The organism is Marinomonas epiphytica, from assembly GCF_054780655.1.
The window spans coordinates 60916-118586 of record NZ_BAAGVX010000029.1 but is presented as its reverse complement, the minus strand read 5'-3'; the positions used below and the strand labels follow the sequence as shown (position 1 = coordinate 118586).

The following is a 57671-nucleotide window of genomic DNA, read 5'->3' as shown; positions in this document are numbered from 1 at the left end:
GGAAGGAGAGCTGAAAACCAATTTGGCTTTTTATCGTCAAAATCAGAGCTTGATCGAAGAATTAGAAAATCAAGAAGCGAAGCTGCGTACACGTGATTACTTAGTAGATGATGAAGCCATTTTTGCTTTTTACGATCAAAAACTCGATGCCAATATTCGTAATGTTAAAAGCTTAAACTACTTTGTTAAACAACACCCCAAAGCGCTTTTAATGACTAAGCAAGAGCTGTTGAAAAAAGAACTAGAGGTGGATGAGTATGCTTTCCCAGATAGTTTTGGAGTGAATGGTGTTGCGCTCCCAATTGATTATCAGTTTGAGCCGGGTAAACAACATGATGGTGCCACGTTAAAAGTACCTGTTGGCTTGTTGCGTCAATTGAGCTTAGAAGATTTAGGTTGGGCCGTACCTGGTTATATAAAAGAGCGCTGTGAAGCTCTGTTAAGAAGCCTACCAAAAGCCCTTCGAAGACGTTTTGTGCCGATTCCTCAGTTTGTTGATCGAGTGTATCCAAACCTTGCTAAAGAAAAAGGGGATTTGTTGGCGCAATTGAGCTTGCAAATTAAGCGCGAAACCTTAATTGATATTCCATTGAATGAGTGGAAGGCGGAAAAGTTAGAGGCTCATTTAACTCTTAACCTGCAAGTGGTGGATGAGAAAGGCAAGGTATTAGGTTCTGGCAAAGACCTTGCAAAATTACAGACACAATTTGCTGATAAGGTGAGTGAAAGTTTTGCAAAATTTGGTACCAAAAAGCACGAGCTAGATGGCTTAACTCAATGGCCAGAACAGGATATTCCAGAGCGCCAAGAGATAACTCAGGCTGGTATTAAGGTCACGGCATTTCCGGCCCTTGAGGCGCAAGGAGAGAGCGTGGCTTTAAAAATGTTTGATGACCAAGCAACCGCTGTGGAAACTCATAGAAAGGGTGTGATCGCGCTGTTAAAACTGACCTTGCATAAAGACATGCGGTATTTACAGAAAAATTTGCCGCATATTAAAGAGTCTTTATTAATTTTTGCGCCGATTGGTAAAAAAGAAGTGTTAACGGAAGACCTGTTGAATGCGATTTTAGATAAAGTGTTTTTAGACGGGCGAGCATTACCACGTAGCCGCAACGAATTTGACTCGTGTTTGGCGGATAATAAAAACCAATTGATTAGTACCGCCAATGATATGTCTACCCAGCTGTATCGAGTATTGACATCATATCAGGGGGTTACTCGGGCCATGAAGGGGCAAATACCGTTACCATGGACACGTATTTATGGCGATATTAAGCAACAATTAAGTCAATTGATTTACCCAGGGTTTATTGGTCAAACTCCTTTATTTTGGTTGCATCAGTTACCCCGATATTTTAAAGGGGTCGAGGTTCGCTTAGAGCGTTTTCAGAACCATCTGAACAAAGAAAATGCTTTGGTGTCTCAGTTAGACGGTTTATGGCAAACCTATACTCGTCAGCATAAGGCTCACCAGGAAAAGGGGCTGTATGATCCAGAGTTGATCAAATATCGCTGGATGCTGGAAGAGTACCGTATTTCATTGTTTGCGCAGTCGGTGGGGACCTTGGAGCCTATTTCAGATAAACGCTTAGCAAAACAATGGCAATTAGTAAAAAAATTAGTTTAATGACCAACATCTGGTTGGCACAAGGGCAGTAGGTAAGAGTCATGAAAAAAATGATAGGCGCATTATTAATGAGTGTCTTAATGGCATCTCCTGTGATGGCGGAAACCGAAGAAGACCCATGGGAAGGTTTTAACCGAGCCATGTTTACCTTTAACGATACACTGGACTCGAATATCTTAAAGCCAGTGGCGCAAGGCTACCAGAGTGTCACGCCAGCGCCAGTGCAAAAAGGCGTGAGTAACTTTTTTTCCAATATCGGTGAAGTCGGTAATTTTACTAATAACTTACTGCAAGGTAATTGGAATGGCACGGCGTCGTCATTTTTTCGTTTTTTAATCAACAGTACGGCTGGCTGGTTCGGTATTTTTGATGTGGCCAGTGAACTGGGCTTACAAGAATACGATGAAGACTTTGGTCAAACGCTGGGGGTTTGGGGAGTATCGTCAGGGCCTTATTTAGTGTTGCCGTTTTTTGGTCCTTCCACTATACGAGACACTGGCGGGCTCGTGGTTGATTATGCCAACTATGATGTGACGGATGAATTTGATCTTGAGCAAGAGGAACGCTGGGGGCTAAGAGGGTTGGACGTTGTAGAAACTCGTGCCCGTTTGCTATCCGTTGAAGGGTTAGTCTTTGGTGATCGCTATACCTTTGTTCGTGATGTCTATTTGCAAACACGCACCAATGAAATTTACAACGGCAACCTACCTGAAGAACTTCAAGACGACGACAGCTGGGGGGATGACGATTGGGACGATGACTGGGAAAACGAAGAGTGGGATGATGAAGCGTTAGAGCAAGAAGAGGCCATAGAGACAGCTCTATAACCATGCTTTAGTTATAAGTAGGTTTCACCAGCAAGCACATCTCGATTTACCACCGCATTGGCACCAATAATTGCTTGGTCGCCAATGTGGACTCCCGGCAATATTTTCACTCCACCACCAATCCAAACTTGTTTTCCAATGACAATCGGTCTTGCACTACATAGGCCCTCACTTCTGACAGTGGCATTACGTGGGTGGTCGACTGTGTAGAGGTGGGTACCAGGGCCAATAAAGGTATTGTCACCAATTTCAATGTTCGCACTATCCAGAAAAATGCAGCTAAAATTGATATAAACGTTATCGCCTAACGAGATTTGGCTACCATAATCACATTGAAAACCGGGCTCTATGACAATTTGCCCGTGTTGAGCAAATAAGCGTTTTATATGGCGCAGGTTACCCTTGCTAGGGTGAGCGTTATACTTGGCACAGGCCAGCCTAGCCGCTTCCCTTGATAAGCGCAGTTCCACATCCAACGGATTGAATGCTTGTCCGCTGAGCATTTTTTCTTTTTCACTTAGCATCTTGTTCTACCCATAAAAAAACGCGGCTAAATGCCGCGCTTTTATTTGACCAAAAGCGGTTAGATTACAGCATAGAAGCTAATGTGTCTTCCAGTTTACGTTGGTCTACAGCAAAGTTGCGAATGCCTTCAGAAAGCTTTTCTGTTGCCATTGCATCTTCGTTCATTGCCCAGCGGAAAGCAGACTCTGTAATTGCTGCCGGTGCTGGTTTGATTTCAGCAGCAGGCAGTAATTTACGCTCTAGAGTACCTTCGTCTTTCTTCAGCTCATCCAATAGAGCAGGGCTAATGGTTAGGCGATCACAACCGGCTAGTTGCTCGATTTCACCAATGTTACGGAAGCTTGCACCCATAACCACTGTGTTGTAACCGTGCTCTTTGTAGTAGTTGTAGATTTCAGTAACGGAGACCACACCTGGGTCTGTTTCCGCAGTGTAGTCTTGGCCCGTTGATTTCTTGTACCAATCAAGGATACGACCTACGAAAGGCGAAATCAGGTAAACACCTGCTTCGGCACAAGCTTGTGCTTGAGCAAAAGAGAAAAGCAACGTCAGGTTACAGTTAATGCCTTCTTTCTCTAGTTCTTCAGCGGCTTTAATGCCTTCCCAAGTAGAAGCAGCTTTGATCAGTACACGATCACGAGAAACGCCAGCTTCTTCGTATAGGGCAATCAATTTACGCGCTTTAGCTAAAGTAGCTTCTTTATCGAAAGAAAGGCGTGCATCGACTTCGGTAGAAATTCGGCCAGGTACATATTTTAGTATTTCAGTACCAACGATCACGGCAAGCTTGTCGCCAGCATCGATAATTTGTTGAGCCTTGTCATCACTTTGAGTTTTCGCCCAAGCAACGGCTTGTTCAAGGAAAGGAGCGTACTCTGGAATTTGTGCGGCTTTTAGCATCAAAGATGGGTTAGTAGTTGCATCTTCTGGTAGGAAGTCTTTGATTGCAGTGATATCACCGGTATCGGCCACAATGGTCGTGAACTCTTTTAGTTGAGATAACTTGTTGCTCATTGCTCTATCCTTTATTTTGATGATGTTTGACCAATTCAATGGCCTCTAATAGTACATTCGCTTTTGCGTCAGCTTGATGACCATTTTCTGATAAATAGCGGCGGAATTGTTTGCCACCCATTTGACCTTGGAAAATGCCCAAAATATGGCGTGTCATGTGCATTAAACGCGCGCCTTGTGCTAACTGCTTCTCGACATAAGGCATAAAAGTCTCTAATGCCTCAAAACGGTCTTTAACGATTGGTTGGCTATTAAACAGGGCTTCGTCCACTTGGCTTAGTAACCAAGGGTTATGGTAGGCCTCGCGACCAATCATAACGCCGTCTAATTGGGTTAGGTGCTCTTGGCACTCACTAATGGTTTTTATGCCACCATTAATAATAATTTCAAGTTCAGGGAAATCTTTTTTTAATTGATGTACATAATGGTACTTCAATGGCGGAATTTCACGATTCTCTTTTGGGCTTAGGCCCTGCAAAATGGCATTTCTGGCATGGACAATAAAGGTTCTAGTGCCAGTTGTCGCGATCTCACCGACAAAATCCCGTACTACGCTGTATTCTTCCTGATCGTCTAAACCGATACGGTGCTTAATAGTTATAGGCAAGCTGGTGGCGTCTTGCATGGCTTTCATGGCGTCTTTTACCTTGTCTGGGTGAGCCATTAAACAAGCACCAATCAGACTGTTTTGCACTCTATCGCTTGGGCAACCCGCGTTAAGGTTTACTTCGTCATACCCTTCTTGCTCGGCCATTTTAGCGCATTGTGCCAAAGCCTTGGCATCGGCTCCTCCTAACTGCAAGGCAATCGGATGTTCACACTCATCGTATTTCAGAAATCGGGCAGGGTGGTTGCCTTGTAACAATGCACCTGTGGTCACCATTTCTGTGTAAAGCAAGGTGTGCTTGCTCAAAGTTCTCGCAAAAACACGGTAATCGCTTGTCGTCCAATCCATCATGGGTGCAACAGAGAAGCGTCTATCTAACTCTTTGCGTGTTTCAGAAGGGCTTGCGCCTATTTCTTGTGGCATTTTATAAATCAACAATCTTGTATGTGGTTCGCTTACTGCACTTACATTGTGCTGCGAATGATGCCAGACATTATGTCATAAAATTACAAGATTTCTAAGCGCATTACCTTATGGTTTTTCACAAAAGTTAAATACTTGGTTAAGAATTTTGCAAAAACACGGAGTCTGTTGCGACATGCGGAATGGTTAGCGGCATTGGGAGATGAGTCGAGTGGTTTTGTACTGTTTAATCGCAGTTCTAGGGGGAGACAGATTGGCGTACACAAGTAAAAAGTGGAAAAAATACACATATTCTTAAAGATTCTAAGTAATCTATTTTATATTTCATTTTGTTTGTTTAAAATTTGTTAATCAAATTTTTATCTTTGGAGTGCTTTTATGCAGGTTTTCACAAAGTTGGTTGCTGTTTTTTTGTTGGGGATGGGTCAGTTTGCCTTGGCAGCGGATAAGTCCCTGGAATTAGGTTACATGCCCATAGTGCCTGTATCTCAAGCCTTTGTTGTTCTTGAAAATGGCACTTTAGAAAACGCTGGAGTAGAAGATCCGGATTTATTTAAGTTTCAAAATGGCCCAGCCATTGTACAAGCCTTGCTTGCTGGCCAGTTAGATGTGGCGTACTTAGGCATAGGTCCTGCTATGGTCGCTCGGGCTAAAGGTGCCGATATTAAGGTGGTGGCGTCCAACATCGTTGAGCAAATCAGTATGGTGACTTTGGCTAACCTATCGCCTTACTTTGAAGGTCAGGACCATGCGACAGCATTTGCCCGTTTTAAAGCGGATCATGGTCGTAAAGCGGTGATTTCTACTTTTCCACAAGGCTCAGTGCCAGAAACGGTTTTGCAGTATTGGTTGCGCAATCAGTTGGGCATGACAGGGGAAGAGATTCGTAACAATATCGATATTATTTACCAAGGTGCGGCTCAAGTGCAGCAGGCGCTGATGACAGAAGCGGTAGATGGCGCGGCTATTTTGGAACCAGTGGTTAGCATTATCAAAAACCGTAAGTCAGAAGCAAATGTGGTAGTGTCTGGATCTGAGATGTTTCCAAACCAACCGGGTGCCGTTTTAGTTGTGCGAGAATCCTTGATAAGCGAGCAACCTGAATTAGTTAGCACCTTAGTTAAAGCTCACATTGATGCAACTGAGTTGTTGCGTAATAGTCCTGAGTCGGTGGCCAAGCCAGTTGGAAAATACGTGGGAGGTGGTCGTTTGCCTGCCCAAGTCGTGCTCGAGGCTCTTAAAAACTCTCATGATCAGTTTCAAGCAAATCCTAATGCGATCATTGAGGGAACTCGTGTAATGCGTGACTTTCAAGCCGCTCAAGGAACACTAAAAATCAATGTGAATTTGGAAGAGCTGTTTGATGTGAGTTTTTATAACTCAGTAACCCAGGAGTAATTGTTCATTATGGCTCAATCGACTCATCCCTTAACTCGTTCTACTTTAGGGCGAGCGATACTGGGGCTGCTTGGTGTCATTGCCTTTGTTATTTTATGGAAATATGCCCAATCTGCAGGTTGGGCTGCAACGGGAACAATTCCTGACCCTTTCGCTTTACCACAAGCCTTAATTGATGAATGGACATCTGAGCGGTTACTGCCAGCCATTATGTCGAGTCTTGTGCATTATGCTTGGGGGTTAGCAATCGGTACTTCGCTGGGGTTTCTAGTTGGTACACTCGCCGCATCATCTTCTCTGTTAGATGCGTTACATGCTTGGCTAGCACGGATTTTACGTCCTATTCCTCCGTTAGCTTGGGTCGTGTTCGCCATTGCTTGGTTTAAAGTGAGTCATGCTGGTGCGGCTTTCGTGATTGCCATAGGTGTGTTTTGGGTTAACTACTTTGCTACCTTTTCTGCGGTTCGTAATGTGGACGAGCGTTTCTATGAGCTTGCACGTGCATTTGGTCAAAACGGCTTCTTACGCCAAACTCTCCAAGTGACTTTGCCAGGCGCAGCAACGGGTATTTTTTCTGGTATTCGTACTGGTATTGGACAGGCGTGGATGACTTTAATAGCCGCAGAACTATTAGGCGTACCAGGAATGGGGCAAGAAATGAATGCTGCCGCAGGTGTGGGGGCTTATGAAGTTGTAGTGGTATATATGCTAATTATTTCATTGGTTTATACACTCAGTGACACCCTGTTTGGATTAATCGAGAAACGAGTACTAGCATGGCGCCCATCTTAAATATTGAAAATTTAACCTATTTTTACGGCGATAACCCAGAGCCTATTTTCGCCAACTTGGGGTTACGCATGGAAGACGGCGAATTCATCGCAGTAGTGGGTGGTTCTGGTGTGGGTAAGTCGACCTTGTTGCGTTGTGTGGCAGGCCTTGCTAGCGCAAAACACGGTACCATTACTTTAAGTAAAGAAGACGACGATACACGCCGAACCCGCAGCGTGGTCTTTCAGGATGGCCGCTTGATGCCTTGGCGTCGTTTGCGTAGCAATATCGCATATGGCCTAAAGGGCTTAAAGCTGAGTGCAGAACAAAAGCGCGAACGTGTTGATGAAGTGCTAAAACTTGCTCGTTTAGAGGCGTTAGCGGATCGTTGGCCTCACCAGCTCTCTGGTGGCCAAGTTCAGCGAGGGGGTATTGCCCGGGCGTTGGCAGTTCATCCACAGTTACTGTTGATGGATGAGCCTTTTAGTGCAGTTGATGCTATTACTCGTCATCACTTGCAGGACCAGTTGCTCGCTATATGGGAGAAAATGAAGAAAGCTGTGCTCTTCATTACCCATGACATTGAAGAAGCAGTCTACCTTGCTGATCGAGTTATTGTATTGGCTGGCTCTCCTGCCAATATAGTGCTGGATCGTGCCATTGGGCTGGATCGACCAAGGTCTCGCGGTTCCGATAACTTACAGAAAGTAGCCCAAGAAATAGCCCAAGCACTTTAGTTTTTAAAGAGAGGTAACATGGCAGTGACACAACTACTTATTCATGCCCCGACCCTTGAGGCTCTTAAGCGAGCACAAAATAACACGCGTAACCTGTTAAAACTGGAGCCCGATGCCCAGATTGAAGTTGTCGTGAACGGCCCTGCGGCGGCATTGGCTGTGACTCTTAGTGATGAAGATATTGTTTCTCGTTTAGTGCTTTGTCGTAATAGTCTGCAAGGTCAGCAGCTCACGGCGCAAGAGGGGGTTCAACAAGTTGCGGCTGCCGTGCAATATATAGCCCAACAGCAAGCTCAAGGTTGGGCTTATATGCGAGCTTAACCTCGCATCTTCCTTTATTTGGGTAAACAAAAGATTAAAAAATGTTGAAGATATGGCCCTACAAAGCAATATGTTATGACTTACAGGAATTTGAAGCCTATAATAAGTAAACCATTTCATAAGTCGATGAAAGTAGGGGAGTATTTTGAGATATTTTTTGTCTATCAGGTTTTTGATAGTGTCTCTCGCTGTTACTGCTGTTTTATTAACGGTAGGTAACGGCTTCTATTCTACTTATCGTTTACAAAAAGAACTTCTGATTAATACTGCACTTGAGTCTAACCGAGTGTACGCCGAGAAATTAGCCATTATCACCGGAGAGTACTTTGCCGGTTTAAGAGAGTCACTGGCTATTGGAGCTGAATTGGTTCAGCCTTTTATTGGAGGCGATACCTTACAGTCAGAATTAGACGGTTTAAAAAGCCTGACCAAGGGCTTTAATTCTTTATCTATTATTACTAAAACTGGGGTCATCTCTTCTATATCTCCTGAGTCTGTTGGGCTGCAAGGAAGCCGTATTGATTCTAGTTACGAATTCTTATTCTCTAGCGGTCAAGAAAAAGTATTTGGACCTGTAATTGGTCCGTCTGGTTTGAAGCTAGTGATGATGTCTCAGCCTATTTTTGATGAGAATGGCGAGCATTTAGCTAACCTTGTGGGCACCATTTATTTACACAAGAGTGATTTTCTTAAGGCTTTATTGTCTGATCACAGTTTTATTGATGGTTCTTATGTTTACGTGGTTTCGCCTCTTAGAGAGTTGATTTTTCATCCTCAACCTAAACGTATTGGTGAAGTCGTAACGGTAAATGAAGTAATTGATCGTGCGATTGCAGGTCAGCATGGAGCTCGGGAAGTGGTGAACTCCAGAGGAGTGGCCATGGTAACGGGTTATGCCTTTGTGAAAAGCTTAGGCTGGGGCGTGGTTGCACAAAGCCCTAGAGAAGCGGTACTGAAGAAACTTGATCGGCAATTGTGGACAGTGGTAGATGGTATTATTCCGATTCAAATCCTTATTTTGTTTGCTGTTGTAATTTGTTCATACTTTATTGCATTACCCCTTCGTCAATTAGCAGACAGTACCAACTTTTATAATAAGAACATTAATATTAGGGCTTGGTTCTATGAGGCCTTTTTAATTAAAAAAGCCTTTCAAAAAGAAATTGACATATTAAGCGAGAGAGTTGTTCTCTTAGATGAGGATAGAAAAACCGACCCTCTTACTCATTTAAAAAATCGACGTGGTATGGATGAGCTGGTCAATGCTTTGATTCAAAAACAGACGCCATTTTGTATTTTGTTCTTTGATGTGGACCACTTTAAGAAAATTAACGACCAATTTGGCCATGATGTTGGTGATGATGTTTTGATTGAAATTGCGAATGTAGTGAGTGAAAAATTAGGTGTTGATGGAGAAATTATTCGTTCTGGTGGTGAAGAGTTTACCGTCGTGTTAGCGAATAAGACGACTCGTTTCGCCATGCTAATTGCAGAGGACATTCGTTTGTTGGTAGCAAGCTGGAAGTTTAAAGGGGTGAATCGCCCTGTGACTATTTCAATTGGTATTTCGAATTGGCATAAACATTTACACCTAAGTGATGCGTTTAAGCTAGCGGATATCGCTATGTACGAATCTAAGCGTAACGGCAGAAATCAAGTTACCAGCCACTTTAATGAGTTTAAGTAAATAAAAAAGCGCGCTTGGCTTTGTGCTCAAACGCGCTTTTAAGTGAAGCCTTTAGATGATCAACCTAGTTTGGTACAGGTCGGTTGAGTAGGGCTTCACCCTTAGTGTTGAAAAGATAGCAATCTTCTTTGCTAATGCCTATTTTAATGCTTTCACCGTGGCGAGCGACATTTTCACCACTTACTTGAATAGTGAGTTTCTCTTTGTTGTACTGGCCGTAAAGGTAAGTCAAACCACCTAGGTGCTCTGCAACATCAATATTCACGCTTAAGCTAATATCAGCGGACTCAAGGTTCTCTTTAACGTGTTCAGGGCGTAAACCGATTCGCACTGTATCATTAGTAGTAACTTTAGAGGTGTCTACTTGCAGTTGCATGGTTTGCTCAGCAAACACTACGTCTGCAAGGCCGCTAGCATCGATTGATTGAACTTTGCCTTCAAAGAAGTTCATCTTAGGTGAACCAATAAATCCTGCAACGAACTCATTACAAGGGTTGTGGTAAAGCTCAAGAGGTGAACCAACTTGCTCCACGTTACCTGCTCTTAGCACCACAATTTTATCTGCCAGTGTCATTGCTTCAACCTGATCATGGGTTACATAGATCATGGAGGCTTTTAGTTGGTTGTGCAGTTGAGCGATCTGAATACGCATGTCTACCCTAAGCTCTGCATCAAGGTTAGACAGTGGCTCGTCAAACAAGAATACCTCAGGCTGTCTTACGATCGCGCGACCAATAGCGACACGTTGTCGTTGGCCTCCAGACAGTTGTTTAGGTTTACGATCAAGCAAATGAGTCAGTTGCAAGATATCGGCGGCTTTAGCGACCTCTTCTTTGATCTTTTGCGGGTCCCCACCTGTCATGCGTAAGCCAAAGCTCATATTTTCTTCTACCGTCATGTGAGGATAGAGAGCATAGGATTGGAACACCATAGCGACACCGCGTTCAGCAGGTGCAACGCTGTTCATATTGACACCGTTGATTTCTAATGTGCCGTCGGTAATTTCTTCAAGCCCAGCCACAAGTCTTAACAATGTGGATTTACCGCAACCGGAAGGTCCGACAAATACCACAAATTCGCCGTCTTCAATGTCTAGGTTTACGCCATGAATCGTCTCGATTTCGTTAAATCGTTTGATGACGTTTGTTAGTTTTATCGTCGCCATTGGATCATTCCTAATGATTAAGTTGAGGCAATTGCCCCCATTCGAGTGGATACTTTCTGGCAGGCGTCTATTACCAATTCCTGAAAGTGTTTAAAACGTGCTTCGTCAACACGGAATTTAGGTGCCGTTATGCTTAGTGCTGCAATCGGCTCATTTTTATGGTTGAGAATGACAGAAGCGGCACACTGAATGCCTTCTTCATGTTCTTCTAAATCTAACGAAAGTCGTTGTTGCTTAATTTTCTTTAATTCGTTTCGTAGGGTTTTCTCATTGGTGATAGTTGTTTCAGTATGTTTAATGAAAGACTGTTCACGGATTGCAAGGGTGAGTTCATCTTCATTTAGAAAAGCCATCATGGCTTTGCCCACTCCTGTACAATAGCCTGGCCCTTTTTTACCGACGGCCGAAAATAAACGGAGATTTTTGGTGCTTTCAAGTTTATCAATGTAAATAACATCACCACGATCAAGTACCGCTAAATGAATCGTTTCACCCGTTTCGTTCCAAAGGCGTTTCATTTGGTCAGCAGCAAGGTCGCGAACATCAATTTTGGCCCAAGATTGATGTGCAAGCTCTAATAACCCATAACCTGGGTGGTAGGTTTGGTTCTCTTCATCAAAACGAATTAATCTTTTATCTGTTAAAGATAAAAGAGTCCTATGTGCTGTCGCTTTAGGTAGCTCCGTTTTTTCTACTAGGTCGACAAAACGCATTGGGGTAGGCGCTAAGCACACTTCTTGCAACATGTTTAGTGCTTTGTCGAGAGAGCTACTGTTTTTTGGATCATTATTGGCCATGGTATGTCTCTATTTTTTGTTATATTTAGACACTTCGTTTGGTCTTACAAAAATCTTCTGATTTCAGTATTGCAAAAAATGGAACTTTATTCCATTATTTTATTTAGAGAGTGAATTGGTAAGCTAAATTTGCCATTTTTTTGAATGAAACAATAACAATAAGAGGTGTCATTGCATGCAAAAATTGCATAGCAGGCAACAACAGTGGATGCCCGTATTATTTTTAATGCCGGCTATCTTGTTATTTGCTGTATACGTTATTTTTCCCATTGTTCAGAGTATTTGGCTGAGCTTCTTCGAATGGGATGGTTTAGGTGAAAAGTCATTTATTGGCTTTGGCAATTATATCGAACTATTCGAAGACGATCAGTTTTGGACGGCCCTGAAAAACAACATTTATTGGATGGTGTTTTTTATGTTGGCACCTCCTATCGGGTTGGGTATCGCGTTATTCCTTAATCAGAAAGTGCTAGGAATACGTTTAGTGAAATCTATGTTCTTCTTCCCCTTCGTTATTTCGCAAGTCGTGGTTGGCTTAGTGTTTTCTTGGTTTTACGACCCGTCTTTTGGTTTGTTTAACAAAGCCATTGGAGTATTTGGTTTTGAACCTGTTGCCATTTTGTCGGATGAGGAATGGGTTACTTTCGGTATCATTGTGGCTGGTTTATGGCCGCAAATTGCTTATTGCATGATCTTGTATCTCACAGGCTTAAACAACCTTAGTCCTGACCAAATAGAAGCAGCTCGTCTGGACGGCGCTCATGGTTGGAAAATGCTTCGTCACGTAATTTTGCCGCAACTGAGACCTGCTACCTTTATTGCCGTAGTGGTGACGGTAATAGGTGCTTTACGAAGCTTTGATTTAGTGGCAACTATGACGGGGGGCGGACCATTCGGTAGCTCAAATGTATTGGCATACTTTATGTATGAGCAGTCGATCTTTAACTATCGTGCTGGTTATGGTGCTGCCATTGCTACGATACTGTTCTTGATCATGGATATTTATATTGCCTACTTCTTGTGGCGCATGCTGAAGAGTGAGAAAGCCTAATGTTTCCGATGCCAATAGAGAAAAAATCATTACCTTTTAATATATCGTACCGCGTCGCAATCTGGGTTGCGTTACTTCTTTGGTTGCTTCCATTAGTGGCAGTTATGATGACCTCGGTGCGTTCCGTTGCTGACATTAACGCAGGTAATTATTGGGGTATTCCAAGTGAGTGGATGCTGTTTGAAAACTACACCATGGTGTTCACTGAAACCCCCATGTTACGGTATTTACTGAACTCCATTTTGATTACAGTGCCCGCTGTTATGGGGGCAGTAGCCTTGTCTACTCTTGCAGGTTATGCCCTAGCGAAGTTCAAATTTCGCGGTAACATAGCTTTGTTTGCGACCTTTATTGCAGGTAATTTTGTACCCTTTCAAATCCTAATGATTCCGGTACGTGATTTAACCATTAATATGGGAATGTACGATACGGCAACGGGCTTGATCTTGTTCCATGTTGCTTTCCAGACAGGTTTTTGTACCTTGTTTATGCGCAACTTTATTGTCGGCTTGCCGGATGAGTTGATTGAAGCGGCTCGGGTAGAAGGAGTGAGCGAACTTAAGATATTCTGGTATGTGGTGCTTCCTTTGGTGCGACCTGCATTAGCCGCGCTCTCGGTGCTGATTTTCACCTTTATCTGGAACGATTACTTCTGGGCGTTAGTGTTGGTGCAGAGCGATGAAGTGCGACCAATAACAGCCGGTATTAGTGCCCTGAAAGGCCAATGGCTTGCTTCTTGGCAGTTGATTGCTGCAGGCTCAATTGTCGCGGCTTTGCCTCCTGTTATTTTGTTCTTCGCTATGCAGAAACACTTTATTGCAGGTTTGACTCTAGGCGCAACAAAAGGCTAAAAACATGACCCAGAACACGTCAGTGGTTTTTTATCGACAAGATAAAAACTTGAAAACTTTACTGCTGGCGTGCTCTGGAAACTGTGCGCCGCAGCTGATTTATTACGGCGATTCCCTACCTCTTGATACTGACCTGTCTTGCTTATACGAGTCATTGGCTCTCCCTATTCCTCAAGCCATGCTGGACAAACCAGCACCTTTATCTTTATTGCCTGAGGCTGGTCGTGGCTGGATGCAGGCTCCAGCCGTGGAAGCAAGCTCAGATGAACGTCCCGTTTGGGGGCTGAGTTTTGAGCTCGTTAAGGGTGAGGAAACGGATACTGGTTTTGAATTTTCATTGACTGACTTGGTGGCCGAGGTAGAAGTCAAACTTCATATTGGTTTACGTGACTCGGGTGTTCTTTCGCAGCAAATCCATGTGAAAAATCTCGCGAACACAAAGGTTATGGTGCAGCGCTTAGCCTGTACTATGCCGTTTACCGATCACTGTACTCAATTAATGAGCTTTTATGGTCGGTGGTGCCAAGAGTTTCAACAACAGCGTTGTGACTGGCAATCGACCTGGTTGCAAGAAAATCGCAATGGACGTAACTCTCATGCTAATTTCCCAAGCGTTATTGTCGGCCAACAAGGGTTCACCGAGTCAATGGGAGAGGTGTTTGGCGCTCATTTAGCTTGGAGTGGTAATCATCGCCTGAAAGCCGATTACACCATTGAAGGTTATCGTTATTTGCAAGCTGAAGCCCTGTACCTACCTGGTGAAATCCAGTTAGAGCCTGATCAAATTCTTGTTTCTCCTGAGTTATTAGTCAGTCATAGCTCAGCTGGACTTAACCTAATGAGCCAAGGTTTTCATGCAGAAGCCAGAGCACGACTGCAGATCAATAAACCGCGTCCAGTTCACTTAAATACCTGGGAAGCCTTCTATTTTGATCATGACCTTGATGAGCTAAAAAAACTGGCTCAAGCAGGCCATGAAGTTGGGGTTGAACGTTACATTCTAGATGACGGCTGGTTTAAGGGACGTAATGACGATACTCGAGCCTTAGGGGATTGGTATGTAGACTCAAAGAAGTACCCAGATGGTTTGATGCCCCTTATTGATTATGTGAAATCCCTCGGCATGGAATTTGGCTTGTGGTTTGAACCTGAAATGCTCAACCCAGATTCTGATTTATATCGTCGACATCCAGAATGGGCGCTGCAATTAAAGGATTATGATTCTGTCTTAGCCCGTCATCAATTGGTTTTAAACCTAGCCCATGAGGGCGCTTATCAATATATCAAAGAGCGTTTGTTCACCTTGTTCTCCGATTATCCCATTGATTATGTTAAATGGGACATGAACCGAGATTATGTGTTGCCGAGTGGTCAGATAGCCCCACAAGCCCATGCCCAAGTGCTTGCCTTGTATCGGCTGCTGGGTGAAATTAATCATGCCTTTCCTAAAATGGAAATTGAAAGTTGCTCATCGGGCGGTGCAAGAGTGGACTTTGGTATTTTAAATTACACCAAACGCTTTTGGACCTCAGACTGTAACGATGCGTTAGAGCGACAAACAATACAGCAGGGTTTTAGCTATTTCTTTCCACCCGAAGTGATGGGGGCTCATATTGGCCCAGTCAAAAGCCACACGACCAGCCGTGTTCACGGGGATGAATTTCGCGCAGGTACTGCCATGTTGGGGCATTTGGGAATAGAGTGGAATTTATTAGAAGCCGATCGCGAGCAAAAGGCTCTGATTAAACGTTGGTTAGGGCACTACAAGACCTACCGTTGTATCCTACATAATGGGCTTAACTGGCAGATTAACAGTGCAGATGGCTGTGCACGAGCCCAGTGGGCGGTGAGTGCCGAGATGAATGAAGGGGTCTTGGTATACAGTCAGCAAACTATGCCAAGGCAAGCTCAACCGCTCAAAGTTCGTTTACAAGGACTTGATGAAAATACAAATTACCAGGTTCATTTGGTGGATCACAGCATTTTGCCAGGGCATTTAATGAAATCCTTACCGGCTTGGTGGCATAAACCACGTATTCTTAATGGAGCGAGTTTACAAAAGATCGGTTTAGTCATGCCGATTATGGACCCTGAATCTTTAATATTGCTGTCTATTAAAGCTGTACCTTAGAGCATCATATTCAAGCAAGGCGTTTCATCATAAGGACAGAACATGAGTCAAAATAATAAAGATAAGAAGAGCTTACGCAGTCAGCAATGGTATGGAAAACTGGATAAAGATGGTTTTATTCACCGTAGCTGGATGAAAAACCAAGGGCTACCGGACCACAGTTTCGACGGACGACCAGTCATTGGTATTTGTAACTCCTGGAGTGAGTTAACCCCTTGTAATGCACATTTGCGTGAACTGGCTGAATACGTAAAACGTGGCGTTTGGGAAGCCGGAGGCGTCCCTCTTGAGTTTCCGGTTATGTCCCTTGGTGAAACGCAAATGAAGCCGACTGCGATGTTATTTCGTAATCTCATGAGCATGGATGTCGAGGAATCTATTCGTGCTTATGGTATGGACGGAGTGGTGCTGCTTGGTGGTTGCGACAAGACGACACCAGCCCAACTAATGGGAGCTTGCTCAGTAGATTTACCGGCCATTGTGGTGTCTTCTGGCCCCATGCTAAATGGCAAGTACCGAGGCCAAGACATTGGTTCAGGTACGGATGTCTGGAAGTTCAGTGAATCGGTTCGAGGTGGTAGCATGAGCTTGGACGACTTTATGAAGGCTGAATCATCTATGTCTCGCTCCCGTGGTACTTGTATGACTATGGGAACAGCGTCAACCATGTCATGTCTTGTGGAAGCAATGGGCATGTCGCTACCGGAAAACGGCACTTTGCCAGCAGTCGATGCGCGCCGTCAAGCTCTTGCTCATTTAACCGGAGGGCGCATTGTTTCAATGGTTAAAGAAGATCTCAAGCCAAGTGATATTCTCACCAAACATGCCTTTGAGAATGCCATTCGTGCTAATGCCGCTATTGGTGGCTCCACCAATGCTGTTGTGCATTTGTTGGCCATCGCAGGCCGTGTTGGAGTGGATCTTACCTTAGACGATTGGGATCGTATTGGTGCCCAAGTGCCTTGCTTAGTCGATTTAATGCCATCGGGTAAATTTCTAATGGAAGATTTTCATTATGCTGGTGGTTTTCCAGCTCTTATGAAGCGCCTAGAACATGTATTTGACCTGTCAGCACAAACGGTTTGTGGTGCGAGTCTTTCGGAATTGACTGAACATGCAGAGTGCTTTAATGATGAAGTAATTCGTACTCTAGATAATCCGTTAAGAGAAAAGGGCGGAATTGCTTTATTAAGAGGGAATCTGGCCCCTAGTGGCGCAATCATCAAGCCCAGTGCCGCCAGTCATGAATTGTTGAAACATACCGGTAAAGCGGTAGTTTTTGAAAGCATTGAAGATTATAAAGCGCGCATTGACTCTGCTGACCTTAAAGTCGATAAAGACAGTATTCTCGTGTTAAAAGGGTGCGGTCCAAAGGGCTATCCAGGAATGCCAGAAGTAGGCAACATGGCACTGCCTAAAAAGCTGCTTGAACAAGGTGTCACGGATATGGTGCGAATTAGCGATGCACGTATGAGTGGCACTGCGTTTGGTACGGTGGTATTGCATGTTGCACCTGAGTCGACAGTTGGTGGCCCTCTGGCATTGGTAGAAAATGATGATGAAATTCACTTGGATGTAGACGCTCGCGTTTTACAGCTTAATATTAGCGATGAAGAACTGGCTCAACGTCAGCAGGCATGGCAAGCGGAAGAAAGTGAATATCACAGAGGATACGCCAAACTCTATATAGACCATGTGATGCAGGCTGATCAAGGAGCCGATATGGACTTTTTGGTGGGAAAAAGTGGCTCGCAAGTTAACCGAGAATCTCACTAGGGGGGCAGTATGGATATAACACGTTACCCCTCACTAACCGGTAAGCATGCCATAGTGACAGGGGGGGCAAGTGGCATTGGCGAATATGTTGTACGAGCTCTTTGTGAGCAAGGCTGTAAGGTCAGTTTCTTTGATTTAGATGGACAGCTTGGGCAAGCTTTACAGGACGATTTAAGAGCCCAAGATCACCATGCGAATTTCACTCAACTCGATATAACCGATATTCAAGCTTTGAGCCTAGCCATTCAAAGCCGTTTAGCGGCTTGGGGTAACGTGAGTGTCTTAGTGAATAATGCCGCTAACGATCAGCGTCATACTTTACAAAGTATGACCAGCGACAACTTTGATCAATGTATGGCGGTAAATCTAAAGCATCATTTTTTTGCGGCACAACAAGTCGCCCCGGGAATGTCCGAAAGCGGTGGCAGCATTATTAACATGAGTTCAAATGCTTACATGTTAGGGCTCACTGGGTACCCTGGTTATGTTACGGCAAAAGCCGCCATTACTGGCTTAACTAAAGGTCTAGCAAGGGAGTTAGGGGCACAGAAGATTCGTGTGAACGCCGTGCTACCAGGCTGGGTGTCGACTCAAAAACAACAACGCTTGTGGATGACCGAAGAAGCTAAAGCTGAATTGCTTGATCAACAATCTCTGAAAAGCCTTATTACTCCTCAAGATGTCGCAGATTCAGTGCTCTTCTTAGCGTCAGATAGCAGCCGCATGATTACTGGTCAAAACTTGGTGGTAGACGGAGGGCGGGTCTAATGGTCATGGCTTCCCAAACACCAAATAATTTACAGCATGGCCTGATCTGTGTTGATTGGGGAAGCAGTAATTTTCGAGCGTTTTTATTGGACTGTCAGGGAAAGGTGCTCGAAAGCAAAGAGTCCACTTTAGGGGTGTTAAGTATTCAGCCTGATCACTTTGAATTTGTGCTCACTCAAGAGTTAGCGGATTGGTTAGACTTGCCACGGCCCATTTTAATGTCTGGTATGATTGGCAGCCGCGATGGGTGGCAAGAAGTGCCTTATTTAAACTGTCCGATAGAATTAAGCCAGCTTTATGGTCACCTTTGCTGGCTGGATACTCAATTGTCGCAACCTGTTGCCATTGTACCTGGTATTCAGTGTAAGGGAGTTGGTGGCTTTCATGATGTCATGCGCGGTGAAGAAACGCAATTGCTGGGTGTGCTTAGTTATTTGTCAGACCAAGGGAGTCTTCCTTCTGAACTCTTATGTTGCTTGCCCGGTACACACTGTAAATGGGCGAGGCTTTCTAATGGGCAAATAAATACCTTTTCTACCACCACAACAGGGGAAATCTTTTCACTCCTAGATAACGAGTCGAGTTTAGTGAAAGGTCTACCTAAAAGCACAGAGTTAAATCAGTTAGCGTTTGTGAAGGGCCTACAGGCCAGCTCTGATGCAGGCGGTTTTTTACATCAGTTATTCAGTGCTCGCAGCCGCTTATTGTGCGGTGATTTAATGGAGCATGAGTCAAGAGATTATTTGTCAGGTTTAGTTATAGCCGAAGACATTCGGAGTATGTTAAGCCTACTTGATCAGCCTGATGGACCGATTGTATTGGTAGCAAATGATACATTAGTAGAGCGATACCGTTTGGCCTTTGAACACTTTGCTGTGGAACACTGCGTAGTATCTTCTGAACAGGCGAGTACTCTTGGCTTAGCGAAAGTTGCTGAGCAATATGTCTCAAAGTGTGAGAGGTAACATGGTGTCGGATTTACAACACTATTTTATGGGTTGTCCTCTGATTGCTATTTTGCGAGGTATTACCCCGCAGGAAGTGCTTGCTCATGGGCAAGCTCTATATGAGGCTGGCTTTCGCGTGATTGAGGTGCCATTAAACTCGCCAGAGCCGTTTGAGAGCATTCAGTTATTACAAGATCATTTTGCAGGTAAGGCCTTGATCGGAGCGGGAACCGTGTTGCAAAGTGAGCAAGTAAATCATTTGGCTGCAACAGGAGCGGGGTTAATGGTGTGTCCACATACGGATGAATTGCTTATTCGCCAAGCCAAAGCAGCTGGGTTGCTGGCCTTGCCTGGTTTTCTCTCGCCCACAGAAGCCTTTAAAGCATTGCAGGCCGGTGCGGATGGGTTAAAACTGTTTCCTGCAGAGGCGTTGCCATCTACAAGTGTTATCAAAGCATTACGAGCGGTATTGCCCAAAGACGTGCCATTATGTCCTGTCGGGGGCGTGAGTCCTTCTAATATGGCTGAGTATTTACAGCAAGGGGCAAGTGGGTTTGGATTGGGTTCTGCTTTATATCGTGCAGGGCAAGAGGTTCAGCAAACTCAAGTGCGAGCTGAAGCTTTTATCACGGAACTTGCCCGATACCGCCAAAGCGATCAAATACAAGATTAGTTTTAAGTGTGACGTTACTCTGCCACAGAGTTTGGAGAAAAATATGAAATTAGGTGTTTGTTACTATCCAGAGCATTGGGCTCGTTCCCGCTGGGCGGAGGACGCCCGCCAAATGAAAGAAATTGGTATTGAATTTGTGCGAGTGGGGGAGTTTAGCTGGAGCACCATTGAGCCTGAACCAGGTCAGCTTAATTGGCAATGGTTAGATGACGCACTTGCTGCTTTGCACAAAGAAGGGTTGAAGGTCATTTTAGGCACACCGACTGCGACACCGCCAAAGTGGTTGGTGGATCGTCACCCAGGTATGCTAGCTAAAGATGAATTAGGTCGCGAACGTGGCTTTGGTTCTCGTCGCCACTACACCTTTGCAAGTTTGGAGTATCGGGAAGAGTGTCGCCGAATTGTTGATATTATGGCGAAACGCTATGGTCAGCACCCAGCGGTGGTGGCATGGCAAACAGATAATGAATATGGCTGTCACGATACCATCCTAAGTTATGCCGAGGCTGACCTAGTTGCATTTCGCCTTTGGTTGGCTGAAAAATATGGCACGGTTGAGGCTCTGAACCAAGCATGGGGAAACATTTTCTGGAGCATGGATTACCGTACTTTTGATGAAGTGGAACTGCCAAATTTAACCGTGACAGAGGCAAACCCATCTCACCGACTGGATTTTCAACGCTGCTGCTCTGACCAAGTCGTGGCTTATAACAAGTTACAAGCGGATATTTTAAGGGAGCATTCTCAAGGGCGTGATCTGGTCCACAACTACATGGGCTTCTTTACGCATTTTGATCACCATAAAGTTGGTAAAGACTTAGACGTGGCAAGTTGGGACACTTACCCATTGGGTTTTCTTGACCAAGAAGCCATTTATAGCGACCAAGAAAAGCAAGATTACTTACGTGTTGGCCACCCTGATTTTGGGGCATTTCACCACGACTTATACCGAGGCTGTAGTAATGACCGTTTGTGGATCATGGAACAGCAACCTGGCCCGGTGAATTGGGCGCCTCATAATCCGACGCCGCAACAAGGAGCAGTACGTCTATGGACTTGGGAAGCCTTTTCCCACGGTGCAGAGGTGGTTTCCTATTTTCGCTGGCGACAAGCCCCTTTTGCTCAAGAGCAAATGCATGCAGGCTTATTACGACCTGATGCTCAGCTAGCTGAAGCTGCCATTGAAGCGGGTAAAGTGAATGAAGAAGTTAAGCAACTCGCCACACAACTTGGTGTGTCTGTTGATGAGCTAATGGCATTACCAAGTGCTGGAAAAGTGGCTGTGATGTTTGATTATGACGCTTGCTGGGCGTTAGACATTCAACCTCAGTCTCAAGCTTATCGTTACCTATTTTGGAGCTACCGAGTGTACGAAGCTTTACGTGAGCTTGGCTTGTCAGTTGATATCGTGTCTTCCAAAGCGGACCTTAATAAATATGCCATGCTGGTATTGCCTGCTCAAGTGCATATTGATGAGGACCTGCAAACTCGCTTAAGTGCGTTTGAAGGCGTTTTGCTTGCTGGCCCTCGAAGTGGTAGTAAAACACAGAGTTATCAGATACCTCATAATCTGGCTCCTGGTCCACTGGCTCAAATTCTGCCGCTCACCGTAGAAAGAGTAGATGCTTTGCCTGACCATACCCAACCTAGTGTCTTTGGTCAGTGGGGGAGCGGTAAGCTTAAACACTGGCATGAGCAAATTGCCACCCAGTTGCCAGTATTGCTACAAGACAGTGAAGCCAACCCTGTGCTAGTGGGTGAGGGCAAACGCTTTTATTTAGGCTCGTGTTTGGATACTAAGGTGTTAAAAGACTGCTTCGCAAGACTGGCCGAAAAAGCCGGCTTGGTCACCACCTACTTGCCTGAAGGAGTTCGCTTAAGAGAACGGGGTGATCTAATTTTTGTATTAAATTATTCAAAAAATAGTTATGTGTATCAACCTGTTAATGCAGATTTGCTCATAGGAGATAAAACTCTTAACACAGCAAGTGTTGCTATTTGGAAAAAGCGCAAATAAAGTAGAGGTCAATAAGTGAAACTCAGTTTCACTTATTGACAGCTCTGACCTTTTGCCTAATACTGAAACCCAGTTTCAATTTATAACAAGAAAAAGAGGACTTGCTCACATGAAAAAACTACAGTCATTATTAGCCGGAGCTATGGCGTGCGCAGCAGTAAGCGTTGCCAATGCAGGCACCCTAGTAATTAACTCAGATCAGGCTGACCCAGCACCGAAACAAGCCTTTGCTGAGATCATCGAAAAGTTTGAAGCAGAAAACCCAGACGTTACCGTAAAGTACAACCTATATGATAAAGAAGGTTACAAAACGGCGATTCGTAACTGGTTGGCAACAAGCCCACCAGATGTGGTGTTCTGGTACGCGGGTAACCGTATGAAAACTTTCGTAGACCGTGGTTTATTTGAAGACGTGTCCGATATTTGGCAACAGCAAGAACTTAAGCAAAGCATGCCAGCGGCAACACCTGCAATGACGATTGATGATAAGCAATGGGGTATCCCATATACCTATTATCAGTGGGGTGTTTACTACCGCAAAGATATCTTCGAAAATTTAGGTTTATCTGAGCCAAAAACATGGGATGAGTTCCTAGCGGTAAACAAAACCCTTAAGTCTAATGATATCGCGCCGATTGCCATTGGTACCAAGTACCTTTGGACAGCTGCCGGATGGTTTGATTACCTTAACATGAGAACCAATGGTCTAGATTTCCATATCGACCTAATGGATGGCAAAATCCCTTACACGGATGAGCGTGTACGAAAAACTTTTGAGCACTGGAAAGAGTTGGTTGAACCTGGTTACTTCCTAGAAAACCATGCGTCTTACTCATGGCAAGAAGCTCAACCATTCATGTACAACGGCGAAGCGGCTATGTACTTGATCGGTAACTTCATTACGCCTAACTTCCCAGCTGAACTTGACGGTAAAATGGGCTTCTTCCAATTCCCTCAGATTAACCCAGAAGTTGGAATGGCAGAAGATGCGCCAATGGATACCGTGCACATTCCTTCAAAAGCTAAAAACAAAGAAGACGCACGTAAGTTCTTGTCTTTCTTGTCACGTGCTGATAATCAGACTCTAGTGAATGCTGCGTTGTTGCAAATTCCACCTCATGCTGATGCAAAAGCGCCTGATAACTACTTCTTAAACAAAGGGGTGGAAATGTTAGGCAATGCTGCTGGAACGGCTCAATTCTACGACCGTGATACGGATCCAAGTATGGCTCAGGAAGGTATGAAAGGCTTCCAAGAGTTCATGGTGAAACCAGAGCGTTTAGACAGCATCTTGAAGCGTCTTGAGCGCGTTCGTAAGCGTACGTTTAAATAAACAATAACGTTTATTGTTAAGTTCTTCTAAAGCCAATGTTCATTATGAATGTTGGCTTTTTATTTGATCTCTCCATAAGTTCTGTAACCAAAATAACATTTCAATACATCTAGCTAGCCTCTGAGTGCCCTAGTATTTAACGAAAAGAAAAGATGTCGTTCTTTCTTAAATTACGTAGGCATAATGAAAAAGGTGAGCTTATGTTTAAATTAACAGAAAAGCGCTTACTATTCGAAAGCTGGTCGCTAAATCGCTTTATTGAGTTCCTCAATGGCGCTCAATTTCTGATAATCTTTTTCTTAGTCTTTTTGCTTTCGGCTCTGAGTGTTCATTTCTTGTTCATTTCTTATGAAAGAGACGAATTGAATACTTATGGAGAGTCTATTTTTGTTCGTTCCTTGAATTCATCGATTCAAATTAACAGTGCTTTTGCGTTAGTTAACCAGCAAAAAAATCTTTTTTGTTCACCTAAAGATATGATGCAATTGCGTGAAATTGCCGCTAACTACGAGTTTTTGGACGATATTGGCCGAGTTGTTGATCATGAGATAATTTGCAGTGCCAATATGGGACACGAGGTAGTAGGAAAAAAAATTGATCCTAGTGCGTTGTATTATAGTGAAGAAAGAAAATACCACTATCTAAAAGCTAAAGAGGATCTATTTTTTCTGAGCCAAAAAAGAGCATTGTTTCTGAGTGGCCATACCTTTTTAACTCTGTCTCCTAGTCGTTATTTAGGGTTATATAGTGTCGATGACTCTGTAGGGGCTTATATCCTTGATTACTATGCACCAAAGGTCTATCGAACTTTTAATAGTATTCCTGGTTGGGTGGTGGAAGAAACAGTGTCAAAAAAGGAGCCCAGTGGGCTTAGGCTCATTGTTCCAGGAGCATTTATTAAGAATAAAACCTGCTCGAAAGACTATTCTTTTTGCATTAACCTTATTGATTATCGTATTGGCTTCTATGGCTTAAGTCCCCTTGAATACGCCATTCTTTCATTGTTTGTATCAGTATTAAGCTTATTCATCTGGTTGGCGACAGGGTATCTTCGTTATATGAAAAGAGCGATACCTTACCGTTTGAAAACAGCCTTAAATACTGACCATATATACCCTTTATATCAGCCTAAAGTTGCCTTACGCTCAGGGCAAATAGTGGGAGTAGAAGCATTAGCAAGGTGGCATGACTCAGTGCTTGGGCAAGTGCCTCCTGATGTGTTTATTGACCTTGCAGAGGAGCTAGGGATTGTGGCGCAAATTTCTCGCCATATTGCGCGCAAGTCATTAACAGAATTGTCTGGTATTCTTAAAGAGCAGCCAAGTTTCACGTTAAGTTTGAATGTATCGGTTAAAGACATGCAAGATGATAGCTTTTTAGACTTTATTGATGGTGAGACCACAAGGTTGGGAATTAATTCTAAACAGGTAATATTAGAAATAACCGAGCGTAGTGCTGCTGAGAATAACGCCTTATCGCAAATGACGCGAGAATTTACCAAACGTGGTTTTCAAATATCCCTAGATGATTTTGGTACTGGGTTTTCAAATTTATCTTGGTTAACCAAGCTTGATTCCAATGAGATTAAAATTGATAAAATGTTTACCAGTTGTATTGGAAGCAAAGCTGTTGGCCTCATGACCTTAAATGGTATTTGTCGGCTTTTAGAGAACTTTCAAATGTCTACGGTATTTGAGGGAATAGAGACGCAAGAAGAACTGGATTACATTTTGGAGCATTCACCAGATGCAATAGGACAAGGTTGGCTATTTGCCAAAGCAATGCCTGTCAGTGATTTAAAAGCGCTATTAAAGCGTAACACTGTACTTCATGACATGCCGAGAGCCTCGTGCAATTCGTTAAAAAATGACTCGCTCATGGCAGTAGGGGAATAGGCTTTGATCATAACAAGGCTGAATCTACCTTGCTATGATCAAAGTCAGGTTCTTTTAACCGAGTGGACCTTCGACAATGGTGGTGGTTAATCCTGCAATAATGTTTTCACCTGATTCTTGTTTTAGGTCATCGTACCAGGCTTGAGTTTCTTGCATATCTTTCCCGTGGGTAACATCACAGCGCTTACGAGCTTTAAGGACCAGGTCTTTAACTCGTCCCTTGCGCTGTTCTTGGTAGTCTTTTAGCGCCATGGCGATGGTGTTAGGATTCAGGTTAGATAGTTTAGCAATACACTCACCCAGGACCACAGCATCTTCCATGGCTGAGCAGCCCCCTTGTCCTATATCAGGGGTAGTGCTGTGAGCAGAATCACCAAGTAGAGCGATATTACCTTTTACTAGGGTGTCAAAGGGCTCTATATCATGAATTTCGACTCGGTTAGTGGTGCTTGGATCGAGTTGCTCGATTAACTTTTGTACGGGCTCCGACCAACCTTTAAAATACTGCTTTAAATCGCTTTTCAGCGTTTCTCGATTCTGCTCTAAGCCGACTGGTAAAGGCACATCAAAAAAGAAATAAAAACGTCCGCCAGCAATGGGCATTACAGAAACGCGTTTACCTTCACCAACAAAGGTTGTCCATTGGTTAGCAGGGGCTATATCCGTATCTATGTCGACCAACCCGTTCCAATTTACATAGCCGGCGTAGCGTCTTTCAGCTTGGTAACCAGTTACATAGGAGCGAGTGACAGAGCGGGCTCCATCGGCGGCTATCATAAAATCTCCACTCGCTTGGCTGCCGTCAGTAAAGTAGGCAACTACCTTTGAGTCGATTTGCTCAACTTTCTCAACGCGTTTACCAAAGTGAATTTTTTCTTTGCCCCAGTGATCTATCATCATGCTTTGTAGGCCTGCCCGTGATACTGGGCAAGGTCGTTCACCAACAGCTTGAATTAATGGGGCAAGGCTGAACTGGGTCATAGGAACACCAGAAATGCCGTCGTGGTAGGCCATGAAGTGCATAGGTCCACCTAGCTCATCCATAATATGTGACATGCCTAAATGATTCATGCATTTCACACCGTTAGACCATATTGATAAAGCAGCACCAACGGGTTTAATTTCTTTTACAGCTTCAAAAATTTCGCATTCAATGCCTTGTTGTTTTAATGCTGCAGCTGCTGACATGCCACCAATACCTGCGCCAATCACGAGTGCTTTCATCATCTTGCTCCTTAACACAATTTGAACTAATCAATTGCAATATAAGGGGCAATTTTTGTGCCATAAAAAAGTTCTGAATATCTGTCTTTATTAGGTGCTGTAGATTAACCTCAGCGCCTATGAGCGGCCTTTTGGTGCAGGCAGAGGTTAATGTGCTTCAAATTGGTGACTCATATTGACCAGTTGGTTAGTTATTAGCTGCCTCGGTAGGTGCTGTAAGAATAAGGTGATACCAACAGTGGGATATGGTAATGGGCACTTTTGTCAGAAATACCAAAGCGAATCACAATAGTGTTTAAAAAACTGGGTTCTGTGTGCTCAATTCCTTGCTTGGCGAAATACTCTTCAATATCAAATTCCAATTCATAAATACCAAGTTCAAAGTTTTCTTTCTCTAGTAGTGGGGCATCACAGCGGCCATCATGATTCGACAGGCTTGTGTTGATTAGTTGTTTGCCATGAGTTTCTTCAACGCGAAATAAGCGGATGTTAACACCAGCGGCAGCGATTCCTTGAGTGGTATCAAGTATGTGTGTAGTGAGGTAACCCATATTCATGTCCTGTATTGCCAGTTCAAATAAAATGTGCCCAATTTTTGCAGGGTAACATGTAACGCATCAATTTTTATGCCATAAATGTTGAATGATAAAGAGTACGATCTGAATAATAAGAGGAATTTAAATGTCATCATACCCACGTGACCTAATTGGTTATGGAAATACACCGCCTAACCCTAAATGGCCTGGCAAAGCGAGAATTGCGCTGCAGTTTGTGCTTAACTACGAAGAAGGTGGGGAAAACTGTATTTTGCATGGAGATCCAGCCTCAGAGGCCTTTTTATCAGAAATGGTCGGTACGGATGCCCGAGAAGGGGTTCGGCATATGAGTATGGAATCCATATATGAATATGGTAGCAGAGCAGGTGTGTGGCGAATACTGAACTTGTTCCAAGAAATGGACATACCTTTGACTGTTTTCGCCGTTGCTATGGCTCTAGAACGGCACCCAGACGTAGCCAAGGCTTTTAGCCAAGCAGGTCATGAAATCTGTAGCCACGGTTACCGATGGATAGATTATCAGTATATTGATGAAGATACTGAGCGCCAACATATGCATAAAGCCATTGAAATCATTGAGCGATTAACCGGCCAAAGACCATTAGGCTGGTATACCGGCAGAACTGGTCCAAACACTCATAAGCTAGTGGCCCAAGAGGGCGGTTTTTTATATAACGCAGACGATTACAGTGACGATTTACCATTCTGGAAGCTAGTCGATGATAAACCGCAGTTGATGATTCCTTATACCCTAGACACAAACGACATGCGCTTTGCTGCATTACAGGGGTTTAATACAGGCGAACACTTTTTCCAATACTTAAAGGATGCCTTTGACACCTTATATGCAGAAGGTGCGCACTCTCCTAAGATGCTTTCTATAGGTTTACATTGTCGACTGATCGGACGGCCTGCACGTATTGCTGGATTAAAACGCTTCTTACAATATGTCAGACAACACGAAGATGTCTGGTGCTGTCGCCGTATTGATATAGCAAGACATTGGCGTGAGCATTTTCCCTACGACAACAAATAACAAGGCAGAGTAATGAGCAGCGAAAATTTTTTGCAAAAAATGAATCAGAAAGAGTTTATTGAGACGTTTGCTGGAGTCTACGAGCATTCCACATGGGTTGCTGAGCAATTGTGGCGTGCGCATTGTGAGCACCCTACTGGCTATTTATCATCAATTGAAAAAGTGACAGAGCAAATGCAGGCTATTGTGAATAATAGCTCGCAAGAGCAAAAGTTAATCTTATTGAGAGCTCACCCTGATCTAGCGGGAAAGGCGGCTATTGCAGGGGACCTAACTAAGGAGTCGAAAGCAGAACAAGCTGGGGTTGGCTTAGATCAATGCAGTGAGGAGGAATTTGCTTACTTTTTACAGCTTAATAATCGTTATCGAGAAAAATTTGGCTTTCCTTTTATTATGGCGGTAAAAGGCGCCACAAAAGACCAAGTAATAGCAGGTTTTGAAACTCGAACGGATAATGATTGGCAAGGGGAGTTTGATACCGCGATGGCGGAGGTGCATAAAATTGCAGCTTTTCGTCTTGCCGATATCTAAGCTGAAACCGTAAATTATGTTGAGAGCCGTGCAATAAGTTACTATGTATTTTATAATGTATACTTTATATTTTGTGAAGTCTTACTGTGCTATCAATCATAATAACAATACTGCCTTTTTTTGGTTTTGTATCTTTAGGCTATCTGCTCAAAAGGGCTCATCTTGTTCGAGTTGTTTGGCAAAAGCGGTTAACCTGGCTTGTCATGTATTTAGCTCTGCCCGCTGTTTTACTCAGTAAGCTAACTACCACAGAGTTCAGCGATTTGTTTGATGTGCCTTTTTTGCTAGGCTATCTGCTGTCGCTTTCTGTCATGCTGATTGTGTGTTACTTCGTGGCGTTCAAATTGTTAGTCACACAGAGAAAACAGGCTCTTATCTTTGGCTTAGGGAGTGTTTATGGCAACATTGGATTTTTAGCCATTCCAGTTTTAACGGCAGCGCTAGGCGACTGGATATCCGTGCCCCTGGCACTGATTTTAACCCTTGATTTACTCGTGCTTCTGCCTGTTAGTGCATTCTTGCTGCAATGCCTAGGCCAAGACCTAAACACTTCTCAATCAGCTTTTCAGGCCTTTAGAAAGTCAATATTAAACCCCCTAGTGTTGTCCATCCTAATCGGTGTAATGGTGTCGTTATTGAAATTAGAGCTCCCAGCCTTCTTGTATCAATGGCTAGAACATTTAGGAGCATTTGCCGGGCCTGGTGCCATGTTTTTGGTGGGAGTTGCATTGTCAGGGCAATCTTTAGGGGGGCGTATTAGGGTGCCTTTGATGATCTCAACTTTTAAACTGTTGATTTTTCCTTGTGTGGTCTACGGGATCATGGCAGCCGTTGGAGTGACTGCAGCCTGGCAAGTGGCAGCCACGCTAGGAGCAGCGATGCCTTGCGCTGCTGTGCTAGGGGTGATTGCAGAAGAGCATAATTCACTTGCCGTTGAAGCCTCTTCAGCGGTATTACTGACAAGTTGTGCATCACTAGTGTTGGTGCCACTGGCGATACATTTAACTCTATAAGGTCAAGAAGGTTTAAATATTATTAAGGCCGTATTTTTGCAAAAGCGCTATGAGCATGTTGCCGCTTTTTTCTCTATGACTATGGTGGATTTGACGAGCTTGTTCGGCTTCGCGGTTTTCAATTGCAACGACAAGGTCTAAATGATCTTGGTTAGAAGAGGTGGGCTTAGGACGAATTTTCAACGTAATCATGCGAACACGGTGGGATTGCTCAATAAAATTGCCCACTAACGTGTTAAGGCGAGAATTACCAGAAAAGTCGACTAAATAGCGGTGGAATTTTTCGTCTGATTCGGCCCATTGAATCAAATCATCTTGCTCTAACGCGAGATCCATTTCGTGAACAGCCTCTCTCATTAAAGACAGTTGCTCTTCAGACAGCCCTTTTTTGGCACATAAAGCGGCTGCGGTTGATTCAATACAGGTTAATACCTCGTAGATTTCTTGCATATCGTCAACGGATATGGATTTGATCCGCATACCATGACGGGGCTTTAACTCAATCAAGCCTTCGTTGGCAATACGTAGCATAGCCTCGCGGGTGGGAGTACGACTCATTTGTAATAGCTCAGAAACCTCGGCTTCGATCATTTGCTGACCTGCGTGAAGTTCGTTATCAAGAATTTTGGCTTTCAGTAAACGATAGGCTTTATCTGAAAGAGACTCTTTTGTTTTGGGCTTAGCTTTGGTCATTAATGTACTCCAACCACACTCTGTCTTACGTTATGTTTAGTTTTGTTTGCTGCTCTGCCGAGTGGTATATGGCTTCTTCTATCTTTAAATTCTCAAGATAATCTTGCGCGAGATTGTGCAGTTCTGAGTTATAAAGAAAGTGGTCGGCTACATGCCTCTGAAGGCGGTATACGCAGTCCCCACCAAAATTATCAGTGGTGAAGGAATAAGGGTGGAGTGTCCAACTACTGTCACCTTTTTTTCTCAGGTATATTTTGCCACTTCCTTCCAGTTTTAAGCAAGCATCGCTACCTTCGATAAGCATTTCTCCCATAGTAACGCGCATATTCTGCGCCGCATGGTCTACCAGGCGATTACCATCAAAGATTGCTTTTACTTGTTGGTCAAAGTTGAAAATGACTAAACCAGAATCTTCCCCTTTAATAACCGGATTACGTTTAACCAAATCAGCGTATACGTCTTTGACATCGCCAAGTAAATAACGAAAAACATCCACCCAGTGAATTCCTGTTTCATGAATTAGAAAACGCTCCATTTGTTGGAAGTAGGGCTGCCTGGCTAGATAAGCATCATGGCCTTGCCCGTCCCCTGGGCGCAGTCTAAAACTGGCTTGATAGAGTCTTCCCAACGTTTGCTCCGCCAATATGTTTTTGATTTCTTGATACCAAGGCTGAAAGCGAAAGTTTTCGTGGATGATCACTTTGGCGTCACTTTGAACAATCTCTTCAGTCAATACCTTGGCTTCGTTGAAAGAAGGTGTGAAAGGTTTTTGACAAATACAAGGTAGGTTTCTTTGCAAGCAGGCTTGAACAAAGTCTTTGTGGGTCTCAGGTGGCGTGATGATGTCCACAAGGTCGGGCTTCATCTCATCAAGCATGCGCTCAAAGTCCGTATAGATGTGCTCAATGGCGTATTTTATTGCTGTCTGTTGGGCAGCCTCGCTATTGGATCTATTGTACAGGGCAATGATATCTACCTCTGCAATGCGTTGCCATCCATCGTAATGGAACTGGCTAAAATAGCCAGTTCCGACAGTAGCAACGCGAAGCTTTCGATTCTCCACAGTTACTCTCCGCTGTTTACTTTAAATGTTTGATAATGGCATCTGTGATGGCTTTTGTGCCAGCATTTCCACCCAATTCGTAAGGAACGAGGTCGCCATTTTCAAAAGCTTTGTCTACTGAGTTACGAATAAGTTCGGCGGCTTGCGAACAGGCTTCAATCCCGTGTTCTTGATCTAGCCAATCCAACATCATGGCTGCTGATAAAAACATGGCTGTAGGGTTCGCTTTGCCTTCTCCGACAATGTCTGGAGCGCTACCATGACAAGGCTGAAATACCGCATGATGATCCCCTATATCAGCAGAAGGGGCCATGCCCATACCGCCCATTAGTGCAGCGCCTAAGTCAGATAAGATGTCCCCGAACATATTTTCGGTTACTAGGACGTCGAATGCCCAAGGATGGCGTACTAAGTTAAGTGCCATGGCATCCACATAACTATGGTCAGCAATAATTCCTGGATTTTTTTGCGCTTGTTCGTCAAATACTTTGCGAAAGAAAGCCAAAGACTGGAAGACATTCGCTTTATCAACACAGGTTACGCGACCTTCACTGCCATGCTGTTTACGATGGCTGGCAAGTTTAAAAGCAAAGTTGAATAAGCGTTCGCTTACGCCACGGGTGATGACCATGGTGTCTTTAGCTATTTCATCATTTTCAACCGTTCCTTTACCGTGTGAAGCAAATAATCCTTCCGTTGACTCTCGAATCAATACAAGGTCGATATCTTTGGCTTTTTCACTGGCTAATGGAAGCTGTAGGCCAGGTACCAGTCGCACTGGACGAACTCCTGCATATAAGCCAAGTTGCATGCGTAAGTCGATCTGTGGCGAAACCTCTGTACCGTCTGGGTAGCGTACGGAGGGCAATCCCATGCAAGATAATAAGATGGCATCGGCATCTTTAGCTTGTTGCTGTGAAGATTCAGGGAAAGACTCGCCTGTATCTCTATAAAGGGCTGCACCAGCAGGTAAATCAGAGTACTTTAACTCAATGCCACCTACTTTTTCGCAAGCAAGGTTTAATACTTCTAGACAAGGTGGGGTAATTTCAGGGCCTATGCCATCACCAGAAAAGACAGCAATGTTAAAGGTTTTTTTCATTATTTTTCTCCAATTGAGTAGCTGGGCGAACAGGCCCTTTGAAATGCCAGTGACTCGGTGCGAGCCCTTGAACAGGTTGTGATAGCGTGGCGATGGCATCGCCAAGTAAACAGCCAAGATAAAGTTGGCAGCGATCCTTGCCGCCAAAAGCGAGGCTAGAAATATTTTGAAGAAGCTCACTCTTCATTTGGTCTAAATGAGGGCGACCTAGTGCATGTTGTTGGTAAGCTTGTTCTACCCAGGCAAGGTGGTCAGGATTAGCGTCAATCAACATGCTTGATTGTGTTTCACCTGACTTGCTGACGTGTAAAACCTGGTTGCTGATAATGCTAGTGATCCAAAAGTCCTCATTTTGATCAAGAGCAAGCCCATCAGGATAAACCCCTTCACCAAATCGGGTTATGACTATTTTGTCAACCAGTTCACCTTCTTGGGTAATGGTGTAACGGCTTAATTGGCGAGCAAAGGTTTCATTAACATACAAATATTGTCCATCGGGTGACGCAATGCATTCGTTTGTATAGCCCAGATTGTCGGCCACCACTCGGGCCTGCTTGCCGTTCCAAAGTAAAATAAAACCGTCATTAACATCAGAGCGATAAGCATCTGCTCTTGGCACTTTTCGAGTGCTTACGGTAACCCAAATGCGGCCCTGAAAGTCTAGGTGTACGTAGTTTGTGGGTGGTAAGGGCTCTCCATCTATCTCAGTTATAAAGGGGGAAAGCGTGCCATCGGCCTGCAAGCGGAAAACGCCCCCTTCTTTGTCACCAAGGTGAGCAATAAGGAAATCGCCATTTTCTAATAAACAGATACCGTTAGGCTTTAATGGGAAATCAGCGCCATTAGCTAAGATAGACCAATGCTCTCCTGATGGTTCGATTATGCTAACGCCACCGTCCCAGTTAGAAGTGAATACCCTTTGAGAAGAGTTAGTGAGTACGCATTCTGGACGTTTAAAATTCTGGCCAAGAAAGCGAATTTGATCTAGAGAGTACATTCTCGAAACCTCTTTTTTATTTTTAGTTTTGATTAGAAGTTGAACTAACAATAACGAGTTTGAAAAAATATTGCAAAATAAATTTATTAATGTATAAATTAAATTATTCCTATTTTGCTACTTTAAGGTAGGATGTCTCAAGATAGATAAAAATAAGAAATCACGGGAGAAGAAAATGAAAAAATTAATAGCGACAATCGCTACTGGTGTTCTGGCTTCAACCCTAGCTACCTCAGTGCTAGCTGCAGATCGATACCCTGAACGAGATATTACCAATGTAGTGGTATGGTCTGCTGGCGGTGGTACGGATGTTGTAAACCGAATGATTTCCGCTGAAATGGCGAAAGCATTAGACGTCAACATTAATGTGACAAACCGCCCAGGTGGTGTCGCAGGCTCATTAGGTATGAGCTATGTACATAAAAAAAGAGCAGATGGTTACACGCTAGTTGGCTTGTCTGAGTCTGTCGTCGGCTCAGCGGTGCAAGGTGGTTGGAACCAGAAAATGGATGTTTGGTATCCTTTCATTGTTGGTGGCTCACCTGATTTAATTTCTGTGTCGGCTGATTCCAAGTATGACAATCTTGATGACCTTATTAAGGATGTCAGGGCAAATCCTCGTTCGGTCAAAGCCAGTGCTGGTGGTGCGGGTTCTATTCACCATTTAAACTTACTGGCCCTTATGAATGGTACAGGAGCAGAGTTTAACTTCATTCCTTATCCAGGTTCGGCGCCAGCGCAAACAGCGGCAATGACGGGGGAAGTAGAACTGGTTATTACCTCTTTGGCTGAGCAACAGCAGCTTATTAAAGGTGGTAAGCTGAAACCGTTGGCTATGCTGGTCGCTAACGATCAACATCTAGACGGTTACGGCAATATCCCTTCTGCGTTTACTAATTACCCTGAATTAAAACAATACCTTCCTATCATGCAAGCGATTGGTTTAGCTGTTAAGCAAGATGCTCCTGATAACGTTAAAGCAAAATTAACTTCTGCTTTCCAAACGGCAATGGCAAGCCCTGCTATTCATAAATGGGCAGAAGATAATTTCTACGTATTATCGGGTTTATCTGGAGAGGAAGCGAGTAAGGAGTTTGCCTTCTTAGAGTCTCTATTTGCATGGACCTTGAAAGACCTAGGCGCGGCAAAAGTATCCCCTGAAAGCCTAGGGATCCCTAAAGTTTCTGAACTAAATTAGTAATCAAAATGCCACCAAACTGGTTGTGTGTTTAGTGATTTACTTTGCTAATTACCTTCACTTAGGTACTTCCCCTTGCTGCGCTAAGCAAGGGGGAGTCTTGATTAGTAAGTATTGCCTGATTGAGCGTGTAAGCAGTTTGGTGCCTTTTTATATTCTTCTGTTGTTTTCATTGAGGTGCTTACATGCAGCCAGAACAATTAATGGCTCTACGTCGAGCGGATTTTAAAACAGCCATCATCCTGATGCTGATTTCTGCATTTGTGTTATTTGAAAGCTTAAGCTTTCCTTTAACAGAAAGTTACGCTGGCGTTCAAAACGTTTGGTATGTTTCTCCCGCGTTATTTCCAATTATCATTTCATTACTCCTTTTCCTATGTGCATTAGTGTTATTGGTTAAAAGCTTCCTGCATATTAAAAAGCATGTGAACACGGCTACAGCCATTGAAAGTCGTTCTAGCTGGTGGCGCTTTTTTGTTTTGGTGAGTCTTATTGCGGGCCAGGTATTTGGCTTTGTGCCCATGGTGGACTTTGCTCTATCTGCCTTTATTTTTCTGTTTGTTTTTATTTTTGCTTTTTACTCGGATGAAGTGCAGTTTCAAAAAAGAGTTTTCTATATCTGGACCAGCGTTTGCCTATTATTGGCTTTATTGAACTTCACCACCACGCTTGAAGAAACGAGCCGTATCTACCTAGATTGGGCAACGTTAGCTTTTATTCTAAGCTTGTTAATCATTTTTAGAAGCTGGGCCTTGCAGCAAAACAAAATGAAGGTATGGCGTATTAGTTGGAAAACAGCGCTCATTGTTACCCTTGTGGTGTGTCCTATCTTCCGTTTAGGGATGCTGGTTCCCTTGCCGACCGAAGGTTTACTGATTGAGCCTATGGTGGATGTGAAATATCTGCTACGCGATTTATGGAGGGGAGCTTAATGGATATTTTAAACTCGTTTTCTGTATTTGGCGGCACTATTGTTGGACTGTTTGCTAGCCCTACAAATTTGCTTATTTTATTAGGTGCTTCTTTTTGCGGCATTATCTTTGGTGCTCTGCCTGGATTGACGGCAACATTAGGCGTTGCATTGTTAACAACACTTACCTACGGCATGGATGTTAACACGGCATTAGTTGCTTTATTGGGCCTGTATGTCGGAGCTATCTACGGAGGTTCTTACCCTTCGATATTAATCAATATTCCTGGCACGGCAGCAGCAGCGGCAACGGCTTTAGATGGTTATCCATTAGCGGTACGAGGCGAAGGGGGAAGGGCATTAGGGCTGACTACTACAGCTTCTTTCATTGGTACGCTACTTGGCATTCTTGTGTTAGTTGTAGCGGCTCCACTCATTGCCAACATGGCATTGGAGTTTACCTCATTTGAGTTTTTTCTACTGGCGTTGTTTGGAATTTTAATCAGTGGCACATTAACTAGCCCAGATATGGTTATAAAAGGCTGGATAGCGGGTCTGATCGGACTTTTGTTGTCTACGATTGGTCGAGATCCACTACAGTTTTATCCGCGGTTCACCTTTGATTCCCCCAACCTAGATTTAGGGTTAGAAGTGGTGCCTGTGTTGATTGGGGCATTTGGCATTCCGCAAGTCATCAAAGCGCTGCGGAATAAAGAAACCCTAGGAAAAATGAAGCAGTTCGGAAGGATCTTGCCGGAGTGGAAAACCTTATTTAAAAATCGTTTTAACATCGCCCGTTCATCTATGATCGGCATCAGTATTGGTGCAGTCCCTGGTATTGGTGAGGACATTGCAGGCTGGGTGTCCTATGGAGCAGCAAAAAACACTTCTAAACACCCTGAAACCTTTGGCCAAGGGGAGCCCAAAGGCATTATCGCCTCTGAAACGGCCAATAATGCTTGTATTGGTGGAGCGCTTATTCCTTTATTAACTCTTGGGGTTCCAGGCAGCCCACCGGCGGCCATGTTGCTTGGGGCGCTTATGTTACATGGTATTACGCCCGGACCAATGATTGTTATTGAAAAGCCGGATTTCCTTATTGAGGTAACCGCGATTCTGGTGCTTTGCTCTGTCGCTATGTGGATCAATGGCATGTTCCTCGCCAAACAGGTTGTGAAGGTGCTTCAAGTGCCGTCTTCAATCTTTTTACCTGTGGTAACGCTAATGTGTATCTTGGGTTCTTATGCACTTGGCCTAAATATTTTTAACTTATACCTCATGGTGATTGTTGGGATTGCCGCCTACTTTTTGGATGAAATGAAATACCCCATTTCACCTTTAGTGATAGGGGTCATTCTGGGTTCAATGGCGGATGAAAATTTACGCAGAGCATTAATGGTATCGGAAGGCAGTTTAATGCCTTTTATCGAGCGTCCAGTGTCGCTATTACTGATTTCAATCATTGTGCTGATCGTTTTCATTAAAACCCCCATATATACCGGGCTTAAAACTAAATTAAAAAGCATGCTGGCTAGATAGCCAGCTTGAGGAGTAGGCATGTTTGTTGTAACCGTAACCTTTAAAGTGGCTAAAGCCGATGCCGCAGAATTTGAAACCCTAATGTTAAAGCAAGCGCAAGACTCATTGGAGATAGAGCCAGAATGCGATGTTTTTGAAGTCAGCAAAAGCGAGCTAGTTGACTCTACGGTGGTGTTTTTTCTGTATGAAGTTTACCACAGCGCAGAAAGCTTTAATCAGCATTTGGATTCAGAGCATTTTGTCAGTTTCAGTGAAAATGTACAGAACATGGTGCTGGATAAAACCGTTCATTCATGGCATCGCCTTAATTAACATTAAGTACAGGAACAACTATGAGTCTTTTATTAGGTTGCATTGCAGATGACTTTACTGGTGCGACAGATCTAGCCAGCTTCTTAGTGAACTCAGGCATGAGAACGCTGCAATTGATTGGTGTACCTGAGCATACTGTCGAACTGGCTGAATATGATGCGGTCGTTATCGCTCTGAAAACACGGACTTTACCAGCTGAGCAAGCAGTAAAGGAATCGTTAGAGGCACTTGAGTGGTTGATAGCGCAGGAATGTAGTCAGTACTACTTTAAATATTGTTCTACTTTTGATTCCACCAAGCAAGGCAATATTGGACCTGTAACGGATGCTCTAATGGCACGCCTTGAGGTGAAAACAACCATTTTATGCCCTGCTTTGCCCGTTAATGGCCGAACTGTCTATCAAGGGCATTTGTTCGTTCATGAGCAACTATTAAGTGACAGTGGTATGCGCGACCATCCTCTTACTCCTATGACAGACGCCAACTTATTAAGGTTAATGAAGCAGCAAGCAGAAGGAGAAGTGGGTTTAATCAACCTGCATACGGTGCGCCAAGGTGCGGACAAAGTAAGTAATGCGATTAATGACTTAGCCGGGCAATATCGTTATTTAGTGATGGATGCTATTACCCATGAGGATCTAGACATAATAGGTCAAGCGTCTAACAGTCTGAAGCTCATTACTGGCGGTTCGGGGTTAGCACCAGGTCTTGCTTCCAGCTTTAAACAGCATGGGTTATTGGCTTCCCATAAAAACTCGACCCAATTAGATTCCCTCGCAGGTTGCGCTGTGGTTTTATCTGGAAGTTGCTCGCTAATGACTCAACAGCAAGTTGCACATTTTCGACCATTATTTCCATCGTTCAAGATTGACCCAATGGCGATTGCTCAAGAAACACAAACTGTTGAGGGATGTCTGCAGTGGTTTGAAGAGCATAAGCATGGTCCAGCTGTCATGTTTTATGCGACCGATAGTGCTGACAAGATTAAACAAGTTCAGCAAAAACTGGGTGTAGATACTGCAGGGGAACTGGTTGAGCGCTTTATGGCGACATTGGTTGATGAGCTTAATAGACGTAAAGTAAATAAGCTTATTGTGGCTGGCGGGGAAACTTCAGGAGCGGTGATCAAAGCCCTCAATCCGACACAATTGAAGGTTGGTCAAACCATTGCACCAGGTGTCCCTTTAGCTCAAGTGTTAGGTGAAGAGCCAAAATTGGTAACTTTAAAATCCGGAAATTTTGGTCAAGCGGATTTTTTCAGTAAGGCACTAAAAGCTATGTCATAAGTAAAAACGAAGGAATAAATGTTGCTGTTATTTTATTCCTTCGTTTTTTTAGTTGAGCTTTACCAGTAGCAATTCGGTTGTATTTGAAGAGAGTGCTAGGGCTTAAATTGTTGGTATTAAGCGATGGAAAGAAGCGAAATATTATTTTAGATGAGTGAAATAGAGCTCTTAGAAAGTAACCAAATGAGTGCGTTCAAGAGTTCATTGCACCAATATGTTTCCTTGATGGTTCGAAGTCTGAGCGTAAAGGCGATTGTTAAGCCAATTTTTTAAAGAGGGTGCTAATTATTTAAGGATTAAAGCTTTACTCAAGCGAAAAACTTTTGCATGCTTAAAATAAGTTTGACCAATTGGCCAAGTTTTTGCATTTTCAACGGCATAAGCTTTGAGGAGAGTGCTTTGAAATTTCTATTAAATGATACCCTGGTTGAAGAAAATCAATTACCTTGCGACTTATCAGCCTTGCGTTACTTGCGCGAGTACCAACATTTAACTGGCACGAAAGAAGGTTGCGGCTCAGGAGATTGTGGTGCCTGTACTCTATTGGTTGGCAAGCTCCAGAATGGAACAGTGCAATATAAAAGCATTAACTCCTGTATTACTCCAATCCAATCACTTGATGCCTGTCATCTGGTTTCTATTGAATACCTACACACCTTAAGTGACACTTTGCACCCTGCTCAACAAAGTATGGTGAACTGTCACGGCTCTCAATGCGGGTTTTGTACACCGGGAATTGTCTTATCTCTTGCCGCACTTTACCAAGAGAGTGCCTTAAATGAAGACCATGTTCTTAAGCGTGAACAAGTATGTGATGCAATTTCGGGTAACTTATGCCGCTGTACGGGCTATCGTCCTATTATTGAAGCGGGTCTACAAATGCCAGAATTAGGCTATGACGCTTCGTTAATGCCAAAGGCTGAATTAGTTGAGCAGATATCGGCATATCAACAATTGGGCTCGATTTTACCAGAAAGCTACCGCTTACCGACAAGCTTGGAGCAATTAAAGAAAGATATGCAGGACAGTCCTAACGCGCATTTAATTGCAGGCGGTACGGATCTGATGCTGGCTAATACTCAAGCCTATCATGATTTCTCGGCTTTTATTGATGTTAGCCAAGTCAAAGAGATGAACCAAATTAGCCTACAGGCAGATCACGTAGTTATTGGGGCCGCAGTGACCTACGCGCAACTAGAAGCCTTCACAAAACCTCAATATCCTCAGATTTTTAACTTATTAGAGCGTATAGCCTCTCGTCAAATCCGTAATCGCGGCACGATTGGAGGCAATGTTGCCAATGCTTCGCCAATTGCAGACTTACCACCCTTGTTATTGGCTCTAGATGCTCAAATGACGTTGCTAAAAGCGGATGGTAGCGAACGCAAACTTACCATTGACGACTTTTATTTGGGTTATAAACAGACTCAGTTGCAACCTGATGAAGCGATTGTTTCATTTCAGATTCCGAGTGCTAATTTTCACGACTTCCAACGTTACTACAAAATCTCTAAACGCATGGAAGATGATATATCCAGTGTTTTACTGGCTTGCCGAATACAGGTAGAGAACGAGATTGTGACGGAAATACGCATTGCATTTGGCGGCATGGCTGCCACGCCAATTCGTGCCATAGAGGCGGAACAACAACTATTGGGCAAAAACATCAATGATGAACAAGCTTTAGCCAAGGTGCTCGATAGCTTAAGGCAACATTTAACGCCTCTGAGTGACATGCGTTCTTCTGCTCAGTATCGCATCGACATGGCCTGCAACTTGATGCAAAAAGCATGGTTAGAAGCAAATGGCGAGGCTGTAATCAGTTTTAGTGGTCACGGTGTTAGAGCAGAGGACGGTTTTTCCCAACTGACTTCACAGGGGAGTAATCATGCGTAAACTACCAACAAACTTTACTAGTACCAAGGCAAAGGATGCCGTGGTCATTCATGAATCTGCTATTAAGCATGTCACAGGTCAAGCGCAATACATAGATGACATGCCTGAGTGGCCAAATCAATTGCATGTAGCAACGGGCCTTTCGCCCCATGCTCATGCAGACATTGTTGCTATTAATTTAGACAAGGTACGTGCCTATCCTGGCGTTGTTGATGTGATTCTTGAAGAAGATATCCCAGGAGAAGTGGACGTCTCCCCAGTATTTAGTGGGGACCTGCTGCTGACCAGCCAGTTTGTACAATATGTGGGGCAGCCTATTTTTGCGGTCGCAGCAACGAGCCTAAGAGCGGCCAAACAAGCAGTGGCTTTGGCAGAAATAGAATATAAAGCGCGTCCTAGTATCCTCACACCACAGCAGTCACTCGCTGAACAAGCGTTTGTTTTGCCGACTCATACGATTCAAACAGGAGATGTGGCACAAGCATTAGACAATGCACCTCATACACTTTCTTCTGAACTATATATCAAAGGGCAAGAGCACTTTTACTTAGAAGGGCAAATCAGTGTTGCTCTCCCCCAAGAGGACGGAGGGGTGATGGTGTACGCTTCCTCACAACATCCGGCAGAAGTACAAAAATTGGTAGCCAAGGTATTGGCCGTTCCAGTTGCCCAGGTTTTGGTTGAAACTCGCCGTATGGGAGGTGGCTTTGGCGGTAAGGAATCTCAAGCTGCGGTTTTAAGCTGTTTGGCTGCGGTATTTGCCGCCCGTAATAACAGGCCGGTGAAATACCGTATGCCAAGACAGGATGATATGGTGCAAACAGGTAAACGTCATGATTTTTGGCAAAGCTATCAAGTAGGCTTCTCTGAACAAGGGGAGTTGCTAGCGGCTCAATACGATTTGGTGGGTAAGTGCGGTTGTACCGCAGACCTGTCCGACGGCGTTGTGGATAGAGCCATGTTTCACGCAGATAACGCTTACTACCTTCCTAATGCTCGAATCAGTGGTTTTAGAGGGAAAAACCATACCGTTTCCAACACGGCATTTCGTGGCTTTGGCGGGCCACAGGGAGTGCTCTTAGCCGAAAATGTAATGGAAGAGATCGCCCGTAAAGTGGGTAAGGACCCATTAGATATTCGTAAGCTCAATTGTTATCAGTCCCAAAAAGATATGACACCTTATGGGCAGAAAGTTGAAGAAAACATTTTACTGCCTTTAATTGAAGAATTAGAAAGCACCTCTGAGTATCGGGCTCGTCGTAAAGCCATTACAGAGTTTAATCGTACGCATCGACAAGTGAAAAAAGGCATCGCGTTAACACCCGTTAAGTTTGGTATTTCATTTACCTCTAAGCATTTGAATCAGGGGGGAGCTTTGTTGCATGTTTACACAGATGGCAGTGTACACATTAATCACGGCGGTACAGAAATGGGGCAAGGTCTTAATACTAAGGTGGCGCAAATTGTTGCGAAAGCGTTGGGAATCAGCTTGCCAAGAGTCAATGTAAGCGCAACGCGAACTGATAAAGTGCCAAATGCTTCACCTACAGCAGCATCTGCTGGAACGGACTTAAATGGTATGGCTGCCCTAGATGCAGCGTTAACCATTAAGGCGCGTTTGAAAGAGTTTGCTCAACAAGAATATGGAATTAATGAAGAAGCATTTGCTATTCAAGATGATCAAGTTCAGGTAGGCGAGTTGAACTTTAGTTTTCCAGAATTTATCAAGCTAGCTTACTTTAATCGTGTGTCCTTATCGGCTACGGGGTTTTATAAAACTCCAAAAATTGGCTACGACCGCAAAGCGGCGAAAGGGCGCCCCTTCCTATATTATGCCAATGGTGCTGCGGTTGCTGAGGTGATTGTGGACACCATGACAGGGGAATATAAGGTCACGCAGGTCGATATTCTGCACGACGTCGGTGACTCCATTAACCCTGAATTAGACATAGGTCAAATTGAGGGGGCTTTTGTGCAAGGCATGGGGTGGCTTACGACGGAAGAATTAAGTTGGGATGACTCAGGCAGAATTACCACAAACAGTCCTGCAAATTACAAGATTCCCACGTCTGCTGATATTCCTGAAAAAATGACGGTGAAATTGTTTGCACAAGCCAATTCAGAAGACACTGTATATCGCTCCAAAGCCGTAGGTGAACCGCCCTTGATGTTGGGTATCTCAGTGTGGTGCGCACTGAAAGATGCTTGTAGTGCCGTATGTGATTATGCTTTTTCGCCCGCTCTAGCGGCGCCAGCGACCCCTGAAGCTGTGTATTACAGTATGCAGCAAGCTAAAGGAGGCAAGTAATATTATGATGTCCTCTTTGAACTGGATTACAGCCTTAGGGCAGGTAGAGCAATCTGGTCAGGCATGGGTGATGGCGACCGTGTTAGGAACACAAGGTTCTGCGCCTCGCGAATCGGCCAGTAAAATGCTCATTACCGCACAACACACTTACGACACCATAGGTGGTGGTCAGCTAGAGTATTTGGTCTGCCAAAAAGCACGTGCTTTATTAGCGCATGAGACACCTGCCAGTCACCAAATAGAGCGTTTCCCTCTGGCGGCGAAAACACAGCAGTGTTGTGGAGGGGCAGTGAGTGTGTTGCTAGAATACTTTGCGCCTCCGGCAATGCGTATTAGTGTGTTCGGAATGGGCCACGTAGCTAGCACACTGGTTAACGTGTTGGGGAATATGCCGGCAAAAATCAGTTGGGTAGATCAACGTAATAACCTTGCTCAACAGCATCAGAATGCAGAGTTACCCAATAATCTTGAGCTATATATTTATGATGATATGGAGCAGCATGTGGCCCAGTTAGAAGCCGGAGAGGTGGCTTTAATCATGACCCATGATCATGCTTTAGATTATCGTTTAGTAGAGGCGCTGCTGGACCGTAAAGATTGTCGTTTTATCGGTTTGATTGGTTCGCAAACCAAGGCTATGCGTTTTAAAAAACGTTTAAAAAGTGCCTCCTTTAGTGAAACAGAAATTGCCAGTGTACATTGCCCTGTTGGTTTAGCGGATGTCTCTGGTAAACAGCCTTTTGAGATTGCTATTTCTATCGCTGCGCAACTGGTGCAATTGAATCAGACCAGCAATGAGTCGCGCAAAAAGCGCACTGGGCTAAGTTGGCAAGAAATCCAACACGCTTTACTTGATGTGACAGGCTAAATAGCATGAAAAACCGCCTTTATTAGCAAAGGCGGTTTATTCGTTTAGCTATGCATAGAATTTCTCACATTAACCGTTTTGAGCGCGAGCTTCTTCTGGTGTCAGTGTTTTTAGCTCAGGCCAGTTTGAAAAGGCTGTTTCTAGGTTGCCAGGAACATCTCGCAACCAAGCCTTTTGAACATCATGGTTCAGGTTTAAGTAAAGCTTACCTTCTTCGATTTTCCACGCTGTTGGGTCAGTGTCGAACTTTTGATTCATCGCAACGCCCATAGCGCAGTAGCCGCCAAATTGAGGGGCATATTTCGCTTTGTCAGCGTTAAATAGATCTCTGTGCTCTGCAGAAACAAACTGATAAATGGCATTTTTATAAGTCGAGGTATATTCAGGGCTACCTAATACGGGCTTCTCCATAGTGAAATAAGCGACCGTGTCATAGCCTTTGATTGCAAGATCGTTCGCATCCGCATTGGCATCGATATCAGCAGCAAAGCTTGCGGCACTGGCAAACAATGCAGCAACAGTAACGGTTTTTTTAATTGCAGTAGTTAAAGGCATAGTAATATCCTCATTATGTTTATATTGGGTAAGTCAGTCACTTACACGAATAAGCGGACTTCCTTAGTGAGTGATTACAGTGTATGTTGACAATGCAATTGAAATGCACCCAAGCGTCTTTAAAATGAAACCATTCGTCCAAAAGTAGTTAGAATGACAGCCAATTCCCTCAAAAACCTCCTTGACCATTTTACGATTAATTGTGATGTCTTCTTCAGTGGCCAGTTTTGCGGTGGCAAAGCCCTGGGTAATGATATGGCGGAAGGAAGTGGCCATTTACATTATTTACGATCTGGCCGTTTAACCATTCGAAGTCAATCGGGACAAAAAGTGACGTTTGACCAACCTACTATCATCTTGTTGCCCGTTTCAACCAGCCATCAGGTTATTACGGAAGAAACTGAGCAAGCTGAATTAGTGTGTGCTGAAGTGCACTTTATGGGGCGCGAACATAGGCACATGTTAAACAACTTGCCTAAATTGTTATTTTTACCCCTAAACAGTAGTGCGATGACCGCGACGGTAGAGTGGTTGTTTGACGAAATATATTCAGACGCGTTAGGCAAAAAGGCATTAGTAGGTAAGCTTTGCGATGTACTTTTAATTCAAATGTTAAGAGACTTAACAGAGCAAGGCGTTGTTATTCAAGGCATGCTAGCGGGCCTTACCCATCCGACATTGGGGCCTGTATTAGCGCAGTTGCAAGAATCACCTGAAGAAGCGTGGACGTTAGACATGATGGCGCAACAGGCAAATATGTCGCGCTCAAAATTCGCCCAGTTGTTCCGCGCTACGCTGGGTCAGACCCCCAATGATTTTTTAACCGACTTAAGGCTATCCTTGGCGCAGCAGCTACTAAAACAAAATACTCCGGTTAGCCTAGTGGCGAATCAAGTTGGGTATGAGCATGGTTCAGTACTTTCTCGGGTATTTAGAAAAAAAACCGGTTTATCTCCAAAAGAGTGGCTGCAAAAGTTTAACGATCCATCTTGAAGCAAATTTTTGTATTTAAAAATTGAATGAAACCTAGCGAAAATCCCCGTTATTTTCAGTTCAAGTTTCTTGTTAAGCTGTTGTGACTTGATTGGGGCTTAGGTTATTTGTTCACTTGGCCCTGTAGCAGATATGTTTCGAGGTGAGACTATGAGCCATGCCATCTTACGCCGCAAGCCGTTAGGTTTGTTTTGGCCAACCCAGGACCCTTTTCTATTTTGTGCTTTCCATAACGACCATTACCCTAAAGGCAACGTCGAATTAGGTCCTGCGGCCCCTCTTAATGGCCGCTCTATAGGGAACGATTTTGAGCCAGTCGATGGCTGGCGTATGTATCACGGTGAGACGATCCCAGGCTTTCCTGCGCACCCACATAGGGGATTTGAAACGGTCACAGTAGTGAATAAAGGTTTTGTTGATCATGCGGACTCAATGGGGGCATCGGGTCGTTATGGGGAAGGAGATACTCAATGGATGACAGCAGGTAAAGGGGTACAACACTCTGAAATGTTTCCGCTCCTGAATCAAGACCGTTCTAACCCCATTGAATTGTTTCAAATTTGGTTGAATTTACCAGGGAAAAATAAAATGGTTCCGCCACATTTTACTATGTTGTGGAATGAGGAAACGCCTATTATCACTCAAGCCGATGAGAATGGGATAGAGTGTCGAGTTAAATTAATTGCTGGGGCGCTAAGGGGGATACAAGCGCCTCCTTGTGCACCAAATTCTTGGGCCGCTAATGCAGAAAATGAAGTGGCTATTTGGATCATTGATATACCTGAAAAAGCCTGTTGGAATTTGCCCGCTGCCAGTAAAGGTCTGAGCCGTAGTCTGTATTTTTTTGAAGGTACAACAGGCAAATTAGACGATGCAGACATTAGTGTGAACGAGGCGCTTGATTTACACAGTGAACTTGCTTGCAGCATACAAAATACAGGCAAGGCAGCACGTTTTTTACTCTTGCAGGGGAAGCCGATTGCAGAGCCTGTTGCTCAGCAAGGGCCTTTTGTTATGAATACTAAGCAAGAGTTACAGCAAACCTTTGCTGATTTTCAGAGAACCCAGTTTGGAGGATGGCCTTGGCCTAGACGAGATCAAGTGCACGCTCCGCAACAAGGGAGATTTGCAACAGGAGAAACATAACCCCACAATTTATTGCTATGGCTCTAGCCTTAGATAGAGTAAATTATCTAAGAAGAGGTTGAAGGCTTCATAGCTTTAGGTAGCGAGAACCAAAAAAACTCGCATTTTTCTAAGGCTTAAATAAACGTTTATAAGGATGTGAAAATGAATATTTTAGCGTTTGGCGCCAGTTCCAGTCGTCACTCAATTAATAAAGTGTTAGCAACCTATGCTGCGAATCAAGTGGCCGATGCGACAGTAACAATACTTGATCTTAATTATTATGATATGCCTATTTATAACCAAGATAGGGAGGTTGAGTTCGGTATTCCAGATCTAGTACAAGGTTTCTTGTCTGAAATCGCGAAAGCCGATGTGATTATTATCTCTTTTGCGGAACATAATGGTAGCTATACAGCGGCTTATAAAAATGTTTTTGACTGGGCCTCAAGAGTGTCGCAAAAAGTTTTTGCAGGTAAAAAAATGGTGTTATTAGCGACTTCACCAGGGCCAGGCGGTGCGCAAAATGTTCTGGCGCAGGCCTCAGCAAGCATGCCCCACTTTGGTGGAGAGGTGGTAGGTTCGTTGAGCGTGCCCAGTTTTCATGACAATGTGCAAGAGGGTGAGTTAAGCAATGAAGCACTTAAAAAGTCATTACAGGAGATCCTCAGTCTAATTTAATCGATTGTTTTTTAGACAAGCGCAAAGCGAAATAATCGATAATTGACTGGGTATGTTTCAGATTCCTATATGGAATCTGAAACATGCCTTATATTCCTTTTACAAATATTTAGGAACGCATCACAATGGCCCCTTAATTGCCAGCAGGATGTGTTTTATGTGGATTTTAATCACTCTTTTTGCCGCTGCATGCCAGTCAATTCGAACTGCCCACCAAAATACACTGGCTCGAAATGCGGGTTTCTTACATGCCACCATGTCTAGGTCACTTTTTGGCTTGCCATTAGTTACTTTCTATTTGCTCTTATGTTGGTGGATGTTTGGCTGGGTGGCAGCGCCAGAACCAATGTCTTTTATTATTTTTGCTAGTGTCTGCGCTGTTGCGCAAATTCTTGCAACTTATTTAATGTTGCGGGTCTTTCAGTCGGGTAGTTTCGCTTTGGGAACTTTATTGGCTAAAACAGAGGCGGTTTTGGCTGCGGTGATTGCTATTCCATTGTTGCACCATGCCTTATCTGGGGTGGCTTGGTTAGGGGTTGTTGTGGGGGTGCTAGGGGCATTTGTAATGAGTATAAAATGGCATAATCTGACTCAAATTCATAAGGATCTTTCGCTACTGGCGGGTTTGGGTAGTGGGCTATGTTTTGCTTTTACTTCCGTGTTCGCCGCGCTTGCTAGCCATACTCTAGATGGCTCTATCATCACCAGCGCTGGTGTCACTTTATGGTATGTGTTGATGCTACAAACACTGATTCTATGGGCGATTCATATTCTAAAAGGTGGGCATATCGCAAGCCCAGTTACCCGTTGTTTAAGGTTAAATTGGAAGGTAGGCATATACAGCTCATTGGGCTCAATTGGGTGGTTCACGGGGTTTGCTTTGGTGAACCCAGCACTGGTAAAAACACTTGGTCAGGTAGAAATTTTAGGCACACTGTATTTTTCAAAAGTTCGTTTTGCAGAAAAAGTATCCACTCAGCAATGGCTTGGTGGTGCAATGATTTTGATAAGTGTCATACTGGTAACGGTTACAACATTAGGAGAAGGGCCATGACCATCACGAAAATTAACTATGTGGAGCTACCGGCAAGAGACCTAGCACTCAACAAACGCTTCTTTAGTCTAGTGTTCGGCTGGGGCTTTAAAGACTACGGCCCAGGCTATAGCGCATTTGAAAATGCTGGATTGGATGGCGGCTTCTTTGAAGCGGACTATGCTTCACGTCCACAAACTGGGGCGGCTCTTGTGGTACTGAAAAGCGATGACTTAGAAGGTTTGATGCCGCAAATTGAACAAGCAGGCGGCACTATAGAACAAGATATTTTTGAATTTCCTGGTGGGCGTCGTTTTCACTTTCTTGACCCATGTGGTAATGAATGGGCAGTTTGGAGTGAACTATAGAAAAGTAGTATAAGGGCAGCCTAGTATTGACTAGTGCCCTTATAGATGGGGGTTATTTGTCTTCTAACAAGTCAGCATGTTTGCTGGGCTTAGAATTTCATTGAGTTTTTCAGGACTCAATAGTTTTTCTGCTAGTACCAACTCTTTTACTGTGCAGCGGCTTTGTAGGGCCAAACTCGCTATGCGAGTGGCTTGGTTATAGCCAATATGAGGAACTAAAGCCGTCACTAGGCCAATACTGCTTTCGACCTGTTGTTGACATACCTTTTCGTTGACTGTGATGTCTTGAATACAGCGACTCTCTAACATAATGCAGGCTTTTTCTAACATCTTAAGTGAATTTAGCAGGTTGTATATAATTAAAGGCTCCATTGCGTTTAATTGTAGTTGCCCTGCTTCAGCGGCAAGCGTGATTGCCAGGTCTGACGCAATGATCTGATAGGCTGTTTGGTTAACTGCTTCAGGTATAACTGGATTAACCTTGCCAGGCATGATCGATGAGCCAGGTTGCATGGCAGGTAAGTTGATTTCTCCAAGTCCCGTGCGTGGGCCACTCGATAACAGCCTGAGGTCGTTGCTGATTTTACTTAGTTTAGTCGCGAGGCGTTTAAGAATACCTGAAAAGAGCACGAATGCCCCCATATCCGAGGTCGCTTCAACCAAATTACTGGCTTTGACTAAGGGCTTGCCAGATATTTGAGCAAGCTTGTTTATGGCAATATCGGCATAGCCTTTTGGGGCGTTAATGCCTGTGCCAATTGCTGTTCCACCTAAGTTAATCTCACATAATAGACGGCTTGCTTCTTGTATGCGGTCAACATCTTCCTCAAGGGTTACAGCAAAGGCGTCAAACTCTTGACCAACTGTCATGGGTACAGCATCTTGTAATTGAGTTCGGCCCATTTTAATCACATGGGCAAAGGCTCTGCCTTTAGTGGACAATGCGTTTATCAGTGATGTAAGAGCTGGTATAAAGTTGTCTGCTGCAAACTGAATGCTCAAGCAAGCCGCTGTAGGGTAAGCGTCATTGGTTGACTGTGAGCAGTTTACATCGTCATTTGGGTGCAGGAACTGGTATTCGCCAGGAGGGTGACCTAAGTGTTGCAAAGCTAGGTTAGCAATGACTTCATTGGCATTCATATTAGTTGAAGTTCCAGCCCCCCCTTGGATGACATCAACGATAAAGTGTTCATGGTGTTGATTGTTAATTAATTCTTGGCAGGCATGGTCTATGGCTTGGTATTTTTCGGTGCTCAACTTTCCTATTGTGTGATTAGCATTTGCTGCAGCCGCTTTAACCATGGCAAAAGCCTGTATTAGCTCTGGGAAGTGGTTAATTGGGACGCCTGTAATAGAAAAATTGTTGGCTGCTCTTTGGGTTTGGATGCCATAGAGGGCCATCTTTGGTATGGTCATTGAGCCTAAAAGGTCTTGTTCAATTCGTTTTTCGTTATGCTTCATATCTTTTTGGAAAGGTGCTTTATTAGGTTAAAGGAGTAGTAATTGAAACGAAAGATAGGGGGGGGAGAAGTTGTTTATTTGATGCTATTTGGTGCTAATAGATGTTTAAATGGCATAAAATAGCATCAAAATTTAGTGTGGTTTAGCTCTCTTCTTATACAAGAGGTGATGGGCTTGATGGCGAGAAGGTGGTTATGGAAAAAAATCTATCCCAGAATTTGCGCTTGCTTTGCAGTTTTTACAAATCGGTGGCGGAAGTGTGTCGGCGCTTAGGGTTGAATAGAGCTCAGTTTAATCGCTACTTAAATGCTTCCTCTATGCCTAGCGCCAGTACATTACGACGTATTTGCGACTTTTTTGGTGTCGAAACGCATGAACTTATTTTGCCACATGAAGATTTTCAAAGGCTGATTCAAACTCGTCCTGTCATAGTTAGATCACAACAAGAAGAAAGCTTAGAGCAGCGGCATTGGGGTCAGTTAAGTGCTAATGGTCAGCAAGGGGTCGAGAAATATGCCGGATACTATTTTGAATATTACCTATCTATGGCTTACCCTGGGAAAATATTAAGAACATTGATTCACATTGAGATAATAAACGGAAAAGCTTATTACCACAGAACAGAAAGGTTGAATCCAACTGGACTTAAAAAAGCGTTTCACGGGGTGTATAAAGGTGGGGTTCAACTGCTGGCAGATCGCTTGTTTTTGCTTGACTATGAAGCGCAAACTCAAGCAGAAATGACACAAACTATTTTGTACCCCTCATTTAGAAATCGAGTTGAGCGTTTATCTGGTTTGCGTCTAGGGGTGAGTGCAAGTAGCTCACGAGTGCCTTGTTGTGTAAGGGTGGTGTACGAAGCTATTGGTTATACAATGAACAAACGAACAATGTTGTCTTTATGCGGTTTATACGATATTGATTCAGAAAAAATTGATAAAGATATTCGTAAGTCCGTATTGAACTCAATGGGCTCAAATGATTGGCACTTTAGGGCGCAATTTTAGCGCCTTAAAGACAGAGTGAAAATACACATTAAACTAGGGTTGTGTATCTGCAGTGGGCTCTTCTATTTCCACAGGTGCGTTTTGTTCAGCTTCTTCTAGTTTTGCTCGCTCCGCTTTAGAAATGTACTTAGGCTTGCTTTTTTTAGGGTTGGCTTTGAGGTTAGCCTGCTTTGCTTTTTTGGTAAGAATGCTTTTAATTTTTTTACGTCTGTTCATGAGTGAGCCTTAACATTGTTGATAGAGGCTCAACAGGCGAAAAAAAAGCCCTGATCTGTGATCAGGGCTTTTTTATGTTGGTACCAGTAGGCGGACTCGAACCGCCACGCCTTTCGGCAACGGATTTTGAATCCGTCGTGTCTACCAATTCCACCACACTGGCCTTGAAAAAGGTGAGGCGTATTCTAGGGAGTTTTGCAGTGGTGTCAACCTGTTTTGTTAAAATAAATAAACTTTTTCTAAACTCATCTAACTAAGTACCTTTTTGTCTAGGTTTTCGCTAAAATATCGGGTCGATTTTTCTAGGTAGTTTTCTTTTCATGCGCGTTTCTGATTATCACTTTGACTTACCCGATTCTTTAATCGCTCATTACCCTACGCCAGACCGTACTGCAAGCCGTCTTTTGCAGTTAGATGGGCCTACTGGTGCATTGACCCACGGGCATTTTCCAGATTTGCTAGCCTTGGTGAAACCTGGGGATTTAATGGTATTTAACAACACGCGAGTCATTCCTGCGCGAGTGTTTGGTCGCAAAGAGTCAGGTGGCAAGGTGGAAGTGTTAGTCGAGCGAGTAATGGGTAGCCATGAAGCCTTAACTCACATTCGAGCAAGTAAATCGCCTAAAGTCGGAAATACTTTGTATTTAGGGGAAGATAAAGGCAAGGCAATAAAGGCAACCATGTTAGGCCGCCAAGGGGCTTTATTTCACCTAGCGTTTGCTGAGCCTGTGTTGGAGGTTCTTGGAGAAGTCGGCCATATGCCTTTGCCTCCTTATATTGAACGCCCTGATGAGGACAGCGATCTTGAACGCTATCAAACCGTTTACAGCGAAAAGCCTGGTGCGGTAGCGGCGCCAACTGCGGGTTTGCATTTTGATGATGCGTTATTGGCGAAGTTGAAAAACAAAGGGGTGGAAACGGCCTTTGTTACTTTGCATGTGGGAGCAGGTACTTTTCAACCCGTCAAAGTGGAAGAAGTAAAAGACCATGTCATGCATGCCGAGTATGTAGACGTCAGTGAATCTGTGGTCGAACAAATTCGAGCCACTAAAGCTCGTGGTGGACGCGTCATAGCGGTGGGTACTACCAGTGTTCGCAGTCTGGAGTCCGCCAGTCAGTCTGGTCAGATTGAGCCTATGCAGGACGACACCAGTATATTCATTTACCCAGGCTATGAATTTAAAACGGTCGATGCCATGGTGACCAATTTTCACTTGCCTGAATCTACCTTGATTATGCTAATCAGTGCGTTTGCGGGGTATCCTCAAGTTATGAAGGCCTACCGTGAAGCAGTAGAGAAAGAGTATCGATTTTTTAGTTATGGCGATGCCATGTTTATAACACGAAATGCGAAGGCCCAAGGCCCGCATAGTGAGGAATAGAACGAATGTCAGATAAACGTCCAGAATGTTTTATGGATTTTGATTTGCATACCACGTCAGGTAAGGCACGTCGTGCCACCCTTACTTTTCCCCGAGGAAAAGTAGAAACCCCTGCTTTTATGCCCGTAGGTACGTATGGGTCAGTGAAAGGAATGTTAACCAAGGATATCGAAGAAATTGGTGCGGATATCATTCTCGGTAACACCTTTCACCTGTGGCTTCGCCCGGGTACGGATGTGGTAAAAGCTCATGGTGACCTACACGATTTCACACAATGGAAAAAACCAATTTTGACCGATTCTGGTGGTTTTCAAGTGTTCTCTTTAGGAGAAATGCGCAAAATCACAGAAGAGGGTGTGAAATTTCGTTCCCCCATTGACGGTTCCAAGGTCTTTTTGAGTCCAGAGATTTCTATGCAGGTGCAAAAAGATTTAGGCTCTGACATAGTAATGATCTTTGATGAATGTACTCCTTACCCTGCCACGCCAGAGCGAGCGGCTGATTCTATGCGTATGAGTTTGCGTTGGGCGAAACGCTCAAAAGAAGCTCATGGTGACAGCCCATCAGCTTTGTTTGGTATCATTCAAGGTAGTATGTATGAAAACCTTCGTGATGAGTCTTTAGAAGGGCTGATAGATATCGGCTTTGACGGTTATGCGATTGGCGGTTTGTCTGTCGGTGAACCCAAAGAAGAAATGATGAAGGTGCTTGATCATGTTGCCGTTAAAATGCCAACGGATAAGCCTCGTTACTTAATGGGCGTTGGCAAGCCTGAAGATCTTGTTGAAGGGGTTCGTCGTGGCGTTGACATGTTTGATTGCGTTATGCCAACCCGTAATGCCAGAAATGGCCATCTCTTTACTTCTGAAGGTGTGGTAAAAATTCGTAATGCCAAACATCGTCATGATACGGCACCATTAGATAAAGATTGTGACTGTTACACTTGTAAAAACTTTTCTCGGTCTTATTTACATCATTTAGAGAAGTGTAAGGAAATGGTTGGGGCGCAATTAAATACCATCCATAACTTAAGATATTATCAAAACCTCATGGCGGGTTTGCGTCTGGCGCTCGATGAAGGTAGATTTGACGCCTTTGTTGACGAGTTTTATGCAAAACGTGGTTTACCAACACCGCCATTAAATAAAGAATAAATAAAGCGTAAAACATAACTGTTTTATAACGATTTCATAAACCATTGGAGAGTTAGCACATGATCGCATTGATCTCACCTGCCTATGCAGAAGGCGGCGCACCCGCTGATGCTGGTATTTTTAACCTAGTATTGCTTGCTGGATTTGTTGTTATTTTTTACTTCTTAATGTGGCGCCCACAAGCAAAACGTACCAAAGAGCATAAAAACCTTATTGCTTCGTTAGCAAAAGGCGCAGAAGTCGTTACAGGTGGCGGTGTACTAGGTAAGGTGTCTCGTGTAGATGACAACTACGTAGTTCTAGAAGTATCTGAAGGCGTTGAAATGAAATTTCAAAAAGCGTCTGTGGCAGCTGTGTTGCCAAAAGGAACGTTAAAGTCCATTTAACAGTTTGAGAAAAGCGCCAATGGCGCTTTTCTTTTTTCTTTTCTTTTTATGGTGTAAAGGATTTTTCATGCTTAACAAGTACCCCTTGTGGAAGTATTTGCTGATTCTTGTTGTATTGGCTTTGGGGCTACTCTATGCCTTTCCTAACCTATACCCAGATGACCCGGCTCTTCAACTTTCTACTCAAAAAGCCACATCTGTCGTTGACGAGCGCGCCTTGCAAACGGCGACTCAGGCTTTAACTAAAGCCAACATAGATTTAAAAGCAGCAGAATTAACCTCTGCTGGTGGTACCTTGCGCTTTAATAGTGGTGAGGACCAATTGGCTGCAAAACCTATTGTTGCGGCTGCGCTAGGAGAGGATTACGTCACCGCGCTGAACCTAGTTCCGACTACACCTGATTGGTTGGCTTCATTAGGGGCGGGACCTGCAAAGCTGGGTCTTGATCTGCGTGGTGGGGTGCACTTTTTATTAGAAGTGGATACTCCAGCAGCGCTCAAGCAGCGTTTAGAAGTGTCTTCAAGTGAAATGAAGGCAGAGCTTCGCAAAGAGCGAATTCGTTACCGTAGTGTCACCATCGATGACAGTGTGCTGTCTATTCGTTTTTTACAGGCGGATGACTTGGCTCTGGCTGAAGATAAACTGAAAGATGTTTTTCCAGAATACCTTTACAACACGCGTGATGACGCAGATGGTTTCTACCTAGAGGCCAGCTTCAGTGAAGCCGAAACGGCTGAAATTGAAGCCTATGCGTTACAGCAAAACTTAACCACATTACGTAACCGTGTGAATGAGCTAGGTGTGGCAGAGCCACTGGTTCAGCGTCAAGGTAGTAACCGTATTGTTGTCGAGCTGCCGGGTGTGCAAGATACTGCTGCCGCTAAACGTATCATAGGGGCAACTGCGAACCTGGAGTTCCGTTTAGAAGCAGGTTTAGATGAGTCTTCGGCTAACATTGAAGAACTAACCTTCCGTGATGGTAGCGGTCGTACGGCTCGTTTGGATAAAGACATTATCATTACTGGAGATAGCGTATCAGACGCCAACTCTTCATTTGATGAAAACGGCCAACCGCAAGTAAACATTAGTCTTGACAGTAAAGGCGGCAAACAAATGACTAAAGTCACGCGTTCTGCTGTCGGTCGAAACATGGCAGTGGTGTTCATTGAGCACAAATCTCGTAGCCGTTTTGTAGAGCAAGACGGAGAAATGGTGGAAGTACGCCGTAGCTACAGCGAGAAAGGTATTATCTCTCTTGCGACCATTCAAACGACCTTGGGTAATTCCTTCCGAATTACTGGGTTAGACAGTCCTCGTGAGTCTTCTGAATTGGCGCTTTTATTGCGTGCTGGCGCTCTTGCTGCTCCAATCTACTTTGTAGAAGAGCGCACGATAGGCCCAAGCCTAGGTGCAGAAAACATTAAGTTGGGTGTGACATCCGCGCAGATTGGTTTGCTGGTAGTAATGCTCTTTATGTTGCTGTATTACAAGGTTTTTGGCATCTTTGCCAATATTTCGTTAGCACTAAACATTATATTGCTGATGGCTTGTATGTCGATGCTTTCAGCAACGCTTACTTTGCCAGGTATTGCAGGTATTGTCCTAACAATGGGTATGGCAGTGGATGCTAATGTGCTTATATTCTCTAGGATCAAAGAAGAGCTGGCTAATGGTTTACCCAGTCAGCAAGCCATTCATTCTGGGTTTAATCGCGCCTTTACCACTATTTTTGACGCCAATATTACAACCTTATTGGTTGCTGTGATTCTTTTTGCAGTGGGAACAGGGCCTGTTAAAGGTTTTGCTGTGACCTTGTCGTTGGGAATTTTAACTTCCATGTTTACTGCCATAGTAGTGACTCGTGCCCAAGTGAATTTGGTGTACGGTGGCCGTAAAAACAAGAAACTATACATATAGGAGAACGCCATGAAAGTGACTAATATTCCGTTTATGGCGATGCGCAAGGTCGTTGCTGTTATTTCGATAGCGCTTATCTTGGTATCCATAGGCTCTTTATTTACTAAGGGCCTGCAATTCGGACTGGATTTTACGGGCGGCACCCTAATTGAGGTGGAATATGCTCAAGCACCTAATTTAGATGATGTGCGTACCGTGTTGGCTAATAACAACTATTCAGATGTCGTAGTGCAAAACTTTGGTTCTGCCACCGATGTGGTTGTTCGCCTAGCCAATGCCTATACGCCAACGTTAGGTGATGAAGTCTTGTCTACCTTGCAAGAAGGTGGTCAACAGAATGTCACGTTAATGCGGTCTGAGTTTGTGGGGGCGCAAGTGGGTGAAGAGCTACGCGAGCAAGGCGGGTTGGGGATGCTATTGGCACTAGCCATTGTCATGATTTATGTAGCAGTACGCTTCCAGTTTAAGTTTTCGGTTGCCTCTGTTGTAGCCCTAGCCCATGATGTCATTATTACTCTTGGCTTCTTCTCTTTATTTGAAGTGGAGTTTGACTTAACCGTATTGGCGGCCTTATTGGCAGTTGTGGGTTATTCCCTAAATGATACCATTGTGGTGTGTGACCGTATTCGTGAGAACTTCCGTATTATGCGTGACACAGAGCCTTATGACTTGGTGAACGAGTCGATCAATCAAACTCTAGGTCGTACTTTGATTACCTCATTGACAACCTTGTTTGTATTAGTAGTGCTCTTTGTGGCAGGAGGTGAAGCGATTCACAACTTCTCAATGGCGTTATTAGTGGGTATCGTGATTGGTACTTACTCTTCTATCTTTGTAGCGGCAAACTTATTGCTAGGTTTGAAAGTGTGTAAAGAAGATTTAATGCCACCTGTTAAGGAAGAGTTTGAGGATGAGTTGCCTTAATATCTCATTCCAATAAACAAAAAAACTGCCCGCGGGCAGTTTTTTTTATGTCTGTTAAATAGTGCTTTTAAAGCTAGGTGTTGCTCAGTTTACCAAAAGGCATGCCCATAGTTGTGGGGGTTTCAGCTTGCAGTGAGCTCTCCCATTCTATGGCGTCTTTGCCAAAAAGTACGATGGCGGTTGAGCCAAGTTTAAAGCGGCCCATCTCCTCGCCTTTGTTTAAGGTAACATCATTCAAGGACGCATAGTCCCAGCTCATTACCTGTTTGCTAAAGGGGGTTACTTGTCCTGCCCACACCGTTTCAATGCTGGCAACTATCATGGCGCCAACGAGAATAACGGCCATGGGTCCTGCTTCGGTATCGAATAAGCAAACTGTACGCTCGTTGCGGGCAAAAACACTGGGTATTTGCTCAGCGGTCACCTTGTTGACAGAGAATAGTTTGCCGGGGATATGAATCATCTTAGTGAGTTTGCCGGCCAGTGGCATATGTACTCGGTGGTAATCTTTGGGGGACAGGTAAACAGTAGCGAAAGAGCCGCCCAGAAACTGGTTGGATAAACTCGCATCGCCCCCCAGTAGGCTGGTTA

Annotated in this window: 54 protein-coding genes and 1 tRNA gene (2 of these 55 only partly in view); 39 read left to right on the top strand and 16 right to left on the bottom strand. The window is 44.0% G+C overall.

What is annotated here, in order from left to right:
• Window positions 1-1630, top strand: the 3' portion of a protein-coding gene (gene hrpA / locus ACYVGZ_RS08720) for an ATP-dependent RNA helicase HrpA (RefSeq protein ID WP_460754059.1). 2255 nt of this gene lie to the left of the window's left edge; 1630 of the gene's 3885 nt are visible here — the last part of the coding sequence; its start codon lies off the left edge, out of view; it ends in the stop codon at window positions 1628-1630.
• Window positions 1631-1671: 41 nt separating this feature from the next.
• Window positions 1672-2457, top strand: coding sequence for an MlaA family lipoprotein (locus ACYVGZ_RS08715; protein ID WP_460754056.1), 786 nt, complete (start codon window positions 1672-1674; stop codon window positions 2455-2457).
• An 11-nt stretch (window positions 2458-2468) separates the two neighbouring features.
• Here ACYVGZ_RS08715 and ACYVGZ_RS08710 read toward each other — a convergent pair whose 3' ends face one another.
• From ACYVGZ_RS08710 to dusA, 3 genes are all read right to left on the bottom strand, one after another.
• The gene (locus ACYVGZ_RS08710) at window positions 2469-2981 is read right to left on the bottom strand and encodes a sugar O-acetyltransferase (RefSeq protein ID WP_460754053.1); all 513 of its coding nucleotides are present in this window, start codon (window positions 2979-2981) and stop codon (window positions 2469-2471) included.
• Between the two features lie 64 nt (window positions 2982-3045).
• Window positions 3046-3996: a transaldolase gene (gene tal / locus ACYVGZ_RS08705; RefSeq protein ID WP_460754049.1), complete on the bottom strand. Its 951-nt coding sequence runs from the start codon at window positions 3994-3996 to the stop codon at window positions 3046-3048.
• Window positions 3997-4000: 4 nt separating this feature from the next.
• Window positions 4001-5026, bottom strand: a complete 1026-nt coding sequence (gene dusA / locus ACYVGZ_RS08700; protein WP_460754046.1) for a tRNA dihydrouridine(20/20a) synthase DusA — start codon at window positions 5024-5026, stop codon at window positions 4001-4003.
• A 378-nt stretch (window positions 5027-5404) separates the two neighbouring features.
• On the opposite strand from dusA, the gene ACYVGZ_RS08695 reads away from it, so the two are divergent.
• From ACYVGZ_RS08695 to ACYVGZ_RS08675, 5 genes are all read left to right on the top strand, one after another.
• Window positions 5405-6424 (top strand): ABC transporter substrate-binding protein, encoded by a 1020-nt coding sequence (locus ACYVGZ_RS08695; RefSeq protein WP_460754043.1) that lies wholly within the window; start codon window positions 5405-5407, stop codon window positions 6422-6424.
• 9 nt (window positions 6425-6433) lie between these two features.
• Entirely contained in the window at window positions 6434-7216 is a 783-nt protein-coding gene (locus ACYVGZ_RS08690; RefSeq protein ID WP_460754041.1) for an ABC transporter permease, read from the top strand.
• Window positions 7201-7932, top strand: coding sequence for an ABC transporter ATP-binding protein (locus tag ACYVGZ_RS08685; protein ID WP_460754038.1), 732 nt, complete (start codon window positions 7201-7203; stop codon window positions 7930-7932). Before ACYVGZ_RS08690 ends, ACYVGZ_RS08685 begins: the two co-directional genes overlap by 16 nt.
• Window positions 7933-7950: 18 nt before the next feature.
• Window positions 7951-8253 (top strand): DsrE family protein, encoded by a 303-nt coding sequence (locus ACYVGZ_RS08680; RefSeq protein ID WP_460754036.1) that lies wholly within the window; start codon window positions 7951-7953, stop codon window positions 8251-8253.
• 178 nt (window positions 8254-8431) lie between these two features.
• Window positions 8432-9940, top strand: coding sequence for a sensor domain-containing diguanylate cyclase (locus ACYVGZ_RS08675; protein WP_460754033.1), 1509 nt, complete (start codon window positions 8432-8434; stop codon window positions 9938-9940).
• A gap of 64 nt (window positions 9941-10004) precedes the next feature.
• Here the strand turns inward: ACYVGZ_RS08675 and ACYVGZ_RS08670 are convergent, their stop codons facing one another.
• The gene (locus ACYVGZ_RS08670; RefSeq protein ID WP_460754030.1) at window positions 10005-11105 is read right to left on the bottom strand and encodes an ABC transporter ATP-binding protein; all 1101 of its coding nucleotides are present in this window, start codon (window positions 11103-11105) and stop codon (window positions 10005-10007) included.
• Between the two features lie 17 nt (window positions 11106-11122).
• Window positions 11123-11902 (bottom strand): IclR family transcriptional regulator, encoded by a 780-nt coding sequence (locus tag ACYVGZ_RS08665; protein WP_460754027.1) that lies wholly within the window; start codon window positions 11900-11902, stop codon window positions 11123-11125.
• 175 nt (window positions 11903-12077) lie between these two features.
• On the opposite strand from ACYVGZ_RS08665, the gene ACYVGZ_RS08660 reads away from it, so the two are divergent.
• The 10 genes from ACYVGZ_RS08660 to ACYVGZ_RS08615 all read left to right on the top strand — a co-directional run bounded on the left by ACYVGZ_RS08660 (window position 12078) and on the right by ACYVGZ_RS08615 (window position 25344).
• On the top strand, window positions 12078-12953 hold the full coding sequence (locus ACYVGZ_RS08660; RefSeq protein ID WP_460754024.1) for a carbohydrate ABC transporter permease: 876 nt from the start codon (window positions 12078-12080) through the stop codon (window positions 12951-12953).
• A 104-nt stretch (window positions 12954-13057) separates the two neighbouring features.
• Complete coding sequence (locus tag ACYVGZ_RS08655) at window positions 13058-13804, top strand: carbohydrate ABC transporter permease (RefSeq protein ID WP_460754022.1); 747 nt, start codon at window positions 13058-13060, stop codon at window positions 13802-13804.
• Window positions 13805-13808: 4 nt separating this feature from the next.
• On the top strand, window positions 13809-15935 hold the full coding sequence (locus ACYVGZ_RS08650) for an alpha-galactosidase (protein ID WP_460754019.1): 2127 nt from the start codon (window positions 13809-13811) through the stop codon (window positions 15933-15935).
• A 42-nt stretch (window positions 15936-15977) separates the two neighbouring features.
• Window positions 15978-17711: an IlvD/Edd family dehydratase gene (locus ACYVGZ_RS08645; protein ID WP_460754017.1), complete on the top strand. Its 1734-nt coding sequence runs from the start codon at window positions 15978-15980 to the stop codon at window positions 17709-17711.
• Between the two features lie 9 nt (window positions 17712-17720).
• Complete coding sequence (locus ACYVGZ_RS08640) at window positions 17721-18479, top strand: SDR family NAD(P)-dependent oxidoreductase (protein ID WP_460754015.1); 759 nt, start codon at window positions 17721-17723, stop codon at window positions 18477-18479.
• Window positions 18479-19444, top strand: a complete 966-nt coding sequence (locus tag ACYVGZ_RS08635; RefSeq protein WP_460754012.1) for a 2-dehydro-3-deoxygalactonokinase — start codon at window positions 18479-18481, stop codon at window positions 19442-19444. The genes ACYVGZ_RS08640 and ACYVGZ_RS08635 overlap by 1 nt, the downstream gene beginning before the upstream one ends.
• The gene (locus ACYVGZ_RS08630; RefSeq protein ID WP_460754010.1) at window positions 19422-20099 is read left to right on the top strand and encodes a 2-dehydro-3-deoxy-6-phosphogalactonate aldolase; all 678 of its coding nucleotides are present in this window, start codon (window positions 19422-19424) and stop codon (window positions 20097-20099) included. Before ACYVGZ_RS08635 ends, ACYVGZ_RS08630 begins: the two co-directional genes overlap by 23 nt.
• Before the next feature lie 43 nt (window positions 20100-20142).
• Window positions 20143-22116 carry a beta-galactosidase gene (locus ACYVGZ_RS08625; protein WP_460754007.1) on the top strand — a complete coding sequence of 658 codons (1974 nt, stop codon included), beginning with the start codon at window positions 20143-20145 and terminating at the stop codon, window positions 22114-22116.
• A gap of 109 nt (window positions 22117-22225) precedes the next feature.
• Window positions 22226-23449 carry an ABC transporter substrate-binding protein gene (locus ACYVGZ_RS08620; protein ID WP_460754004.1) on the top strand — a complete coding sequence of 408 codons (1224 nt, stop codon included), beginning with the start codon at window positions 22226-22228 and terminating at the stop codon, window positions 23447-23449.
• Between the two features lie 200 nt (window positions 23450-23649).
• Window positions 23650-25344 carry an EAL domain-containing protein gene (locus tag ACYVGZ_RS08615; RefSeq protein WP_460754002.1) on the top strand — a complete coding sequence of 565 codons (1695 nt, stop codon included), beginning with the start codon at window positions 23650-23652 and terminating at the stop codon, window positions 25342-25344.
• 54 nt (window positions 25345-25398) lie between these two features.
• Here the strand turns inward: ACYVGZ_RS08615 and hpxO are convergent, their stop codons facing one another.
• Window positions 25399-26571, bottom strand: a complete 1173-nt coding sequence (gene hpxO, locus ACYVGZ_RS08610; RefSeq protein WP_460753999.1) for an FAD-dependent urate hydroxylase HpxO — start codon at window positions 26569-26571, stop codon at window positions 25399-25401.
• Window positions 26572-26762: 191 nt separating this feature from the next.
• Complete coding sequence (gene uraH, locus ACYVGZ_RS08605; RefSeq protein ID WP_460753997.1) at window positions 26763-27119, bottom strand: hydroxyisourate hydrolase; 357 nt, start codon at window positions 27117-27119, stop codon at window positions 26763-26765.
• 130 nt (window positions 27120-27249) lie between these two features.
• On the opposite strand from uraH, the gene puuE reads away from it, so the two are divergent.
• From puuE to ACYVGZ_RS08590, 3 genes are all read left to right on the top strand, one after another.
• Window positions 27250-28161: an allantoinase PuuE gene (gene puuE / locus ACYVGZ_RS08600; RefSeq protein WP_460753994.1), complete on the top strand. Its 912-nt coding sequence runs from the start codon at window positions 27250-27252 to the stop codon at window positions 28159-28161.
• A 12-nt stretch (window positions 28162-28173) separates the two neighbouring features.
• On the top strand, window positions 28174-28692 hold the full coding sequence (gene uraD / locus ACYVGZ_RS08595; protein ID WP_460753991.1) for a 2-oxo-4-hydroxy-4-carboxy-5-ureidoimidazoline decarboxylase: 519 nt from the start codon (window positions 28174-28176) through the stop codon (window positions 28690-28692).
• Between the two features lie 86 nt (window positions 28693-28778).
• The gene (locus ACYVGZ_RS08590) at window positions 28779-29705 is read left to right on the top strand and encodes an AEC family transporter (RefSeq protein ID WP_460753988.1); all 927 of its coding nucleotides are present in this window, start codon (window positions 28779-28781) and stop codon (window positions 29703-29705) included.
• A 12-nt stretch (window positions 29706-29717) separates the two neighbouring features.
• On the opposite strand, the gene ACYVGZ_RS08585 is transcribed toward ACYVGZ_RS08590, so the two are convergent.
• Genes ACYVGZ_RS08585 through ACYVGZ_RS08570 form a run of 4 tightly spaced genes read right to left on the bottom strand, consistent with a single transcriptional unit; the run spans window position 29718 to window position 33560 of the window.
• Window positions 29718-30398, bottom strand: a complete 681-nt coding sequence (locus ACYVGZ_RS08585) for a GntR family transcriptional regulator (RefSeq protein WP_460753986.1) — start codon at window positions 30396-30398, stop codon at window positions 29718-29720.
• Between the two features lie 25 nt (window positions 30399-30423).
• Window positions 30424-31461 carry a Gfo/Idh/MocA family protein gene (locus tag ACYVGZ_RS08580; protein WP_460753983.1) on the bottom strand — a complete coding sequence of 346 codons (1038 nt, stop codon included), beginning with the start codon at window positions 31459-31461 and terminating at the stop codon, window positions 30424-30426.
• A 16-nt stretch (window positions 31462-31477) separates the two neighbouring features.
• Complete coding sequence (locus ACYVGZ_RS08575; RefSeq protein WP_460753981.1) at window positions 31478-32563, bottom strand: isocitrate/isopropylmalate dehydrogenase family protein; 1086 nt, start codon at window positions 32561-32563, stop codon at window positions 31478-31480.
• On the bottom strand, window positions 32547-33560 hold the full coding sequence (locus ACYVGZ_RS08570) for an SMP-30/gluconolactonase/LRE family protein (protein ID WP_460753978.1): 1014 nt from the start codon (window positions 33558-33560) through the stop codon (window positions 32547-32549). The genes ACYVGZ_RS08575 and ACYVGZ_RS08570 overlap by 17 nt, the downstream gene beginning before the upstream one ends.
• A 175-nt stretch (window positions 33561-33735) precedes the next feature.
• Between ACYVGZ_RS08570 and ACYVGZ_RS08565 the strand changes: the two genes are divergently transcribed.
• From ACYVGZ_RS08565 to xdhC, 8 genes are all read left to right on the top strand, one after another.
• Window positions 33736-34758: a tripartite tricarboxylate transporter substrate binding protein gene (locus ACYVGZ_RS08565; RefSeq protein WP_460753976.1), complete on the top strand. Its 1023-nt coding sequence runs from the start codon at window positions 33736-33738 to the stop codon at window positions 34756-34758.
• 185 nt (window positions 34759-34943) lie between these two features.
• Window positions 34944-35690, top strand: coding sequence for a tripartite tricarboxylate transporter TctB family protein (locus ACYVGZ_RS08560; protein WP_460753973.1), 747 nt, complete (start codon window positions 34944-34946; stop codon window positions 35688-35690).
• A complete protein-coding gene (locus tag ACYVGZ_RS08555) occupies window positions 35690-37207 on the top strand; it encodes a tripartite tricarboxylate transporter permease (protein ID WP_460753970.1) in 1518 nt (505 codons plus the stop codon). Before ACYVGZ_RS08560 ends, ACYVGZ_RS08555 begins: the two co-directional genes overlap by 1 nt.
• Before the next feature lie 18 nt (window positions 37208-37225).
• Window positions 37226-37519 (top strand): putative quinol monooxygenase, encoded by a 294-nt coding sequence (locus ACYVGZ_RS08550; RefSeq protein WP_460753967.1) that lies wholly within the window; start codon window positions 37226-37228, stop codon window positions 37517-37519.
• A gap of 20 nt (window positions 37520-37539) precedes the next feature.
• On the top strand, window positions 37540-38805 hold the full coding sequence (gene otnK, locus ACYVGZ_RS08545) for a 3-oxo-tetronate kinase (protein ID WP_460753963.1): 1266 nt from the start codon (window positions 37540-37542) through the stop codon (window positions 38803-38805).
• Window positions 38806-39204: 399 nt separating this feature from the next.
• On the top strand, window positions 39205-40701 hold the full coding sequence (gene xdhA, locus ACYVGZ_RS08540) for a xanthine dehydrogenase small subunit (protein WP_460753960.1): 1497 nt from the start codon (window positions 39205-39207) through the stop codon (window positions 40699-40701).
• Window positions 40694-43009, top strand: a complete 2316-nt coding sequence (gene xdhB / locus ACYVGZ_RS08535) for a xanthine dehydrogenase molybdopterin binding subunit (protein ID WP_460753957.1) — start codon at window positions 40694-40696, stop codon at window positions 43007-43009. Before xdhA ends, xdhB begins: the two co-directional genes overlap by 8 nt.
• A gap of 4 nt (window positions 43010-43013) precedes the next feature.
• On the top strand, window positions 43014-43877 hold the full coding sequence (xdhC, locus tag ACYVGZ_RS08530) for a xanthine dehydrogenase accessory protein XdhC (RefSeq protein ID WP_460753955.1): 864 nt from the start codon (window positions 43014-43016) through the stop codon (window positions 43875-43877).
• A gap of 69 nt (window positions 43878-43946) precedes the next feature.
• Here xdhC and ACYVGZ_RS08525 read toward each other — a convergent pair whose 3' ends face one another.
• Entirely contained in the window at window positions 43947-44432 is a 486-nt protein-coding gene (locus ACYVGZ_RS08525; RefSeq protein ID WP_460753952.1) for a YHS domain-containing (seleno)protein, read from the bottom strand.
• Window positions 44433-44585: 153 nt separating this feature from the next.
• Here ACYVGZ_RS08525 and ACYVGZ_RS08520 point away from each other — a divergent pair, with 153 nt between their 5' ends.
• The 5 genes from ACYVGZ_RS08520 to ACYVGZ_RS08500 all read left to right on the top strand — a co-directional run bounded on the left by ACYVGZ_RS08520 (window position 44586) and on the right by ACYVGZ_RS08500 (window position 48632).
• Window positions 44586-45425, top strand: coding sequence for an AraC family transcriptional regulator (locus tag ACYVGZ_RS08520; protein WP_460753950.1), 840 nt, complete (start codon window positions 44586-44588; stop codon window positions 45423-45425).
• A gap of 150 nt (window positions 45426-45575) precedes the next feature.
• Window positions 45576-46571 (top strand): pirin family protein, encoded by a 996-nt coding sequence (locus ACYVGZ_RS08515; protein WP_460753947.1) that lies wholly within the window; start codon window positions 45576-45578, stop codon window positions 46569-46571.
• 144 nt (window positions 46572-46715) lie between these two features.
• Entirely contained in the window at window positions 46716-47231 is a 516-nt protein-coding gene (locus ACYVGZ_RS08510) for an NADPH-dependent FMN reductase (RefSeq protein WP_460753944.1), read from the top strand.
• A gap of 157 nt (window positions 47232-47388) precedes the next feature.
• Window positions 47389-48285, top strand: coding sequence for a multidrug transporter (locus ACYVGZ_RS08505; protein ID WP_460753941.1), 897 nt, complete (start codon window positions 47389-47391; stop codon window positions 48283-48285).
• Window positions 48282-48632, top strand: coding sequence for a VOC family protein (locus tag ACYVGZ_RS08500; RefSeq protein WP_460753939.1), 351 nt, complete (start codon window positions 48282-48284; stop codon window positions 48630-48632). Before ACYVGZ_RS08505 ends, ACYVGZ_RS08500 begins: the two co-directional genes overlap by 4 nt.
• A gap of 63 nt (window positions 48633-48695) precedes the next feature.
• Here the strand turns inward: ACYVGZ_RS08500 and ACYVGZ_RS08495 are convergent, their stop codons facing one another.
• Entirely contained in the window at window positions 48696-50093 is a 1398-nt protein-coding gene (locus tag ACYVGZ_RS08495) for an aspartate ammonia-lyase (RefSeq protein WP_460753937.1), read from the bottom strand.
• A gap of 194 nt (window positions 50094-50287) precedes the next feature.
• Between ACYVGZ_RS08495 and ACYVGZ_RS08490 the strand changes: the two genes are divergently transcribed.
• Window positions 50288-51100, top strand: coding sequence for a helix-turn-helix domain-containing protein (locus ACYVGZ_RS08490; RefSeq protein ID WP_460753934.1), 813 nt, complete (start codon window positions 50288-50290; stop codon window positions 51098-51100).
• A gap of 33 nt (window positions 51101-51133) precedes the next feature.
• Here the strand turns inward: ACYVGZ_RS08490 and ACYVGZ_RS08485 are convergent, their stop codons facing one another.
• A complete protein-coding gene (locus ACYVGZ_RS08485) occupies window positions 51134-51316 on the bottom strand; it encodes a DUF2986 domain-containing protein (RefSeq protein WP_460753931.1) in 183 nt (60 codons plus the stop codon).
• Window positions 51317-51394: 78 nt separating this feature from the next.
• Window positions 51395-51479: transfer RNA gene (locus tag ACYVGZ_RS08480), tRNA-Leu, on the bottom strand.
• 157 nt (window positions 51480-51636) lie between these two features.
• Here ACYVGZ_RS08480 and queA point away from each other — a divergent pair.
• From queA to secF, 5 genes are all read left to right on the top strand, one after another.
• The gene (queA, locus tag ACYVGZ_RS08475; RefSeq protein WP_460753928.1) at window positions 51637-52698 is read left to right on the top strand and encodes a tRNA preQ1(34) S-adenosylmethionine ribosyltransferase-isomerase QueA; all 1062 of its coding nucleotides are present in this window, start codon (window positions 51637-51639) and stop codon (window positions 52696-52698) included.
• 32 nt (window positions 52699-52730) lie between these two features.
• Window positions 52731-53852, top strand: coding sequence for a tRNA guanosine(34) transglycosylase Tgt (gene tgt / locus ACYVGZ_RS08470; protein WP_460754146.1), 1122 nt, complete (start codon window positions 52731-52733; stop codon window positions 53850-53852).
• A 59-nt stretch (window positions 53853-53911) separates the two neighbouring features.
• Window positions 53912-54238 (top strand): preprotein translocase subunit YajC, encoded by a 327-nt coding sequence (gene yajC, locus ACYVGZ_RS08465; RefSeq protein WP_460753924.1) that lies wholly within the window; start codon window positions 53912-53914, stop codon window positions 54236-54238.
• 67 nt (window positions 54239-54305) lie between these two features.
• Window positions 54306-56156, top strand: a complete 1851-nt coding sequence (gene secD, locus ACYVGZ_RS08460; protein ID WP_460753921.1) for a protein translocase subunit SecD — start codon at window positions 54306-54308, stop codon at window positions 56154-56156.
• Window positions 56157-56165: 9 nt separating this feature from the next.
• On the top strand, window positions 56166-57080 hold the full coding sequence (gene secF / locus ACYVGZ_RS08455) for a protein translocase subunit SecF (RefSeq protein WP_460753918.1): 915 nt from the start codon (window positions 56166-56168) through the stop codon (window positions 57078-57080).
• Window positions 57081-57153: 73 nt separating this feature from the next.
• Here secF and asd read toward each other — a convergent pair whose 3' ends face one another.
• Window positions 57154-57671 carry the 3' portion of an archaetidylserine decarboxylase gene (gene asd / locus ACYVGZ_RS08450; protein WP_460753915.1) on the bottom strand. Its footprint extends 343 nt past the window's final position, so the window shows 518 of its 861 coding nt (coding positions 344-861); its start codon lies off the right edge, out of view; its stop codon occupies window positions 57154-57156.

Coding starts and splice junctions, on each gene's coding strand:
- ACYVGZ_RS08715 (WP_460754056.1), top strand. CDS start 1,672: ATGAAAAAAATGATAGGCGCATTATTAATGAGTGTCTTAATGGCATCT.
- ACYVGZ_RS08710 (WP_460754053.1), bottom strand. CDS start 2,981: ATGCTAAGTGAAAAAGAAAAAATGCTCAGCGGACAAGCATTCAATCCG.
- tal (WP_460754049.1), bottom strand. CDS start 3,996: ATGAGCAACAAGTTATCTCAACTAAAAGAGTTCACGACCATTGTGGCC.
- dusA (WP_460754046.1), bottom strand. CDS start 5,026: ATGCCACAAGAAATAGGCGCAAGCCCTTCTGAAACACGCAAAGAGTTA.
- ACYVGZ_RS08695 (WP_460754043.1), top strand. CDS start 5,405: ATGCAGGTTTTCACAAAGTTGGTTGCTGTTTTTTTGTTGGGGATGGGT.
- ACYVGZ_RS08690 (WP_460754041.1), top strand. CDS start 6,434: ATGGCTCAATCGACTCATCCCTTAACTCGTTCTACTTTAGGGCGAGCG.
- ACYVGZ_RS08685 (WP_460754038.1), top strand. CDS start 7,201: ATGGCGCCCATCTTAAATATTGAAAATTTAACCTATTTTTACGGCGAT.
- ACYVGZ_RS08680 (WP_460754036.1), top strand. CDS start 7,951: ATGGCAGTGACACAACTACTTATTCATGCCCCGACCCTTGAGGCTCTT.
- ACYVGZ_RS08670 (WP_460754030.1), bottom strand. CDS start 11,105: ATGGCGACGATAAAACTAACAAACGTCATCAAACGATTTAACGAAATC.
- ACYVGZ_RS08665 (WP_460754027.1), bottom strand. CDS start 11,902: ATGGCCAATAATGATCCAAAAAACAGTAGCTCTCTCGACAAAGCACTA.
- ACYVGZ_RS08660 (WP_460754024.1), top strand. CDS start 12,078: ATGCAAAAATTGCATAGCAGGCAACAACAGTGGATGCCCGTATTATTT.
- ACYVGZ_RS08655 (WP_460754022.1), top strand. CDS start 13,058: ATGATGACCTCGGTGCGTTCCGTTGCTGACATTAACGCAGGTAATTAT.
- ACYVGZ_RS08650 (WP_460754019.1), top strand. CDS start 13,809: ATGACCCAGAACACGTCAGTGGTTTTTTATCGACAAGATAAAAACTTG.
- ACYVGZ_RS08645 (WP_460754017.1), top strand. CDS start 15,978: ATGAGTCAAAATAATAAAGATAAGAAGAGCTTACGCAGTCAGCAATGG.
- ACYVGZ_RS08640 (WP_460754015.1), top strand. CDS start 17,721: ATGGATATAACACGTTACCCCTCACTAACCGGTAAGCATGCCATAGTG.
- ACYVGZ_RS08635 (WP_460754012.1), top strand. CDS start 18,479: ATGGTCATGGCTTCCCAAACACCAAATAATTTACAGCATGGCCTGATC.
- ACYVGZ_RS08630 (WP_460754010.1), top strand. CDS start 19,422: ATGTCTCAAAGTGTGAGAGGTAACATGGTGTCGGATTTACAACACTAT.
- ACYVGZ_RS08625 (WP_460754007.1), top strand. CDS start 20,143: ATGAAATTAGGTGTTTGTTACTATCCAGAGCATTGGGCTCGTTCCCGC.
- ACYVGZ_RS08620 (WP_460754004.1), top strand. CDS start 22,226: ATGAAAAAACTACAGTCATTATTAGCCGGAGCTATGGCGTGCGCAGCA.
- ACYVGZ_RS08615 (WP_460754002.1), top strand. CDS start 23,650: ATGTTTAAATTAACAGAAAAGCGCTTACTATTCGAAAGCTGGTCGCTA.
- hpxO (WP_460753999.1), bottom strand. CDS start 26,571: ATGATGAAAGCACTCGTGATTGGCGCAGGTATTGGTGGCATGTCAGCA.
- uraH (WP_460753997.1), bottom strand. CDS start 27,119: ATGGGTTACCTCACTACACACATACTTGATACCACTCAAGGAATCGCT.
- puuE (WP_460753994.1), top strand. CDS start 27,250: ATGTCATCATACCCACGTGACCTAATTGGTTATGGAAATACACCGCCT.
- uraD (WP_460753991.1), top strand. CDS start 28,174: ATGAGCAGCGAAAATTTTTTGCAAAAAATGAATCAGAAAGAGTTTATT.
- ACYVGZ_RS08585 (WP_460753986.1), bottom strand. CDS start 30,398: ATGACCAAAGCTAAGCCCAAAACAAAAGAGTCTCTTTCAGATAAAGCC.
- ACYVGZ_RS08575 (WP_460753981.1), bottom strand. CDS start 32,563: ATGAAAAAAACCTTTAACATTGCTGTCTTTTCTGGTGATGGCATAGGC.
- ACYVGZ_RS08570 (WP_460753978.1), bottom strand. CDS start 33,560: ATGTACTCTCTAGATCAAATTCGCTTTCTTGGCCAGAATTTTAAACGT.
- ACYVGZ_RS08565 (WP_460753976.1), top strand. CDS start 33,736: ATGAAAAAATTAATAGCGACAATCGCTACTGGTGTTCTGGCTTCAACC.
- ACYVGZ_RS08560 (WP_460753973.1), top strand. CDS start 34,944: ATGCAGCCAGAACAATTAATGGCTCTACGTCGAGCGGATTTTAAAACA.
- ACYVGZ_RS08555 (WP_460753970.1), top strand. CDS start 35,690: ATGGATATTTTAAACTCGTTTTCTGTATTTGGCGGCACTATTGTTGGA.
- ACYVGZ_RS08550 (WP_460753967.1), top strand. CDS start 37,226: ATGTTTGTTGTAACCGTAACCTTTAAAGTGGCTAAAGCCGATGCCGCA.
- otnK (WP_460753963.1), top strand. CDS start 37,540: ATGAGTCTTTTATTAGGTTGCATTGCAGATGACTTTACTGGTGCGACA.
- xdhB (WP_460753957.1), top strand. CDS start 40,694: ATGCGTAAACTACCAACAAACTTTACTAGTACCAAGGCAAAGGATGCC.
- xdhC (WP_460753955.1), top strand. CDS start 43,014: ATGATGTCCTCTTTGAACTGGATTACAGCCTTAGGGCAGGTAGAGCAA.
- ACYVGZ_RS08525 (WP_460753952.1), bottom strand. CDS start 44,432: ATGCCTTTAACTACTGCAATTAAAAAAACCGTTACTGTTGCTGCATTG.
- ACYVGZ_RS08520 (WP_460753950.1), top strand. CDS start 44,586: ATGACAGCCAATTCCCTCAAAAACCTCCTTGACCATTTTACGATTAAT.
- ACYVGZ_RS08515 (WP_460753947.1), top strand. CDS start 45,576: ATGAGCCATGCCATCTTACGCCGCAAGCCGTTAGGTTTGTTTTGGCCA.
- ACYVGZ_RS08510 (WP_460753944.1), top strand. CDS start 46,716: ATGAATATTTTAGCGTTTGGCGCCAGTTCCAGTCGTCACTCAATTAAT.
- ACYVGZ_RS08505 (WP_460753941.1), top strand. CDS start 47,389: ATGTGGATTTTAATCACTCTTTTTGCCGCTGCATGCCAGTCAATTCGA.
- ACYVGZ_RS08500 (WP_460753939.1), top strand. CDS start 48,282: ATGACCATCACGAAAATTAACTATGTGGAGCTACCGGCAAGAGACCTA.
- ACYVGZ_RS08495 (WP_460753937.1), bottom strand. CDS start 50,093: ATGAAGCATAACGAAAAACGAATTGAACAAGACCTTTTAGGCTCAATG.
- ACYVGZ_RS08490 (WP_460753934.1), top strand. CDS start 50,288: ATGGAAAAAAATCTATCCCAGAATTTGCGCTTGCTTTGCAGTTTTTAC.
- ACYVGZ_RS08485 (WP_460753931.1), bottom strand. CDS start 51,316: ATGAACAGACGTAAAAAAATTAAAAGCATTCTTACCAAAAAAGCAAAG.
- queA (WP_460753928.1), top strand. CDS start 51,637: ATGCGCGTTTCTGATTATCACTTTGACTTACCCGATTCTTTAATCGCT.
- tgt (WP_460754146.1), top strand. CDS start 52,731: ATGGATTTTGATTTGCATACCACGTCAGGTAAGGCACGTCGTGCCACC.
- yajC (WP_460753924.1), top strand. CDS start 53,912: ATGATCGCATTGATCTCACCTGCCTATGCAGAAGGCGGCGCACCCGCT.
- secD (WP_460753921.1), top strand. CDS start 54,306: ATGCTTAACAAGTACCCCTTGTGGAAGTATTTGCTGATTCTTGTTGTA.
- secF (WP_460753918.1), top strand. CDS start 56,166: ATGAAAGTGACTAATATTCCGTTTATGGCGATGCGCAAGGTCGTTGCT.